The sequence below is a fragment of the Neisseria sp. genome (assembly GCF_030530745.1).
In the GTDB taxonomy this organism is placed as follows: domain Bacteria; phylum Pseudomonadota; class Gammaproteobacteria; order Burkholderiales; family Neisseriaceae; genus Neisseria.
This window is the reverse complement of the sequence record NZ_JAUMUI010000001.1, coordinates 1-44,950: the sequence shown is the minus strand read 5'-3', so window position 1 is coordinate 44,950 and position 44,950 is coordinate 1. Positions and strand designations below refer to the sequence as shown.

Here is a 44,950-nt window from a genome sequence, read left to right as displayed (position 1 = left end):
CACCGCCTCACCCACCGCCTGTTGCTGATTACCCCGTTTGCCGCATCTGCAAACGGCAGCCCGCCCAAACATTTTTCAAACGGCCTGTGGGTGGAAAAACAAAACCTGGCCGGCTACGGCCTGCCCAAACCGCTGTATGATTTTTTGCATGACAGGATATCCGTAGCGTGAAACCTTTGTAAAATCCGGACAGGTTCGGCAATAAAGATCGGGCCGTCTGAAAACAAAAGCGCGCAAACGGTGCGGCCTTGCGTGGTAAAAACAGGCTGCACTTCATTGTTGTTTTATGTTAAAGTTCTGCTTTAATAATTCGGGGCTGTTTGAATTTAAAATCAAATCATAAAGCGGGTGGCGAGAGTTGCCCGAAACGATGGTTTTTAAGTTTGAGCAGCCTTTGTTGTGTTTACAGTAAAGATTGGATTTTCATGCAGTCTTGGCAACTACCCGAACACATCGCCGATATCCTGCCTTCTTCCGCATACCGGCTTGAAAGCGCGCGGGAACGGCTGTTGGCCTTGTTCCGCGTGCACGGCTATGAGCTGGTGCACCCGCCTTTAATGGAATACAGCGATTCGCTGCTCACCCGTATCGATGCGGGCTTGTCGCTGAAAACCATACGCGTGGTCGACCAGATCAGCGGCCGCCAGCTCGGCATCCGTGCCGACATCACGCCGCAGGTGGCGCGCATCGACGCGCATCTGCTGTCGGCCAACAACGGCATCAACCGCCTGTGTTACGCAGGCCCGGTGCTGCACGCCCGCCCCGACGGTTTGTTAAGCACCCGCGAACCTTTGCAGGTGGGTGCGGAGCTGTACGGCTATGCCGGCGTAGAGGCGGATATCGAACTTATCGACCTGATGCTCAAAAGCGTTGCTGCCGGCGGTGTGGATGAAGTTTTGCTGTCGCTCGGCCATATCGGCGTGTTCCGCGCACTGGCCGAAGCGGCGGGGTTGGCGCGGGAGCAGGCGGCGCAGCTGCTGGCGCTGATGCAGGATAAGGATGCCGCCGCCGTCAACGCCCAAGCGGATGAATGGAAGCTCGACGGCATGTGGGCGAAAGCGTTTTCGCTGCTGCCCGCGCTCTACGGTTCGCGCAACGTGCTGGCCGAAGCGCGCGCCAAGCTGCCCGGCCTGCCTGCCGTAGACAAAGCATTAAACGAATTGCAGGCGGTGTGCGACGCTTTCCCTCAGCAGGCTGTGCATATTGATTTGTCGGAGCTGCGGGTGGATAACTACCATACCGGCCTGTTATACGCGGCTTACGGCAAAGACAGCCACGAAGCGGTGGCGCGCGGCGGCCGTTACGACGGCTTGGGCGGATATTTCGGCCGCGCCCGTCCGGCTACCGGCTTCAGCTTCGATTTGCGCACCTTCATCGGGCGGCTGCCGCAGTGCGGGCAACAGCCGCCGGTTGCCGTGGCGGCCGCCGATTTGCCGCAGGCGCAGGAAACCGTTAACCGTTTGCGCGCAGAAGGACAGGCGGTGGTGATAGATTACGGAGACGGCCGAAACGGCGTCGGAAAAGCGGCCCGCCGCCTGCAACGCCGAGGCGGCGGCTGGCAAGTGGTTGAAACGGAAGTTTGAGTTATTTGAATAACAGGTTGGGAATTATGGCTAAAAACGTAGTAGTGATCGGTGCCCAATGGGGCGACGAAGGCAAAGGCAAAATTGTGGACTGGCTGGCGGAAGAAACCGCTGGCGTGGTTCGTTTCCAAGGCGGCCACAATGCCGGGCACACTTTGGTGGTGGGTGGCAAAAAAACGGTTTTGCGCCTGATACCGAGCGGTATTCTGCATGAGAAACTCGACTGCTTTATCGGTTCGGGCGTGGTGGTTTCACCCGAAGCGCTGATGGGCGAAATCGACGAATTGAACGCCGCCGGCGTGAAAAACGTGGAAGGCCGTCTGAAAATCGCCCCCACCGCCACGCTGATTCTGCCTTACCACATCGCGCTCGACCAGGCACGCGAAGCATCGCGCGGCAGCGGCAAAATCGGCACCACCGGCCGCGGCATCGGCCCCGCTTATGAAGACAAAGTCGCCCGCCGCGCCGTGCGTATGGTGGATTTGTTCGACACGGAAAAACTGCTGCCCAAATTGCAGGCCAATGTGGAATATTACAACGTGCAGCTGCAACACCTGCACCAGGCCGAGCCGGTGAAGCTGGAAGACGTGCTGGCCGTTATCGAAAAATACGCAGGCCGCATCAAACCGATGATTACCGATGTTTCGCGCACCCTGTATGAGAAAAATCAAAAAGGCGAAAAACTGCTGTTTGAAGGCGCGCAGGGCACGCTGCTGGATATCGACTACGGCACTTATCCGTTCGTAACGTCTTCCAACTGTCTGGCCGGTGCGGCATCCGCCGGTGCGGGCGTGCCGCCGCAAATGATCGATTATGTGTTGGGCATCGTGAAAGCCTACACCACCCGCGTGGGTTCCGGCCCGTTTCCGACCGAGCTGTTCGACGAAATCGGCGCAGGTTTGGCCGAGCGCGGTCACGAGTTCGGTTCGGTAACCGGCCGCGCCCGCCGCTGCGGCTGGTTTGACGCCGCCGCCCTGAAACGTTCGATTCAGGTGAACGGCATCACCGGCATGTGCATCACCAAACTCGATGTGATGGACGGCATGGAAGAAATCAAAATCTGCGTGGGCTACACTTTGGCCGACGGCAGCACCACCGATATTCTGCCGTTTGGTGCCGACGCCGTGGCAGGCTGCGCGCCGGTTTACGAAACCCTGCCGGGCTGGAAAGAGTCGACCTTCGGCGCCACCGGGTTCAGCCAATTGCCGGCCAATGCGCAGGCTTATCTGAAACGCATCGAAGAAGTGTGCGGCGCGCCCATCGCCATCGTTTCCACCGGCCCCGACCGTGATCAAACCATTTTGCTGCAACACCCGTTTGCCTGATCGGGCGGGCGGTTTTGCAAAGCCTTTATTTGCAAAGCCTTTTGAGGCCGTCTGAAACTTTTTAGACGGCCTTTGTGTATAATAAACGCCTTTTGAAACAACAGAAGAACCATTATGCGAACTGAAGTGGAACTGAAAATCCTCAACCCGAAAATGGCCGGCAACCTGCCTGCTTATGCCACGCCCGGCTCGGCAGGCTTGGATCTGCGCGCCTGCATCGACGAAGCCGTTGTTTTGCAGCCGGGCGACACGTTTCTCGTGCCCACCGGTTTGGCCGTTCATCTGGCCAACCCCGCCTACGCCGCCGTGCTGCTGCCGCGTTCGGGTTTGGGGCACAAGCACGGCATCGTGTTGGGTAATCTGGTCGGCCTGATTGATTCGGATTATCAGGGCGAGTTGAAAGTGTCGGTTTGGAACCGCGGCAAAGAGGCGTTTACCATCGAGCCGTTGGCGCGCATCGCGCAAATGGTGGTGGTGCCGGTGGTGCAGGCCGAGTTTAAATTGGTGGACGAGTTTGCCGCCAGCGAACGCGGAGCGGGCGGTTTCGGCAGTACGGGCAAGGCGTAAGGCAGAGAGGGGTTGCCCTGAATGCCTGAGGCCTTTGCCTGTTATCATACGATTTTGCCAGGCCTGGGTATAACGTGGATGCTTTAGGGAGTGTAGTCAGAAAGCGTTGCAGCGGTATTTTTGGTCAAAATCCGCATCTGCGGCGTTAAAAATGCTCGCAAGATGTCCAATCTTGCTGCGCTTTTTGCCTGGCATCTGCGGATTTTTCCTCAAAAAACCGCTTCACAAGCATTCTGACTACACTCCCTAGAAACGAAAAGGCCGTCTGAAAAATGTTTTTCAGACGGCCTCTCCGTTTTATTTGCTGCTTGGCGGTCGGGTTTATTCTTTCGGCAGACGCATCAGCGAAATAATAAATCCGCCCCAAATGATAACCAGCGTTATCACGAGCATGATGATGGAGGTAGTGCTCACGGTTGTTCTCCTTGGTTGCGGGTATCGTCGGGTTTATGAACCTCGTCGGGGTTGAATTTGTTTTCCATGCGCCACGGCAGCAGCGACAGCAGTAACGCCAGTATAACCAAGCCCAGCGACATGCCCCAGCCGAAGGTGTTTAAGAACCAGTCGGGATAGCCTTCGTAGTTTTCGGCCAGCAGGGTTTTGGTGTCGTTAAACAGCATATAGCCGAGCATGGCGATGGTGATACATATGAAAACATACCATAACGTGCCGACTTTGAATGATGAAACCGAATTGATGTGCCGGCGCAGCACCGGCAGTTTTTTGGCGGCAGCCAATACCAAAACATACAGGAAACCGGCGGCGACGATGCCGTAGGTGTTGACGAATTTGTCCATCACGTCCAACACCGGCAGGCCGGTGGTGGTGCCGAACAGCAGCGCCGACACAATGCCCATCGGCAGGCATACGGCAAATGTGGCGGCAATGCGCCCCAAACGCAGTTTATCCTGAACGGCGGCAATGATTACTTCCACAATCGAAATCATCGAAGTGATGCCGGCAAAAACCAGCGAGCCGAAAAACAGCACGCCGATTAACGAGCCGAACGGGGCTTGGTTGATGATGGTGGGGAAGGCGATAAATGCCAGGCCGATGCCCGAAGAGGCCACGTCGCCCACTTCTTTGCCCGCTGCCGCAGCCATAAAGCCCAGCGCGGCAAACACGCCGATACCGGCCAGCACTTCGAAGCTGCTGTTGGCAAAGCCTACCACCAAGCCCGTGCCGGTGAGGTCGGATTTGGGCTTCAGGTAAGAAGAATAGGTTACCATGATGCCGAAGCAGATAGACAGCGAAAAGAAAATCTGGCCGTAGGCGGCAACCCATACGCTTGGATTGGAAAGTTTCGACCAATCGGGTGTAAACAGCGCATCCAAGCCTTTGGCAGCGCCCGGCAGGGTGAGCGATACGGCAACCATAATCAGGAACATCACCACCAAGAGCGGCATAAAGAAGCCTGAAGCACGCGCTACGCCTTTCTGCACGCCCAAGGCCAGAATCAGCAGGGTGAAAATCCATACGCCGATCAAGGGGCCGAGCACTTTGGCCACAAAATCGAAACCCATAGAAACGCCGTCGGCCATATTCAGATAGTCTTTAAAGAAAAAAGCCTGCGGGTCGGCGCCCCATGCGCCTGCCAGCGAATAGTAGGTGTAACTGGCAGCCCAGCCGATGATTACGGCGTAATAAATACAGATAATTACGTTGGCAAGCACGTTCCACCAGCCGAACGGTTCGAAGGCGCGGTTGAGGCGGCGGAACGCCAGCGGGGCGGAGCCGCGGTAGCGGTGCCCTAATGCATAGTCTAAAAACAGCAGCGGGATACCTGCCGTGAGCAGGGCTACCAGATAGGGCAAGATAAAAGCCCCGCCGCCGTTGCTGTAAGCAATATAAGGAAAGCGCCAGATATTGCCCAAACCTACCGCCGAGCCGACGGCGGCAAACATAAATGCCCTGCGGCTCGAGAAAGTTTCGCGCTTGGATTGGTTAGAATCAGACACGGTGATACCTCTTCAAAATTTAAATATGGTTTTATCTGCCGGCAGGCCTGAAGTGTGTGCAGCAGGCGGTTTTCTGCCGGTAAGGGGGCTATCATACTGATTTATGTAAAGTTGTGCGAGAAAAAATTAAGGGTGCGGCCTGCGTTTCCGCCCTTGAGGCGGCGGGGCGGGGAGGAAAATCGGCAGAGCAGGCCGAATGTGGCGCCGATTCGCTATATAATCACATTTTTTGCGCACAGAAAACCAGCTATGAAACACATCCACATTATCGGCATCGGCGGCACCTTTATGGGCGGCGTGGCGGCGATAGCCAAAGAAGCGGGCTTTAAAGTAACCGGCTGCGACGCCAAAATGTATCCGCCGATGAGCACCCAGCTCGAGGCCTTGGGCATAGGCGTGCACGAAGGTTTCGACGCCGCGCAGCTGGATAGTTTCCCCGCCGACGTTTATGTGATCGGCAATGTGGCCAAACGCGGCATGGAAGTGGTGGAAGCAGTGATGAACCGCGGGCTGCCGTATGTTTCCGGCCCGCAATGGCTGGCCGAAAACGTGTTGCAGGGGCGTTGGGTGCTGGGTGTGGCCGGCACGCACGGTAAAACCACCACCGCTTCGATGCTGGCATGGGTGCTTGAATACGCCGGTTTGGCGCCGGGCTTCCTTATCGGCGGCGTGCCGCAGAATTTCAGCGTGTCCGCCCGCCTGCCGCAGGCGCCGCGCCAAGACCCGCATTCGCAGTCGCCTTTTTTCGTTATCGAAGCCGACGAATACGATACCGCGTTTTTCGACAAACGATCCAAATTCGTACATTACCGCCCGCGCACTGCGATTCTGAACAACCTCGAATTCGACCACGCCGATATTTTCGCCGACTTGGCCGCCATCCAAACCCAATTCCACCACCTTGTACGCACCATTCCTTCAGACGGCCTGATTGTTGCCAACGGCACCGAGCAAAACCTGCAAGACACTTTAGACAAAGGCTGCTGGACCCCCGTTGAAACCTTTGGCACGGCATCGGGCTGGCAGACGGGCGGCGTGGCGGCCGACGGTTCGTTCGATGTTTTGCTGCACGGTAAACCGGCAGGGCGGGTGGCTTGGAGCCTGATGGGCGGACACAACCGCATGAACGCGCTGGCCGTGATTGCCGCCGCCCGCCATGCCGGTGTGGACGTTCAGACGGCCTGCGAAGCCCTGAGCGCCTTTAAAAACGTGAAACGGCGCATGGAAATCAAAGGTGAGGCCGACGGCATCACCGTTTACGACGATTTCGCCCACCATCCCACCGCCATCGCCACCACCGTGGCGGGCTTGCGTCAGAAAGTGGGCGAGGCGCGCATTTTGGCCGTGTTGGAGCCGCGTTCCAATACCATGAAGCTCGGCACCATGAAAGCCGCGCTGCCCGCAAGCCTGAAGGAAGCCGATAAGGTATTCTGCTACGCAGGCGGCGTCGATTGGGACGTGGCCGACGCGCTTGCCCCGCTGGGCGGCAAGCTGCACACGGGCAAAGATTTCGATGCCTTTACGGCGGCAGTGGCGGCGGAAGCCCGGCCGGGCGACCATATTCTGGTGATGAGCAACGGCGGCTTCGGCGGCATCCACGATAAGCTGCTGGCTCTGCTGGCAGGGCGTTAAGCCCGGCCGGTTGTTGGATCGGAATGTATTGATAACATACTAATCAGGCCGTCTGAAAACAAATTCTGTTTGTTTTCAGACGGCCTGATTGAGTTTTTGACCGGCCTCCGTTTTATATCCCTTACGTCATACTCGGGCTTGCCCCGGTTATCTGTTATTTCTTCCGAAACAAAAAGATGCTCGGGTCAAGCCCGAGCATGACGGTATTTAAGCGTTTCAGACGGCCTGACCGGTTGCCTGCCAAACAAGGTTTATTTCATGGCATCGCTCAATGCGCGCACGTTGTAGCGGTACATATTCACATAGCTGTCGGCAGGGGCGTTTTTGCTCAGCGCGTCGGAGTAGAGCTTGCCGCTGGGCTTCACGCCGGTTTCTTTGGCGATGCGCTCGACCATGCGGGTGTCTTTGATGTTTTCGGCAAACACGGCTTTGATACCTTCGCGTTTGATCTGGCGGATGATGGCCGCCACCTGTTTGGCCGACGGCTCGGCAGAGGTGTTCACGCCTTGCGGGGCGATAAAGCGGATGTTGTAGCGTTTGCCCATATAGGCGAAAGCGTCGTGGCCGGTGAGCACTTTGCGTTGGTTCTGCGGGATGGCGGCAAACGATTTTTGCGTGTCGGCATGCAGTTTTTTCAGCTCGCCCTGATAGGCGGTAAGGCGCTGGCGGTAATAGGCCGCGCCTTGCGGATCGGCTTTGATCAGGGCGTTGGCAACGTTTTGGGCGTAGGTTTGCATCAGCATGGGGTCGGTCCAAACGTGGGGGTCGTATCTGCCGTGATTGTGGCCGTGGTCATGACTGTGGCCGTGATCGTGAGCATGGCCGCCTTCGGGGGCTTTGAGGGCGGAGATGCCTGCCGCTGCTTCGGCGTAGGGCACTTTGCTTTGCTTCACGGCGCGTTGTACGTCGCCGGCTTCAAGCCCCAAGCCGTTCATCAGCACCAGTTTGGCGCTGCGGATTTTTTTGATGTCGCCGCTGGTGATGTGGTAGGCGTGCGAATCTTGGTCGGGTCCGACCAAATTCTGCACGGCCACGCGCTCGCCGCCTACTTGTTTGGCAACGTCGCCCAAAATACTGAAGCTGGCAACCACGTTCATGGGGGTGGCGTAGAGGCTGCCGGATACAAGTGCGGCAATCAGGCCGGTTTTCCAATGTTTCATCTTAAAATTCCTTTTGATATAACGTAACAGATAAAGCGGTGGTTAAAGAATTTTGAAAACAGCAGGTTGAGGCCGTCTGAAAACTATTTGGCCATCAAGCCCGGCGGTGTTTTTTATGGCGCAGCCATTTCGGGATGATGCCGCCTTCCAAACCGAACAGCACCGAAACCAGATAAAACGCACCGCACCACAGGATAATCGCGGGGCCGGAAGGGATTTCGATGTAATACGAAAACAGCAGCCCGCCGAAGCCGCACACCAAAGCGGTTAATACTGCCAGCAGCAGAAGCATGCCCATGTTTTTCGCCCACAGGCGCGCAGTGATGGCGGGCAGCATCATCAGCCCCACCGACATCAGCGTGCCCAAAGCCTGAAACCCCGCCACCAGGTTCATTACCACCAGTACCAGAAACAAAACGTGCCAGAAGCCGCCTTTGCCGTTTACCGATTTTAAAAACAGCGGGTCTATGCTTTCGAGCACCAGCGGGCGGTAAATCACGGCCAAAGCCACGATGGTAACGCTGGCGGCCGCGGCAATCAGTTGCAGCGCGGGCAAATCCACGGCCAGCACCGAGCCGAACAGCAGGTGCAGCAGATCGACGCTGCTGCCGTTTTTGCTCACCAGCACCACGCCGACGGCCAGGCTGCTTAAATAAAAGGCGGCGAAATTGGCATCTTCTTTCAGCGAAGTGAAACGGCTGGCCAAACCCGCAAGCAGCGCCATCAGCATACCCGCCGCAAAACCGCCCGCGCTCATAGCGGGCATACTCAATCCGGCAAACATATAGCCGACGGCGGCGCCGGGCAGTACGGCGTGGCTTAAGGCGTCGCCGATCAGGCTCATGCGGCGCATCACCAGAAACACGCCCACCGGCGCGGCGCTGAACGCCAGGCACACCACCGATGCGAGCGCATAGCGCATGAAGTCGAATTCGGCGAACGGCCCGATGATTAATTCGTAAAGATTCATGTTGGAAAGCAGAGGCCGTCTGAAATATCAGGCGGCGGTTTATCGGATATGGCGGGCGGTTTTCAGACGGCCTGAATTTGTTTGAGGCCGTCTGAAAACGGGTTTTGCAAAGGCTTCAAAATCAGGCCGTTTCGCACCAGTCTGGCGTTTCGTGCCGCTGCATGGCGGCGTTAGCCTGTTGCAGAAAGGTGTCGGTTAACACTTTCTCGGTGGCGCCTTCGGCGATTTTGTCGCGGGCGATCAGCAGCGTTTCGGGAAAATACGCCCGCACCTGCTCGTAATCGTGCAGCACCGCCACAACAGACTGGCCGCTGCCGTGGCAGCGCCGCAAAACATCGAGCAGGGCATAAGTGGTTTTGGCGTCCACCGCGTTAAACGGTTCGTCGAGCAGCAGAAATTTCGCATTCTGCGCCAACATGCGCGCAAACAAAACGCGCTGGAACTGGCCGTTGGAAAGATGGGCAATTTGGCGGCCGGCAAAGTCGGCCATTTCCACCCGTTCCAATGCTTCCATCACCCGCTTGCGCTGCTCGGCGTTAACCCGTCCGAAAAAACTGATTTCATACCACAACCCCATCGCCGCCAGCTCAAACACGCTGATGGGCTGGCTGCGGTCGATATCCGACTGCTGCGGCAGGTAGGCGATGTCTTGGCGGCGCAAACCGACATGGCGCACGGTGCCGGTGTCGGCTTTGAGCAAGCCCATCACCGCCTTGAGCAGAGTGGATTTGCCCGCCCCGTTGGGGCCGAAAACGGCGCACATGCAGCCGTCGGCAAACTCGGTGTTCAAATGGTGGACTGCCGGCCGGCGGCGGTAGCTTACGGTGAGGTTTTTAACCAGAATGCTCATGCCGCCGCCCAGAAATAAGCGCCCCACAGCAGGGCGAGGGCGGCGGCGGCCAGCAGCAGGCGTTGGGCAAGGCCGGCGAGTAAAATGGAATTCATGCTTAACAATCTTTCAGACGGCCTTGCCTTAGGCGCAAGGCTGAAAAGCGCAAATGATACTGTATAACATTCTATTTGTAAAACACGGGCAATAAGCCTGTGCCGAAGCGCAAGAGGCCGTCTGAAACAGAACGGCGGCTGCAAACAGCGTACAATAACCCCCAACCTTTCCAACATTCTCAAGGAAAAGCATGAACGGCAACCTGCTCAACGACAAACTCAACCTTGAAACCGCCCGTATTTCATGGAACGAGCTGCAACCGCATTTCGCCCGCGGCGCAGCGGTGTATGTGAGCGCCGATCTGGATCTGATTCAAACTGCCCGCCTGATGGCAGACGACGATGCCGCCGCATTGGGCGAACTGATGAAACAGGGCAGGTTCGGTGTGGTTAGCGAAGAGCAGGCGCGCCGCTTTCTGGCCGCCAACCAAGCCATGTGGGCGGTGGTGGTGGCGCCGTGGGTGCTGGTGCAGCCCTGCACCGGCGAATGAAAGGATAAACATGACCGCCCGACTCTATGATTTCGTGATGAAAGACGCACAAGGCAACAACGTGGCATTGTCTGCTTATGCCGGCAAAGTGCTGCTGATTGTCAACACCGCCACACGCTGCGGCCTCACCCCGCAATATAGCGAACTGCAAACCCTTTATGCCCGCTATGCCGGGCAGGGTTTGGAAATTCTCGATTTCCCCTGCAACCAGTTCCGCAATCAGGCGCCCGAGGCCAGCGGCGAAATCGAGCAGGTGTGCCAAACCAAATTCGGCACGCAGTTTAAGGTTTTCGGCAAAATCGATGTGAACGGCGCCGATGCCCACCCGCTATACCGCTACCTGAAAGCGCAGCAACCGCACGACAGCGGCGGGGGCGGCATAAAAGGCGCTTTGTTGAAGCTGGCCGCACTCGGCAGCAAGCGCGAAGCGGGCGGTATCGAATGGAACTTCACCAAGTTTCTGGTTGACCGCAACGGCAGGGTTGTAAACCGCTTCGCCCCCGCAGTTGCCCCGCTTTCGATAGAAGGCGAAATCAAATCATTGCTTTAATCTACTAGGACGTGTCGTCAGAAAGCGTTGCGGCGGTATTTTTGGTTAAAATCCGCATCTGCGGCGTTAAAAATGCTCGCAAGATGTCCAATCTTGCTGTGCTTTTTGCCTTGCATCTGCGGATTTTTCCTCAAAAAACCGCTGCACAAGCCTTCTGACGACACGTCCTAAAATCAAACGAAAGGAAACCGTATGGAAAAGCGCGAACTCGGCAAAAGCGGCATCATGGTCAGCAAAATCTGTTTGGGCACCATGACCTGGGGCGAACAAAACACCGAGGCGCAGGCGCACGAACAGCTGGATTATGCGCTGGCCAACGGCGTGAACTTTATCGACACCGCCGAAATGTATCCCGTGCCGCCGTGCCGAGAAACCTACACCCGCACCGAACAATATATCGGCAACTGGATCAAACGGCGGGGCAGGCGCGATGATTTCGTGCTGGCCAGCAAAGTGGCCGGCCCCACCGGAGCCAATAACCTCGACAGCTACATCCGCGGCGGCAACGATTTTTCGCGCGCGCAGATTATCGAAGCCTGCGAAGCCAGCCTCAAACGGCTCAACACCGATTATCTCGATTTATACCAGCTGCACTGGCCGGAGCGGCAGGTAAACTTTTTCGGCAAACTCGGTGTGTCGGCGCTGGCCGAAAACGAACGGTTCACGCCGATAAACGAAATTGTCGATACCTTGGGCGAACTGGTGCGGCAGGGGAAAATCCGCGCGTTCGGATTATCCAACGAAACCCCGTGGGGCACGATGCGCTATCTGAACCGGCACGAAGCAAACCCCGGGCTGCCGCGCGCCGCCTCGGTGCAAAACCCCTACAACCTGCTCAACCGCAGCTACGAAGTGGGCATGAGCGAAATTTCACTGCGTGAAAACATTCCGCTGCTGGCTTATTCGCCGCTGGCCTTCGGCGTGTTGAGCGGAAAATACCGCCACGGCGCCATGCCGGAAAACAGCCGTTTGGCCTTATTCGAGCGCTTCAAACGCTATACCAAGCCGCAAGGTTTTGCGGCGGTGGAACGCTACGCAAAAATCGCCGAAGACGCCGGCTTGAGCCTCACCGCCCTCTCGCTGGCCTTCGTAACCGGCAGGGCCTTTGTAGCCAGCAACATCATCGGCGCCACCACGTTGGAGCAATTGCGCGAAAACATCGCCGGCGCCGAAGTAGTGTTACCAAACGACGTGCTTGAAGCGGTGGATGCCGTGCACGCCGAAATCAGCAATCCATGCCCTTAGGGCCTGTCGACATTCAACGCAACGGCGGTATTTTTGGCCAAAATACCCCGTCTGCGGCGTTAAAAATGCCCGCAAGGTGTCCAACCTTGCTGCGCTTTTTGCCTTGCATACGCGGTTTTTGCCTCAAAAAAACCGCTTCGTCGGTTAAATGTCGGCAGACCCTAAAACAAGACCGGGTATGACCGGGAACAAAAGATAGGGAGAAACCTTTGCAAAATCCGTTCAGGCCGTCTGAAATACCGCCGTTGCGTTGAATGTCGGCAGACCTTAGACATTTGCGGCTGCTGCGCGGCGGTATCGCCGTTTTGCAACCCCTTTCGGCCGATCATATCAGCGATTACAATACACTACATTCAGACGGCCTGAGGCCGTCTGAAAAATAACAGTTGGCTTTGTACGCTGTTTAAACAAGAAAAATATTCACAAAGGATTAGATTTATGAGCACCAACCAAACCTACCGCAAACCCCTGCCCGGCACCAATCTGGAATACTACGACGCGCGCGCCGCGTGCGACGGCATCCGCCCGGGTTCGTACGACAAGCTGCCTTACACTTCGCGCATTCTGGCCGAAAATCTGGTGAACCGCGCGGATAAAACCGATTTGGCCACGCTGCAATCTTGGCTCTTGCAGCTGATAGACAACAAACAGGAACTGGATTTCCCGTGGTATCCCGCCCGCGTGGTGTGCCACGATATTTTGGGGCAGACCGCGCTGGTGGACTTGGCGGGGCTGCGCGATGCGGTTGCCGAGAAGGGCGGCGATCCGGGCAAGGTCAATCCTGTGGTTCAAACCCAATTGATTGTGGATCATTCGCTGGCGGTGGAATGCGGCGGCGACGATCCCGATGCCTTCCGCAAAAACCGCGAAATTGAAGACCGCCGCAACGAAGACCGTTTTCATTTTATCAATTGGACCAAGACCGCCTTTGAAAACGTGGACGTGATTCCGGCGGGCAACGGTATCATGCACCAGATTAATCTGGAAAAAATGTCGCCCGTTATCCAAGTGAAAGACGGCACGGCATTCCCCGACACCTGTGTGGGCACGGATTCGCATACGCCGCACGTTGATGCGCTGGGCGTGATTTCGGTGGGTGTAGGCGGTTTGGAAGCGGAAACGGTGATGCTCGGCCGCGCTTCTATGATGCGCCTGCCCGATATTGTCGGCGTGGAACTCACGGGCAAGCGGCAGGCGGGGATTACGGCCACCGATATTGTGCTGGCTTTGACCGAATTCCTGCGCAAAGAGCGCGTGGTGGGCGCGTTTGTCGAGTTTTTCGGCGAGGGCGCGCGCAGTTTGTCCATCGGCGACAGGGCGACGATTTCCAACATGACCCCCGAATTCGGCGCCACGGCGGCCATGTTCGCCATCGATCAGCAAACCATTGATTATCTGAAACTCACAGGCCGCGACGACGATCAAGTCAAACTGGTGGAAAACTACGCCAAAACCGCAGGATTGTGGGCGGATGCGCTGGAAACGGCCGAATATCCGCGCGTGTTGAAATTCGATTTGTCCACCGTGGTGCGCAATATGGCCGGCCCGAGCAATCCGCACGCGCGTTTTGCCACCGCCGATTTGGCCGCCAAAGGTTTGGCCCAACCTTACGAAGAGCCTTCAGACGGCCTGATGCCCGACGGCGCGGTGATTATCGCGGCGATTACCTCGTGTACCAACACGTCAAATCCGCGCAACGTGGTGGCCGCCGCGCTGTTGGCGAAAAAAGCCAACGAATTGGGGCTGACGCGCAAACCGTGGGTGAAGTCCTCGTTCGCGCCCGGCTCGAAAGTGGCCGAAATATACCTGAAAGAAGCAGGGCTGTTGCCCGAATTGGAAAAACTCGGCTTCGGCATCGTCGCCTTCGCCTGCACCACCTGCAACGGCATGAGCGGCGCGCTCGATCCGAAAATCCAACAGGAAATCATAGACCGCGATTTGTACGCCACCGCCGTGTTGTCGGGCAACCGCAACTTCGACGGCCGCATCCACCCCTATGCCAAACAGGCCTTCCTCGCCTCGCCGCCGCTGGTGGTGGCCTACGCGATTGCGGGCAGCATCCGTTTCGACATTGAAAACGACGTACTCGGCGTTTCAGACGGCCGCGAAATCCGCCTGAAAGACATCTGGCCGGCCGACGAAGAAATCGACGCTATCGTCGCCGAATATGTGAAGCCGCAGCAGTTCCGCGACGTCTACATCCTCATGTTCGACACCGGCGCGGCCGAAAAAGCCAAAAGCCCGCTCTACGACTGGCGGCCGATGTCCACCTACATCCGCCGTCCGCCCTATTGGGAAGGCGCGCTGGCCGGCGAGCGCACCCTCAAAGGTATGCGCCCCTTGGCGATTCTGCCCGACAACATCACCACCGACCACTTGTCGCCGAGTAACGCCATTCTGCCGACCAGCGCGGCGGGCGAATACCTCGCCAAAATGGGCTTGCCCGAAGAAGACTTCAACTCATACGCCACCCACCGCGGCGACCACCTGACCGCCCAACGCGCTACCTTCGCCAATCCCAAACTCTTCAACGAAATGGTGAAAAACGAAGACGGCACAGTGCGCCAAGGCTCGCTCGCCCGCGTCGAACCCGAAGGAGAAGTGATGCGCATGTGGGAAGCCATCGAAACCTATATGAACCGCAAACAGCCGCTGATTATCATCGCCGGCGCGGATTACGGCCAAGGTTCATCACGCGACTGGGCGGCCAAAGGTGTACGCCTCGCGGGCGTGGAAGCGATTGTGGCCGAAGGTTTCGAGCGAATCCACCGCACCAACCTCATCGGCATGGGCGTGCTGCCCTTGCAGTTTAAAGAAGGCGTAAACCGCCACACGCTTGAATTAGACGGCACGGAAACCTACGATGTGGCGGGAGAACGCGTCCCGCGCGGCGATTTGACGCTGGTGATTCACCGTAAAAACGGCGAAACGGTCGAAGTGCCCGTTACCTGCCGTTTGGATACCGCCGAAGAAGTGTTGATCTACGAAGCCGGCGGCGTGCTGCAACGTTTTGCGCAAGATTTTTTAGAAGGCACAGTGGCGTAAGGTTTTCAGACGGCTCAAGATACCTTGAGGCCGTCTGAAAATGCTTAACCCCGCATTCACAAGTAAGCGGACAGATTGGAATTGCAAAGCCAATCTGTCCGCTTGGTTTTCTGTAACGGAAGTATAGCGGATTAACTTAACTTCCGATACGTCGTTGCTGCGCCTTGCCGTACTATTTGTACTGTCTGCGGCTTGCTGCCTTGTATCGAAAATTAATTTAATCCGCTATAGTGCGGCAGCCGGACTCAGCCGACTCCTTCCAACAAAAAGGCGCGGCCTGTTGTCGCACCCAGGCGGATGGCTTTAAATTTTTCATACTCAGGGCTGGTGTACCATGCCCGGGCAGACGCCATGTCGGGGAAGCGGAGTATTACCGAACCGTCAAATTCTTCCCCTTCAAAGGCTTCGTGCGCGCCGTTGGCAACCAAAATTTCACCACCGAACGGGGTGAGGGTAGGTACGCCCAGTTTCAGATAATTATCATAGGCAGTTTGATCTTTCATTTCATCGCGGATAAAAACAACGTATGCGGTCATAAGGGTTTCCTTGTATTTATTTATGATAGGGTGGGCAAAAGAAAATGCTGTGGAAACAAATGCCTGTCATGGCATGGGAATGTCCGTGCGGAAAACGCTATTTCTTCTTCGGCCTGAATGCTTTACACACCGTCTCATCGGTTTCGACAAACACGCCGCCGATTAATTCGACGCAATACGGAATCGCGGCAAACAGGCCGTGTACTTTGATTTCACCGTTTTCCGAGCGCACGCCGCCCAAGGTTTCGGCGATGGCTTTGGGGCGGCCGGGCAGGTTGACGATTAAGCATTTGCCGCGTATGCCCGCGGTTTGGCGCGACAGGATGGCGGTCGGCACATAATAAAGGCTGATTTGGCGCATCTGCTCGCCGAAGCCGGGCATTTCTTTGTCGATAACCGCCAGCGTGGCTTCGGGGGTAACGTCGCGCGGGGCGGGGCCGGTGCCGCCGGTGGTGAAAATCAGGTCGCAGCCGTCGGAGTCGGCCATGCGCCGCAGCACGGCTTCGATGGCGCTCTGTTCGTCGGCAACCAGCGCTTCGGCGAAATTGATCGGGTTTTTCACGGCGGCCTGCAGCCATTGTTTCAGGGCGGGAATGCCTTCGTCGGCATACACGCCGCTGCTGGCGCGGTCGCTGGCGGAAACGAGGCCGACGGTAACGGTGGGAAGGGGGGGCGGCATGGTTGCTCCTTGTTTGGTGCGCGGTAGCGGTGTTCGGTTTTCAGACGGCCTGATAGTTTTTTTCTGAGGTTCCGGGCCGTCTGAAACGGCGGTTTACAAATCTACCAGCAGGCGGCGGATTTTTTCGATGGCTTTGCGTGAGTTTGAATCGCAACTTGCGGCAAGCTTGGGATTATGGCTGATGCAGCCGATGCCGGTTACACCGCACAGGTGGGCGTAGGGCAGGCCGAGTTCGCGTGCGAGCACGGCTTCGGGCATGCCGGTCATGCCGATGATGTCGATGCCGTCGTTGCGGTAGCGGCGTGCCTCCGCGCGGGTAGGCAGGCGAGGCCCCTGCAGGCAGCCGTAAACGGCACGGCTGTATACGGGCGTATTGTGGACGGCAGCATGATCAAGCAGGGCTTGGCGCAGGTTGTTATCATAAGGTTCGGAAAAGTCGGTATGCACCACTTCCTGATTCCGGCCTTCAAAGAAGGTGCTGCGGCGGCCGAAGGTGTAATCGACCAAATCGTCGGGCACCACCAGCGAGCCGGGTTCGCAGGCGTCGTTCAATGCGGCCACGGAAGACACGGAAACCACGGCTTCGGCTTCTATGGAATGCAGCGCCCAAATATTGGCGCGGTAGTTGATTTCGTGCGGGGCGAGCGAATGGTTGAGGCCGTGGCGGGCAAGAAACACGATGCTGCGGCTGCCGAGCGTGCCGAACAGCAGCGGGCTGCTGGTGAGGCCGTAGGGGGTGCGCACGATGCGGCGCTGGGTGATGCTGAGTTCGGGCAGGCGGGTGAGGCCGCTGCCGCCGATAACGGCTATCATGGGCTGCTTTCTTTTTGACGGTGGGCGGTTATTGTAATGGATAAACAGGCCGTCTGAAATATTTCAGACGGCTCAGTATTTGCGCCGGCGGTTTTTCAGTGATGCCGCCATATCTTTCAGCCAGCTAGACCAGCTTAAACCGTTGCGGTACTTCGGCAGCAGGGAAGTATCGTGCGGGTTGGAGAGAAAGCCGCTTAAGGCGGTCTCAAAATGGGGCAGGTCTGCCCGGTATTGCGGCCACCCGAGAAAGCGGGCGGCGTAGTAGTGCGCAATCAGATCGGCCTGCTGTTCCATATTCAGATCGGCGATGCTGCGGATGTGTGCGGGAGGGGGGTAGGCGTAGCAGCAGCGTCGGCGGTAGCCGCCTTTGACAGCCAGCATCAGGCCGCCGAGCCAAGTGCGGTAGCCGTGTTGGTGTTGCCAAACGTGGGCCAGTTCGTGTATCAGCCACACGGCGTAAGGTGTGCCCGTGCAGGTGAAATCATCGGGGCAGTTGCGGCGGGGAAAATAAATGTGGCCGTTGGGGGCAACGGCTGAATTGATGTGGGGCAGAAACGGTATGCCTCGGTAGATTTTGACGCGGCTGTAGTCGATGCCGTCTGAAAAAACCAGCCGTGCCAGCTCGGTTTCCTGCGCAGTCAGCCGCCGCCAGCGCATATCAGCCACGGCCGGCCTTCCGCTTTTGCCACAGATGTGCAGTGCGCAGCCGCCAAAAAGCGAGTACGGCAACGTAACCTGCTACGGCTAATGCGGAACCTAAAACGGGCACGCCCACCAGCAGCGGTTTTCCTGCCCCCACAACCCATGCCCAAGATTCGGAAAGAAAATTTCCGCCATCCCAAACAGGAAGTTCAAGGCTTCCCGTCTCCATGCCCAGCAGACGGCTGCCGATTTTATAGGCGGTGTAGTAGAGCGGCATATAGGTTACCGGGTTGGTATAAAGGGTGGTAAACACGGCCACGGGCAGGTTGGTGCGCAAAAAATAAGCGACAATCAGCGCGGTCATCATTTGGGTGGGGCCGGGCATCAGGCCGCAGAACATGCCTACGGCCACAGATAGGGCGGCCTGGCGGCGGTTGAGCGTCCAAAAATAGGGTTTGTCGAACAGCGGGGCAAAGGGCTTGCTCCAGCGTGAGGCGAAAATCTGTTCGCGTTTGGGCAGCCTGCTGCGCCAAGATGTGCGTTTGGTGTCGGTCATGCGGGTAGAGGTTGGGGGTAATCCGGCGGTTTCAACGGATAGGGTCAGTCAACTTAAGAAAAAGTACGTACGTCATGCTCGGGCTTGTCCCGGGCATTTTGGGTTTCAGAAAAATTTGATATATCGGGGCCAAGGCCGGTTAATTGCCAACAGACCCCGGGTAAAAGGTAAAAGGCCGTCTGAAAACATTAACCGTCCCACGCTGCGGGGCTTCAATATGCTTTCAGACGGCCTTCGGGCTCAATCAACCCGGGTTTATTCCGATTCGCCCTCGCCGTTTTTCTCTTTTTTCGGAGCGGGTTTTTTGGCGGCCAAGCCCAGTGATTTCTGCCATTGGGCGGGCTGTTTCACCAATTCGAGCGCTTTTCTCAACTGGTCGTCTTTGGCAGGGTTGGGAATGCGGCGTGAAGAGATGTCTTCGTCTTTTTCTTTTTTGCCTTTGGTTTTCGGCTGTTCTTTTTCGATATCTTCAGAAGGCACATATTCGCCGCCGTTTACTTCTGTTCCGCCGAAAGGGTTGCCGATATGGCCGGCAAGGTCGGCTTCGCGGCTTTCAAACAGACGGTTTTTGTCTTTCACTTCCACATCAGGCACGATGCCCTGTGCCTGAATCGAGCGGTCTTTCGGGGTGTAGTAGAGCGCGGTGGTCAGTTTGACGGCGCTGCCGTTGGAAAGCGGCAGCACGGTTTGCACCGAGCCTTTGCCGAAGCTCTGCGTGCCCACCACTACGGCACGGCGGTGGTCTTGCAGTGCGCCCGCCACGATTTCGGAAGCGGAGGCTGAGCCGGAGTTTATCAGCACGGTAACGGGGATGGTTTTCAGTTCGGCAGGCAGTCCGGCAAGCGGATCTTTGCCGGAAGAGAGGACGTAGTCTTCGGGTACGGCTTTCAGGCTCATGCCGCCTTTGCCGTCGCGGCCTTTGGTGCTCACCACGGTGGCATCGGCAGGCAGGAAGGCGGCGGACACGCCCACCGCGCCGTTAAGCAGGCCGCCGGGGTCGTCGCGCAAATCGAGCACCAAACCTTTGAGCGGGCCTTTGTTTTGTTTCACCAGCGCCTGCGCGGATTCATTGAGCGCGGACACGGTGCGCTCTTGGAACTGGCTGATGCGGATATAGCCGTAGCCGGGTTCGAGCAGGTGGTGGCGCACGCTTTTCACTTTGATGATGGCGCGGGTGATTTTAACGGTGATGGGTTTGGAGGCGTCTTTACGCGAGAGGGTGAGCACGATGTCGGTGCCGGGCTTGCCGCGCATTTTTTTCACGGCTTCGTTCACGGTCATGCCGCGGGTGGATACGCCGTTGATTTTCACGATAAAATCGCCGCTTTTTACGCCTGCGCGCTCGGCGGGGGTGTCTTCAATCGGTGCAATAACTTTCACAAAACCGTCTTCCGCGCCCACTTCCATGCCCAAGCCGCCGAATTCGCCGCTGGTGTTTTCTTTCAGATCGGCATAGTCTTTTTTGGTCATGTATTCGGAATGGGGGTCGAGGCCGGCCACCATGCCTTTCATGGCGCCTTCGATCAGGGCGTTGTCGGATTTGTCTTGATAGTAGTTAGCCTTAATCTGACCGTATACTTCGGCCATGGTGCGGATAGACTGCACGGGCAGCGCTTCGTTTTTCTTTTCGCCGGCGGCATGGCTCTGCACGCTCAGGCTTAACGCTACGCCGCTGAGTGCGCCCAGTGTGTAGAGGGCGATTTTCTTTAAAGTAGAATTAGACATTGCCAAACTTTCTCTTTCTTCTTGAGCTGCAGGCTTTCAGACGGCCTGCTCGGATAACGGTGGAACTTTATGTGATTTATCGTTTGCGGGCAACCGTATAGGGGTAAAAAAATGCTAAACAAGGCGGGTTTTGCAACGGTTTGCAGGAACCGGGGAAACAGGCCGTCTGAAAAGCGGCGGATACGGTGTTTATCGGGGCGGTTTTGGTTTTGCTTCGCGCTGTAGTCTGGTATCCGGCAGCCGTCCGGCTTTTGGATCCGGTTGTGTTTTTAACGTATCCACGACAGCGGGTTCATCGGCTGGCGGCGGTAGCGGATTTCGAAATACAGCCCCTGCTCGCCGGAGGGAAGCCGGCCGCTGGTGCCGATGGTGCGGCCTGCAGCCACGCTGGCGCCCCCGCCTACAGACACGCTGCTTAAGCCGGAATACACGCTCACATAGCCGTCGCCGTGGTCGAGTACCACCATATTGCCGTAGCCGCTCAAAGGGCCGGCATAGGCAACAGTGCCTGCGGCGATGCTTTGAACGGGGGCGCCTGCGGTTGAGAAAAACACGCCTTTCCAAGTGCCGCCGCTGGGGCGCGCCTGGCCGAAGCGGCCGCTGATGGTGCCGCCGACGGGGCGGGAGAGGCGTCCCTGCATACGGCTGAAGCTGTTTTTGTACTCGGTGGTTTGATCAGGTGCCTGCAGGGCGCGGTCTTCGGCGGTGAGGGTGGAGCGCGGGGTTTGCGGCTTGGGCGCGGGGGTTTTGGCGGTTTGCGTGGGTTTGCCGTCCTTTTGTTGTGCAGGTTTGGCTTTGCCTTTGATTTTTTCTTTTTCGGCGCGTGCTTTTTCGGCGGCGGCCAGCCGTGCTTGAGCGGCTTTTTTGCGCGCTTCGGCTTCCTTGCGGCGGTTTTCGGCGTTGCGTTTGGCAATGTCGGCCAGCAGTGCGTTGAGGCGCTGTTCGTTTTCACGCAGGCTGGCGATGTGTTGGGTTTGGCTGTCGATTTGGGCGGAAAGCCGGCGGCTTTCGGTTTGGGCGGCGGTGTTGGCACGGCCGAGCCTGCCCATGGCAGCCTGCCGTTGCACTTTGATTTTGTTGAGGCGCGCCAGCTCGGCGTTGATGGCGGCTTCCTGTTTTTCCAGATCGGCCTGCTGGCGCACCAGATCGTTCATCACTTTTTGGTTGGCTTCGTTGATGTAGCGGCTGTATTGCAGATAGCGCGCTTTCTGCCCGGGTTCGGCGTTTTTTAGAAACAGCACCACAGCGTTGGGGTGGCGGTTTTTATATTGGCCGGAAAGCAGGCGCGCCACTTGGGCTTTGGTGCCGGTTACTTCGGTTTTCAGACGGTTCAGTTCGTTTTGCAGCGTTTGCATTTTCGCCCAAGCGTCGCGGTGCTGTTTGTTTACGGCGGCGAGTTCCTGCTGTGCGTCGGCCAGTGCGGTGCGTGTGTGTTCGAGTGTTTTACGGGCGCTTTGCTGTGCGGCCTGTTTGCGTTTGAGGTCGGCTTGGGCGGCGCTGATGGCGCGGCGGATTTCCTGTAAATCGCTGCCGGCTCCGGAGGTATTGGCAGGCGCGGGTTCGGGTGCGGCAAAGGCGGTGGGGGAGCAGCAGAGCAGGACGGTGAGCAGCAGCGGTTTGAACGGCATGGCGGTCAGGGTGTAAGGCTTATGAAAAAGCGATTATAACGGATAGGCAGGCCGCCTGAAAATCTGCGGGGCGGTGCGGGAAAAGACAAGCGCGGGGCGGGAGGTTATAATCCGCCCCGTTTCTATCTGTTTGCAGCGCCGTGTTTCAGACGGCCTTTATTTGTTTATGATTTATCTGATTGCCAGTATTCTTTGCAGCGTGGCCGTGTCGGTACTGCTCAAACTCGCCCGTTCCCGCAAAATCGACATCGGTCAGGCGGTGGCGGTGAATTATATCGTTGCCGTTGCTTTGTGTATGCTGGTGTTGAAGCCGGATTTGGGGGAGTGGAAGTCTTATCTGCCCACTTGGTGGCTGTTTGCCGCGCTCGGCGTGCTGCTGCCAGCCGTGTTCGTGATTATGGGCAGGGCTGTGGAGCGGGCGGGGATTGTGAAATCCGACGCGGCGCAGCGCCTGTCGCTGTTTCTGCCGGTGCTGGCTTCGTTTGCCCTGTTCGGCGAGCAACTCTCGCAGGGGCGCTTAATCGGGCTGGCACTGGCGTTTACGGCGTTGTTCTGTCTGTTGTGGAAACCGGAGGGCGGTAAAAAGTCGGGTGGTTTCGCCGCCAATGCGGGCCTGCTGCTCGGTGTGTGGGCGGGCTATGGCGTGATTGATATTCTGTTCAAACAGGTGGCCAAAAGCGGCACGGCGTTTGCGGGCAACCTGCTGGTGGCGTTTTGCTTGGCGGCGGTGCTGATGTTCGGCTATCTGTTTTCAAAGTCGGTGAAATGGACGGCGGCGGGCATACTCGGCGGGTTGGTGCTGGGCTGCCTGAATTTCGCCAATATTTTCACTTATGTGCGTGCCCACCAAATCATGAGCAGCAACCCCACGCTGGTGTTTGCGGGCATGAACATCGGCGTGATTGTGCTCGGCACGCTGGTGGGGGCGCTGGCGTTTAAAGAAAAAATCAGTGCCGTTAATGCGGCGGGGATTGTGGTGGCGGTGTGCGCCATCGGCTGTTTGTTTTATTGGAACACGCTGGCGGGCCGGCTGGGGTTGTAAGGGCTGCGCCGATGCCGTTTTCCCGAATACCCGGATTGTGCCCGGGTGTTTTGTTTGGGGTGCGGTTCAAATTTTCAGGCGGCCTGTTTGCTGTTTTCAAGACAAAATAAAGATACTCGGGTCAAGCCCGAGTATGACGGATAGAGCGGTTGATTAAGGTGTTCAGCCGTTGTTTTCCGCCGCAGGGGCTTCTTCGGCGGGCTGCGGTGCGGCTTCGGCAGTTTCGGCGGCTTTCTGTGCTTCGGCGGCGGCTTTGCGCTCGGCTTGGGCGGCGAGGGCCTGCTGTACGGCGGGGTGCTGTTGGGCAATGGCCTGTTCTTCGGGGCTGACTTCGCCTTTGAAGCGGTTGTTCAAATCGAAGCGTTTGCCGCCGCGGGCGAGCGCTTTTAGGTAGCGCGGGCGGCGGCAGTGGTTGGCGAGCACGCGCGCAATCAGGGCGGGATCAAATTGCGGCAGCCCGGCTATCAAATCTTGATCAATGCCGACGGCCAGCGGTTTGAAGCGTTTGAATACATCGTATTTGTTGTAGATATAATCGGCAATCATATCGGTTTGTTTTTTCTTGCTCATGGTTTGCACGGCGGATTTCAGCGCTGCGCCCAAAGCGGTTTCCTTCGTCATGTCGGTGTTCCTAAAAAACTTATGGTCTGAGTTTGAGAGTAACGTTTGTAGCATTTTAGTATAAAGCCGGGGTTTTGGCTAAGGTTTTGTGGTTCTGTGGCGAAACTGTTAGCATAATTGCCGGCGTCTGCCGGTGCCCGGTAAAACGGCGGTATATTTGGTAAAAACGCGCCTGCTGTTTTGTATCGGGGATTGATTTTATCGTGATGTATATCAGGTTTTCCAAAGGTTTTGGGTTTGGTTTTGAATGGAATTTTGATGCCGTTTTAAAATTCGGCGGTTTTATTGAGAAGAGAAGCAATTATGTCTGACCACCATAGCCATTCCCACACGTCGAACAAGAAAGTGCTGCGGGTTTCGCTGCTGTTGATCGGCTCTTTTATGCTGGTAGAGGCTGCGGCGGGATGGCTGACCAACAGTCTGGTGCTGCTTTCCGATGCCGGGCACATGTTTTCAGATGCCGCCGCCATTGCGCTTTCTTTGGCGGCTTTCCGCATCGGCGAGCGGCCGGCCGACGGCAAACGCAGTTTCGGTTATCAGCGTTTTGAAATTATCGCTGCTGCAGCCAACGGCATCACCTTGCTGCTGATTGCCGTGTGGATTGTGGCCGAGGCGGCAAACCGTCTGCTGAACCCGCCTGAAATTGCAGGCGCCTCCATGCTGGCGGTGGCTGCGGTCGGTTTGGCCGTTAATATCGTGGTGGCTTGGTATATGCTGAAAAATTCGGATACCGAAGGCAACATCAATATACGTGCCGCTTATCTGCATGTGTTGGGTGATTTGCTCGGTTCGATCGGCGCCATTGCGGCGGGTGTGCTGGTGTTGGCATTCGGTTGGACATGGGCAGACCCTGCCGTCAGCGTATTGATTGCACTGTTAATCGGCAGAAGCGGTTGGGGCGTAACCAAAAACAGCCTGCATATTTTGATGGAAGGTACGCCGTCGGGCATGGATATGGAGCAGGTAACCGCCGATATCCGCAATATCGAAGGCGTAGCAGGCGTACACGATATCCATGCTTGGACGATAACCAGCCGCAAACACGCGCTCTCTTGCCATATTGTGGTTGACGGTGCTTTAAACGTGGCCGAAGCCTACCAGATTACCCAAGCGGTGGAAGCAGCCGTGCAGCGGCACGGTATCGCCCACGTTACCGTACAAACCGAACCGCCACAGCACGGGCATGGGGAACACGGCTGCCCGGCAGGGCAAGGCGGCGATATGCATCATCATGAACATTGTTATCACAGGCATACGCGCTGAAAATATTGCAGAAACCGTATGCCGAACGGTAAAGGCCGTCTGAACATGTTTGAACTGCCCTCTCAAGTTTTGGACAAAAATAAAAGTCTTTTCAGGCAACCTGAACAGATTTCTCAAAGGCTTGAAATATTTTCTGTTTAACTCAGATGTGGCGGATTGGCTTATCCTTCCGCTACGTCGTTGCCGCATTTCGGTTCAAGAAGCATCGCCATTTTGGTTTTCCAACACCAACAAAAACTGCGCCAAATCCTGAGGCAGCGCCGCCTTCAGGCGCAGCGGTTCGCCTGTGAGCGGGTGGTTCAGGTGCAGCTCGGCCGCGTGCAGAAACATCCGTTTCAGGCCGAGTTTTTGCAGGCGTTTGTTGGCCTGATAGTCGCCGTAGCGCCCGTCGCCCGTAATCGGGCAGCCTTGCGACTGCATATGCACCCTGATTTGGTGGGTGCGGCCGGTTTTCAGCGTGGCTTCCGTCAAGGTTAAATCCGACAGGCCGACGCTGTGCAGCAGGCCGTCTGAAAAACGGTTTAACACCCGCAAAACGGTGTGAGCCGCCTGGCCGTCTTCACTCACGCGCACCATTTTTTCGCCCTGCGCGCCGGTATATTTGAAAAGCGGCAGCTTCACATGAACGCGGTTTTCTTTCAGACGGCCCACCCCCAGCGCCAGATAGATTTTTTTCGGGTGGTCGTTGCGGATGGCTTCGTGCAGCTTCACCAGCGCGCTGCGTTTTTTGGCAACCATCAACAGGCCGCTGGTGTCTTTGTCGAGGCGGTGGACAAGTTCGAGATATTTGGCTTCGGGGCGGGCGCGGCGGATTTGCTCGATAACGCCGAAGCTCACGCCGCTGCCGCCGTGCACTGCCGTGCCGGCGGGTTTGTTGATCACCAGCATGGCGTCGTCTTCATACACAATCTCAAACTCGCGTGCGGGCGCGGCGTTTTTTTCAGACGGCCTCTGTTTTTCGGCCGTGCGCACGGGCGGGATGCGCACCACGTCGCCCTCGTTCAAACGGTCGGCCGGCTTGGCGCGCTTTTTGTTCAGGCGCACTTCGCCCGCGCGGATAATGCGGTGGATATGGCTCTTGGGCACACCCTTGAGGATTTTGATTAAGAAGTTATCGAGCCGCGCGCCGGCATCGGCTTCGGTAATGCTGATGTGGTTAACCAAGTCTTTGCTAATTGCAGGCATTTTCTCTATAATCCCGTTACTGTTTTAAGACGGTTTAAGAAGAAATAAAGGCCGTCTGAAACAGATGCGGCGCCAAGGTTTGCAAACGGCAAACCGAAACCGCCTGTTATTGTGAACCGAACATTTTATCTGAAAAAAGCACGCCACAAAGCATTTCCTTTATCTGCCTCAAAGCCGGGCGGGTGAAGAAGTAATTAAGTTTAACCTTTTCCGGCAAAGCGCCCGCAAGCGTAAGACGCATGACAGCAACGCGCCGCCGCAGGATTTCCGCCGCGCCGGACAGTAATGAAGAAGACGGCTCGTATTTACCGGTTTGCCGGGTGCCCGAGGGCGCAGCGGCAGGCCCGCAGCATGGAAAAACGCCACCGCAGCCCGGCAGGCGCATCCGTGCCGCACGCTCTTTATCTCCCTTCTCGTTCAAGACCAGCCCCACACGCCGTTTCAGACGGCCTGACCATTGGCGGCTGACAAGCGTTGAATACTGATTACATGCCTCGTGGGTGCATGAAACGAGGTTGTTATGAAACGTATGTTGTTTAATGCCACGCAGGCCGAAGAGTTGCGCGTGGCGATTGTCGACGGGCAGACGCTGCTCGACCTCGACATCGAAACGTTGGGAAAAGAACAGCGCAAAGGCAATATCTATAAGGGTATGATTACCCGCATCGAACCGTCGCTGGAAGCGTGTTTCGTCGATTACGGCACCGACCGCCACGGTTTTCTCCCGTTCAAAGAAGTTTCCCGATCCTATTTCCAAGACTACGAAGGCGGTCGCGCGCGCATTCAAGACGTGCTCAAAGAAGGCATGCAGGTTATCGTGCAGGTGGAAAAAGACGAGCGCGGCAACAAAGGCGCGGCGCTTACCACCTTCATCAGCCTGGCCGGCCGCTATCTCGTGCTGATGCCCAACAACCCGCGCGGCGGCGGCGTGTCGCGCCGTATTGAAGGCGAAGAGCGGCAAGAGCTGAAAGCTGCGATGGCCGAGCTGGAAGTGCCGCGCGGCATGAGCCTGATCGCCCGCACCGCCGGCATCGGCCGCAGCGTCGAAGAGCTGCAATGGGATTTCAACTACCTGCAACAATTGTGGCAGGCCATTGAAGAAGCCGGCAAAGCCCACAACGAGCCTTACCTGCTGTTTATGGAAAGCTCGCTGCTCATCCGCGCCATCCGCGACTACTACCGCCCCGACATCGGCGAAATACTGGTCGACAACCAAGAAGTGCACGAGCAAATCAGCGAGTTTATGAGTTATGTGATGCCCAACAACGTAGGCCGTCTGAAACTCTACCAAGACCACACGCCGCTGTTTTCCCGCTTCCAAATCGAGCACCAGATCGAGAGCGCGTTCGCCCGCAGCGTGAGCCTGCCTTCCGGCGGCGCCATCGTGATCGACCACACCGAAGCCCTCGTTTCCATCGACGTCAACTCCGCCCGCGCCACCCGCGGCGCCGACATTGAAGACACTGCCTTCAAAACCAATATGGAAGCCGCCGAAGAAGTCGCCCGCCAAATGCGCCTGCGCGACTTGGGCGGTTTGGTGGTGATCGACTTCATCGACATGGAAAACCCCAAGCACCAGCGCGACGTTGAAAACGTGCTGCGCGACGCGCTGAAAAAAGACCGCGCCCGTGTGCAGATGGGCAAACTTTCCCGCTTCGGCCTGCTCGAGCTTTCGCGCCAGCGCCTGAAACCGGCTTTGGGCGAAAGCAGCCATGTGGCCTGTCCGCGCTGCGCCGGCACCGGGGTAATACGCGGCATCGAGTCCACTGCGCTGCACGTTTTGCGCCTGATTCAGGACGAAGCCATGAAGGACAACACCGGCGAAGTGCACGCGCAGGTGCCGGTGGATGTTGCCACCTTCCTGCTCAACGAAAAACGCGCCGAGCTGTTCGGTTTGGAAGAGCGTTTGGATGTTTCCGTGTTCCTGATTCCCAACACCCATCTTGAAAACCCGCACTACGAAATCACCCGCGTACGTACCGACGATGTGGACGAAAACGCCGATCCGAGCTACAAGCGCGTGGAAGTGCCTGAAGAAAGCGAAAACGACAAACCCTTCGGCAGCGAAAGAGCCAAAGCCGCCCGCCCCGAACCCGCCGTTAAAGGCGTGAAGCACACCCAACCTGCGCCGACCGCAGCCGCTCCTGCCGTTGCGTCATCGGGATGGTGGGGTGGTTTCAAATCATGGTTGGGCAAAGTATTCGGCAGTGTGCCGGAGCCTGAAAAAGCGCCCGAGGCAGAAAAAGCCGTTCGCAACAGCAACAGCCGCCAAGGCAGCCGCCGCCCGGCAGCCGGAGGACGCCGCCAAACCCAGCACCGCAATCCGAACCGGAAACGGCAGGACGACGGAGTTCAAGAAACCAAAGAAGCCGCCGTTGCAGGCTTGACCGAAAGCAGGGAGGGCGGCAACGGCAACGGCAACCGCGCCCAACGCAGCCGCCGCAACCAAGACGATAGCGGCCGCAACCGCCAGAACCGGAGCGATGCCCCCCTCACCCCCGCCGAAGAAAACAAACCGGTTGGGAAAGCGGCAGAAAAAGAAACCCGCAATGAGCAGCGCAGCGACAACCGCCGCCGGAACCGAAGCGAAAAAGCCGACGCCGCACCGGTTGCCGCAGTAGCGGCATTGGAGGCTGAAAACCTGCCCGAAACCGAAGTGGAAGTAACTGCGGAAGCCGTGCAGACCGAAGCCCGCAGCGACAGCCAAGGCAACCGCCGCGAGCGCGACCGCAACCGCCAGCGGGATCAGCGCGACCGCCGCAATAACAGCAAAAAACGCAATATCCCTTCCGCCGCCAAAATCGAGCAATATCTGAGCATCGAAGAAGCGGCCGACAAGGTGCGTTTCGCTGTGGCTCACATATACGGTGGGGCGGAAGAAGCCCCTGTTGCCATCGCCGTTACCGCCCCGTTGGCTGCCGATGCCGGGGTGGCGGCAGCTGCTGCTGCCGACGAACCTTTGGTCGTGGTGGTACCCGTGCAGGAAGCCGAACCTGCCGCCGTTACGGAACAGGCTGCAGAAAGCGGTACCGCCGATCCGGTGTTGTTTGCCATCGAATCCGACGATGCCGCAGGAGCGGTGATGCCGTCTGAACAGGCGGTAATGGCGGTAATCGAATCGGCAGTATCGAATGCGGAACAAGCCGTCAGCAATGTGTCGGGTGCGAGCCATGCCGCCAGAGAAGACGCTGCGGCAGAAACGCAGCCGGCGGAAGAAGTTGCCGTGGAAACCGTAACCGTTGCGCAAACCGTTTCAGACGGCCAAGACTTGGGCGGTTTGGTGCTGGTGCAAACCCGCGCCGACGCGCTGGCTGCTGCCGCAACTTGGGTGCAGCCCGAAACCCGCGTCCTGCGCCGTGCCGATGTGCCGAAAGTTGCGGAGGCCGAAACTGCCGATGTGCCACTGGTGCAGGTGGAAACCGCCAAGCAATAAGCAGGAATAAAGCAGGAGGTAGAAAATCCCGGCTGTTTTTGAACGGTCGGGATTTTTTGCCGGGAATTTTTGAGAAGGTCAGGCCGCCTGCAATGCCTGCCGCCGCAATTCTCGGGCAGGCTGAAATGGCGGCAGATGAACTTCCCGCAGTGTTTTTTGAATTGTTCAAAAGTCTCGGTTTGTTACGCCTGTTTTCTGCAGATGGGTTTCATCCGATATCCAAACACAGATATTTCAATTCGAGATATTCGTTTATGCCGTATTTGCTGCCCTCCCTGCCCAAACCGCTCATTTTGATGCCGCCGAAAGGCGCAACTTCGTTACTGATGATGCCGGTGTTGATGCCCACCATGCCGTATTCGAGCGCTTCGGCCACACGCCACTGGCGGGCGGTGTCGCGGGTAAACAGGTAGGCGGCCAAACCGGCTTCGGTGCGGTTGGCTTGGGCAACGGCTTCTGCTTCCGATTCGAATTTGAACACGGGGCAGAGCGGGCCGAAGATTTCTTCGCGGGCCAAATGCATATCGGCGGTGGCGCCGCTTAACACCGTCGGCTCGAAAAACGTGCCGCCCAACGGGCTGCGCCGTCCGCCGGTTAAGCATTGCGCGCCTTTTTCGAGCGCATCGGCGATGTATGCTTCCACCTTGGCCACGGCGTCTGCATCGATTAACGGGCCTTGCTGCACGCCCTTGTCCAAACCGTTGCCGAGTTTCAGACGGCCTGCCTGCACGGCGAGGCGGCGGCAGAACTCGTCGTAAACGCCGGCCTGCACATATACGCGGTTGGTGCACACGCAGGTTTGGCCGCTGTTGCGGAATTTGCTGAGCATGGTGCCTTCTACGGCTTTGTCGAGGTCGGCATCGTCGAAAACCAGCAGGGGGGCGTTGCCGCCCAGCTCGAGGCTGAGTTTTTTAATATGGTCGGCGCTGTTGCGGAAAATCTGTATACCCACTTCGGTGGAGCCGGTGAAGCTGATTTTGCGGATAACCGGGTTTTGCGTGAAGGTGTTGCTGATGTCGGCGGCTTTGCCGTTCACAACCGCAAACAAGTCTTGCGGAATGCCCGCGCGGTAGGCCAGCACGGCTTGGGCGTAGGCGCTCAGGGGTGTTTGGCTGGCGGGCTTGACAATCATGGCGCAGCCTGCCGCCAGAGCGGGTGCGGCTTTACGGGTAATCATGGCGGCAGGGAAGTTCCACGGGGTGATGGCGGCGGTAACGCCGACGGGTTGTTTGATAACCATCAGCTTTTGGGTGGGCTTCAGGCCGGTGAGGATATCGCCGTCGACGCGGCGTGCTTCTTCGGCAAACCAGCGGATATACCCTGCGGCGTAGTCAATTTCGCCCAGCGACTCGGCCAGGCTTTTGCCTTGTTCCATCGTCATCAGGCGGGCGAGGTTTTCTCTGTTTTCCTGCATCAGGCGGTACCAACGCCAAAGTATGTCGGCGCGCTCCAGCGCGCTTTTCGCCGCCCACCCGGTTTGCGCGGTTTGGGCTTTGGCGATAATGTGGTTCAGCTGCTGCACGGAAGTGGTACGGATATAGGCCAGCGTATCGCCGGTGGCGGGGTTTTGGATTTTGAGGCCGTCTGAAAGCGGGGTGGTGCGGACGTCGGGGTGGTTAAGCAGTTGTTCGATGGCGTTCATGGCTGGTTCCTGTGAAAGCGGCGGGCGGCACGGCAGGCAAATCTGATTTGCCGTTGCGTGCCGGATAGGATTGCGGCCGTCTGAAAAATTCGGGGCTGACCGGCAAGGCTTGATGCGGTATTGGCCGGCTTAAATAAAAAAGCGTACTTGAATAGTACGCTTTTAAAAAACATTTGAGTATGAAGCTGATCAAATTTTACCACCTGACTGGTTTACCATATAGGTAACGGCTGCTTTCACTTCATCGTCGGAGAGGCCGGCATTGCCACCTTTGGCAGGCATCAGGCTGCCGCCGGGGCCTGTGAATCCTTCAATCGCATGTTTGAACAGTGTTTCTTTGCCTTGCTTGATACGGGGAGCCCACTCGTCGTTTTTGGTGATTTTGGGTGAGTTGGGAATGGCCGATGTGGCACCGTGGCAGGCTGCGCAAGCGGTTTCGAAAACTTTCTGCCCGTCGGCCGACGCGGTTGCGGCAGGGCTGTCCGAAGCTGCTGCGGCAGAAGTATCGCCGACGCTGCCGGAAGCTGCGGCATCTGAGGCGGCGGCATCGGACGCGCCTGCCGCAGGCGCTTCAAAATTACCGCCGGATTCGTTGGTCATGTGGGCAATGGCGCGTTTGAGTTCATCGTCGGTCAGATCGGCCTGGCCGCCTTTGGCGGGCATGGCGTTAAAGCCGTTGAGTGCGTTGTTGAACAGGGTTTCGAATCCCTTGGCAATCCGCGGCGCCCATTCGCCGTTGTTGGTTATACGGGGTGCGTTGGGGATGTTGCCGTCGGCAGCATGGCACTGGATGCAGACTTTGTTGAAAATCTGCTCGCCGGTGCGTTGGCCGACGGGCGTGCCGTCGCCCATGGTAACGCTGCCTGCGGGCATGATGCGGGTTTGGGTGGCGGAGGGCGTGGAAGCCTCTACATCGCTGTAATAGCCGCTGGTTGCCAGTTTGACTAGGAAAAACAATACTGCAAGCAGGATTACGATGCCGCCGATAAGCGGAATTAACGCAGAGCCCCGGGCTTTGTTGCTGCTTAAGTGGTTCATGTGGTTTGGCCTCGCCGTTTTGGTAGGTTGTAACGATAAGGGATTGTAATTGTGTCGGTTTTGTTAATCGGCATTAACAATAATTTGCTGGATTATACTGAATTCGCAACAGCTTTCCAATCTTTAAGTTTAACCTTTCTCAAAAAAAAGCCGATTACTACATCTGCCTACATATTGCGGCAAGACTGTGCGGCCGACGCGGTATGGCGGAATATGAAATAATTTTGCCAAAGGCGGCGTTTTGCGTTAATCTACCAGTCTTTCCGCACCCATAGCTCAGTTGGAAGAGTGTCAGTTTCCGAAGCTGGAGGTCACAGGTTCGATCCCTGTTGGGTGCGCCAGTTTGATTATCGGGCAGTGCCGCGTGATGTGGTGCTGCCCGATTGGTTTTCAGGCCGTCTGAAAAGCGGTTTTTTTTGGCAATGACGATTTATTTTGTTGTAAATCAAATATTAAAATATATATGAATTTTTTCTGCTTTCAAATGAAAGTTTTTGTCTTGATTGGATAGGGTGTTTGGGTTATCTTGCAGGCTCTTTTACTTTGATAAACGCTCAAGCGTCTGAATCAATTGACTGGGCTGCTTGGCTGCCGCTGTTTTTCTGCAATGCGCGTACCCTAAACCGCTGCCTGCAGAAATTGCATTACAGGTGCTGTGGCGGAGCCGGCTTCCCCTATTGGTTTACACGCAGAAAAAAGAGGCAGATATGCAGTTGTCAGGTGCACAAATACTCGTGCAGAGTCTGAAGGCCGAGGGCGTGGAATACGTTTTCGGCTATCCCGGCGGCGCGGTTCTCGAAATCTACGACGCGCTTTTCCAGCTTAATAAGTTCAAACATATTTTAGTACGCCACGAGCAGGCCGCAGTACATGCCGCCGACGCCTACTCGCGCACCAGCGGCAAAGTGGGCGTGGCATTGGTAACATCCGGCCCCGGTGCCACCAATGCGCTTACCGGTATTGCCACGGCCTATTCGGATTCGGTTCCGTTGGTGGTGATTACCGGCCAGGTGGGTACGCCCGCCATCGGCACTGATGCGTTCCAAGAAGTGGATACCGTGGGCATCACCCGCCCGTGCGTGAAACATAACTTTTTGGTAACCGACATCAACGAATTGGCCGTTACCGTTAAAAAGGCGTTTCAAATCGCCGCCAGCGGCCGCCCCGGCCCGGTGGTGGTGGATATTCCAAAAGATGTTACCCAGGCGATGGCGAAATTCAGCTATCCGCAGGAAGATATCTTTATCCGCTCCTATCAGCCCGTTACGCAGGGACATACCGGTCAAATCAAAAAAGCCGTGCAGATGCTCGCTTCGGCCAAGCGCCCGCTGGTGTATTTCGGCGGCGGAGTGGTGCTTGGCAATGCGCATCAGGAACTTATCGACTTTGTGCGCCTGACCGGCGTACCGTGCACCGGCACGCTGATGGGCTTGGGCGCATACCCGGCCGGCGACCGCCAATATCTCGGCATGTTGGGTATGCACGGCACTTATGAGGCCAATTTGGCGATGCAGAATGCCGATGTGGTGGTGGCGGTCGGCGCGCGTTTCGACGACCGCGTGGTGTCGGTGCCTGCCAAGTTCTTGGAAAAAGCCAAAAAAATCATTCATATCGACATCGACCCCTCAAGCATCGCCAAGCGCGTTCGGGTGGATGTGCCGATTGTGGGCGATGTGAAAAACGTATTGGCCGAAATGACTTGCTTGTGGAAAAAGCAAGAGCTGGCGATTGCGCCCGCCTCCCTTGAAAAATGGTGGCAAACCCTTGAAGCATGGCGCAGCCGCAACTGTTTGTGGTTCGATAACGACGGCGAAATCATCAAGCCGCAATATGTGGTGCAGAAACTTGCCGAAGTTACCAATAATTCGGCCATCATCACCTCCGATGTGGGGCAGCACCAAATGTTTGCCGCACAATATTATCCGTTCAAGCGCCCGCGCCAATGGCTCAATTCGGGCGGTTTGGGCACGATGGGCGTAGGTTTGCCCTATGCGATGGGAGCCAAACTGGCTGCTCCCGATCAGGATGTGTTCTGCATCACCGGCGAAGGCTCGATCCAAATGAATATCCAAGAGCTTTCCACCTGCTTCCAATACCGTATTCCGGTTAACATCGTTACCCTCAACAACGGTTATCTGGGCATGGTTCGCCAATGGCAGGAACTTTATTACGGCAACCGCGAATCGGAAACCTATTTCGATTCGCTGCCCGATTTTGTGAAACTTTCCGAAGCCTACGGCCACGTCGGTATCCGCGTGGAGAAGAAATCTGACGTGGAAGGCGCGTTGCGCGAAGCGGTAAGGCTGAAAGACCGTTTGGTGTTCCTCGATTTCATTACCGACAAAAAGCAAAACGTGTTCCCGATGGTGGGCAACGGCAAAGGTTTGGATGAAATGGTGCTGCCGCCGCACATGCGCGAAACGCCTAAAGATTCCGATGTAAACGATGTGAAAGATCGTGATTACGACACAAGGAGCGTGCCATAATGCGACATATTTTATCTATCCTGATGGAAAACGAATCAGGCGCGATGAGCCGCGTGGTGGGCTTGTTTTCGGCCCGCGACTACAACATCGATTCATTGGCCGTGGCCGCCACCGAAGACAAAACCCTGTCGCGCATGACCATCGTTACCCACGGCGACGACACCGTGCTGGAGCAAATCACCAAGCAGCTCAACAAACTGGTTGAGGTGGTGAAAGTGGTTGATTTGAACGAAAGCCGTTTCGTCGAGCGCGAGCTGATGCTGGTGAAACTGCGCGCGCTGGGCAAAGACCGCGACGAATTCCTGCGCCTGACCGAAATCTACCGCGGCAGCGTGGTGGACGTTACCGACAAAACCTACACCGTCGAAATCACCGGCTCCAGCGACAAACTGGATTCGTTTTTAGAAACCGTAGGCAAAACCGCGATTCTCGAAACCGTGCGCACCGGTGCCGCAGGCATCGGCAGGGGCGAGCGGATTTTGAGAATTTAAACAGGTGTTTCAGACGGCCTAAGCATGCAGGTTCAAGGCCGTCCGAAACGCCGGAAACCTTTTCAGACGGCCTTTTAAAGATTAATTTGGCCGTCTGAAAAAACACTAAGGAAGCCGCCATGCAAACCGTTAAAATTGCCGCCACCATTGTTGTCAAACCCGAACACCGCCAAGAGCTGCTCGGCGTGTTTCAGCAACTGATACCGGCCAGCCGCCAAGAAGCAGGCAACCTGCGTTACGATCTGCATCAGGACATCGAAAACCCGAACCGCGTGGTGTTTTTCGAAATCTGGCAGTCGCAGGCAGCGGTGGACGGGCACGGCCGAAGCGCGCATTTCCAAAATTTTCTCAAAGCCATCGAAGGCAAAACCGAAAGCGTGGACATCGTGCTGATGCGCGATATTTCCGACAACGCCGACCGATAACTTTTTTCAAACATCCATCCCTAAAGGAAACAACATGCAAGTTTATTACGATAAAGACGCCGACCTCTCCCTCATCAAAGGCAAAACCGTGGCCATCGTCGGCTACGGCTCGCAAGGCCATGCCCATGCGGCCAACCTGAAAGATTCGGGCGTGAACGTGGTGATCGGCCTGCGTCAGGGCGGTTCGTGGAACAAGGCCGTTGCCGCCGGGCACGACGTGCGCAGCGTGGCCGATGCCGTCAAAGCCGCAGATGTGGTGATGATTCTGCTGCCCGACGAAAACCAACCCGTTGTCTATAAAAACGAAATTGCCCCTAACCTGAAAGACGGCGCCGCTTTGGCCTTTGCCCACGGTTTCAATATCCACTACAACCAAATCGTACCGCCGAAAAACGTTGATGTGATTATGGTTGCCCCCAAAGGCCCCGGCCACACCGTGCGCAGCGAATACCTCAAAGGCGGCGGTGTGCCTTCGCTGATTGCCGTTTATCAGGATAATTCCGGTAAAGCCCGCGACATCGCCCTCTCTTATGCGGCAGCCAACGGCGGCACCAAAGGCGGCGTGATTGAAACCAACTTCCGCGAAGAAACCGAAACCGACCTTTTCGGCGAACAGGCCGTATTGTGCGGCGGCGCGGTAGAGCTGGTGAAATGCGGTTTCGAAACCCTGGTTGAAGCCGGCTACGCCCCCGAAATGGCCTACTTCGAATGCCTGCACGAGCTGAAGCTGATTGTGGATCTGATGTATGAAGGCGGCATTGCCAACATGAACTATTCGATTTCCAACAACGCGGAATACGGCGAATACGTTACCGGCCCCGAAGTGATTACGCCGGCCACCAAAGAAGCGATGAAAAAAGCGCTCTACCGCATCCAAAGCGGTGAATACGCCAAAATGTTCATTCAGGAAGGCGCAACCAACTACGCCTCTATGACTGCACGCCGCCGTCTGAATGCCGACCACCAAATCGAAAAAGTGGGCGCCCAGCTGCGCAGCATGATGCCGTGGATTGCCAAAAACAAACTGGTTGATCTGGATAAAAACTAACCTGCATAAGGGCAGAAAACAAGCGGGTTGTTTAAACCGTTTGACTGCCGCCGTTTGAATACAGGCCGTCTGAAAGTTTTCAGACGGCCTGTATGTTTCGGAATACACGGTTCGGGCAGTGCCGGTTTCCGGAAACTGCCGCGATGCCGTGCAGACATCGTCAGTAACGTTTTCCGCCGAATGCGGTATCCAAGCTCGAATTGTTGCCGAATTTGACCACGCCTGCGGTTTCGGCGGCATTCGCACCAAACAAACCGCCTTCGTAACGCCCGCCGCTATTGCCCAACACACTGGCGCTGCCCGAATATTGGGCACCGCTTAAGCGGCCTTCGTGGAGGGTGATGTCGCGGCGCAGGCCGGGCATTTCGATTTTGCCGCTGACGGTTTTATTGCCGAAATCGACAGTAACGCGGCTGGTGCCGTCGGTGATGATATCGCCGGTAAGGCTGTCGTTGCGTACGGCATTGCCGTAATAGGTGGCCTTGCCTGAGTTGGGAATGTCTTTTTCCGGAGTTAAGGTGCCTTGGTAACGCAACTCCTGCACTTGGTTGCTGTTGTTAACCCATGCGCCGTAAAAAGACGAATCCTGATTCCAGCCGATCAGTTTGCCGTCGGTAGTCTGCCCGCCCACCAAGCCGTTATCGCTCAAATTCAAATTGATGCGGGTGCCGTCGGGTGTTTCGGCCGTACCGGAGCCGCTTCCGGCCACACCAGAACCGCCGCCGCCGCTTCCGCAGGCAGAAAGAAGAAGGGAAATGGTGCTGAGTAAGAAAAGTTTTTTCATAAGTGGATTCCTTTGTGTTTGTGGATAACAGCCGGTTCGGCCGTTAAAAAATTTTCTTATTTTTTTTCAATATGTTAATGCAAAACATTTTATGAAATAAAAATATCATTATGATTTTGTTATAAAAATAATCTGATTTAATCAGTTGGGAAATAGTTGCAGATTTGAAAATACGGGACGATTGGGAGGTTTGGAAAAGAAAACCGCCGGTTTTCAGACGGCCTCTATAGCATCGGCTGCTGTCTGTAACCCGGCGGTCGGTATAAAAATTATTGCATTTGGGCTGTATCGAAAATAACAGGGGCATAAAGCACCCTGTCCGGGTAAACGGCCGCTTTAGCGGCGGTATAGCGCCGCAATGGTTTGGGCCGCTTTAACGCAGGTTTCCACGTCGGCCACCAGCGCGATGCGCACATAACCCGCGCCCGGGTTGCCGTGTTCGGTGTCGCGGGCCAGAAAGCGGCCGGGCAGCACTTGGATGGCGGCCTGCTGCCACAGTGTTTTGGCAAAGGCCAAGTCGTCGCCGTCCGGCACTTTCAGCCAGATATAAAACGAAGCGTCGGGCAGGCGTACGTCGAAAACGGTTTGCAGGATAGGCAGCACTTTGTCGAATTTTTCCTGATACAGGCGGCGGTTTTCGATAACGTGGGCTTCGTCGTTCCAAGCGGCGGTGCTGGCGCGCTGTACGGGTATGCTCATGGCGCTGCCGTGATAGGTGCGGTAGAGCAGGAAGGCTTTGAGCAGTTCGGCATCGCCCGCTACGAAGCCGGAGCGCAGGCCGGGCACGTTGGAGCGTTTGGAAAGGCTGGTAAACATCACGATGCCTTTGTTGCCGCGCCCGAGCTGCTGCGCGGCCTGCAGGCCGCCGATGGGCTTGTTGCCGCCGAAATAGATTTCGGAATAGCATTCGTCGGAAGCGATAACGAAGCCGTACCGGTCTTGCAGGGCGAAGAGTTCCGCCCAGTCGCCAAGCTGCATTACGCTGCCGCTGGGGTTGTCGGGCGAGCACACGAACACCAGTTTGGTGCGCTGCCACACGGTTTCGGGCACTTGGCTCCAGTCGGGCAGAAAGCGCGGGGCGCGGCTGTCGGCAAAATGGATTTCGCCGCCGCCGAGCAGGGTGGCGCCTTCGTAAATCTGATAAAACGGATTGGGGCTGACGACGGCGGGTTTGAGGCCGTCTGAAACGTGTTCCAGCACCACTTGGGCAAACGAAAACAGCGCTTCGCGGCTGCCGAGCACGGGCAGGACTTCGGTTTCGGGGTCGAGCCGCAGGCCGTCGTAGCGGCGCGCCGCCCAGCCGGCACAGGCTTGGCGCAGTTCGGGCAGACCGGCGGAAAGCGGGTATTTTTCAAGTTCGGCCAAAGAGGCGGTGAGCGCGTCGGTAATCACGGCGGGGGTGGGGTGTTTGGGTTCGCCGATGTGCAGCGGAACGGGGGAGGTGCCGGCAGGCGCTTCCAGCCCGGCCATGGCTTCGCGCAAACGGGCGAAAGGGTAGGGTTTGAGGGTGTCGAGTAACGGGTTCATAAGCGGGGGGTCGGACGGCGTGATATGAAAAGAATGCGTATCTTAACATCAATCGCGCGGGGCGTGCGGTTGCAAGGGCGGAGCTCCGTCAGCAGTAAAGCCCGTCGGTTTGTTGAAGGCGGTCGAACGGTTATATAGCCAGTCAACTTAAGAAAAAAGTACACACGTCATACTCGGGCTTGACCCGAGTATCTTTTTGGATTTTAGAAGTTTTTTTTAAGAAAGTGAGATACCCGGGTCAAGCCCGGGCATGACGAAAACTGTTGTTAATAAGCTTGACTTATCTGTACCGCCTTCGGCTTGTTGCTTTGTGCCGGAAATTTAAGTGGATTCATATAGTAGTGCCATGAAAACACAAGCAAACCTTATATCAAGCCGTTGCGCTTTCGCGTACAATCCGGTTTCCGGAAAACGCCGCCCGTATGTTTTCAGACGGCCTATTTAACCGCTCTATGACCGCCCGATCCGCACCGTCAAAATATCTGCCCATGCTGCTGGCCGTTGCCATCTTCATGCAGATGCTCGATACCACCATACTCAACACCGCGCTGCCGAAAATGGCGGCCGGTTTGAACGAATCGCCGCTCAATATGCAGTCGGCGGTGATTGCTTATGTGCTGACGCTGGCGCTGCTGATACCTTTGAGCGGTTATCTGGTCGACCGTTTCGGCACGCGCAATGTGTTTGTTACCGCGATGGGGCTGTTTATGACCGGCTCGCTGCTGTGCGCCGCCGCGCCCAACCTGCCCATGCTGGTGCTGGCGCGGGTGGTGCAGGGGCTGGGCGGTTCGATGCTGGCGCCGGTGCCGCGCCTGACCCTGATGCGGGTGTATGAAAAATCCCAGCTGCTCAATGCCATCAATTATGCTGTGATGCCCGCACTAATCGGCCCGATATTGGGGCCGCTGGTGGGCGGCTATCTGGTGGAATATGCCAGCTGGCACTGGATTTTTCTGATTAACCTGCCCATCGGCGCATTGGGCATTTGGCTGGCTTTGAAGGTGATGCCCAACATTAAAGGCGAAAAAGGCCGCTTCGATATGGTGGGTTTTCTGCTGTTTGCCGCCGCAGCCTGTGCACTGAGTTTGTCGGTGGAAATCATCACACACCCCGGGGCATTGCTGTTTTCGGTGCTGCTGGCGGCGTTCGGAGCAGCGGCATTATGGCTTTACCGCGAACACGCCAAGCGCGACGAAGACCCGATTTACGCAGGCCACCTGCTCCAGGTGCGCACATTCCGCATCGGGCTGGGCGGAAACCTGGTCAGCCGCTTGGGCATCAGCTCGGCACCGTTTTTATTGGCGCTGATGTTTCAAGTGGCGTTCGGTTTCAGCGCCAGCCTGTCGGGCTGGCTGGTGGCGCCGATGGCGTTGGCCTCGCTGTTGGTGAAGCCGCTGATTAAACCGATTATGACCTGCTTCGGCTACCGCAAAGTGCTGATCGGCAACACCCGCATTCTCGGGCTGCTGATTGCGGCGGTAGCGCTGCCGCCTGCAAACGCCCCCCTGTGGGTGTGGGTGGCGCTGCTGTTCGGCATAGGCTTGTGCAATTCGATACAGTTTTCCGCCATGAACACGCTGACCATTGCCGATTTGCGCCCCTACCAAACCGGCAGCGGCAACAGCCTGATGGCGGTTAACCAGCAGCTTGCCATGGGTTTCGGCATCGCATTGGGCGCACTGATGCTGCAATGGTTCAGCCGCAGCAGCCTGACCGGCGGCAACCTGCACACCGCTTTCCGCTGCACCTTCGCCGCCGCCGGAGCGATTACCTTTGTTTCCGGCCTGATATTCGCCCGTTTGCACCGTTCAGACGGCCGAAATCTGGTTGAAGCAAAAAAGTAGGGTCTGTCGACGTGACCGGCGCAGCGGTTTTTTGAGGCAAAAACCGCGTATGCAAGGCAAAAAGCGCAGCAAGGTTGAATACCTTGCGAGCATTTTAGCTTCGCAAGTCCGCTACGCTACCTAACGCCGCAGATGGGGATTTTTGACCAAAAATACCGCCGTTGCGTTAATTGTTGACAGACCCTAGAATACCCCGCAACAAGAAAACCGTGTTCAGGCCGTTTGAACACCCACCTAAAAACGCATGAAACCGCACATCATTTTATTAACCCTGCCAGCCATCCTTACCGGTTGTATGAGCCTGCCTTCATTAGAAAACCGCACCGCCAGCCAATATCTCGACGTGCCTGCCTCGCCGCGCCTTGTTTCCGCGCTCACACCCGCCAAAGCAGGGCAGGCCGGGCCGGAGCCTGAAACCTCGGGCATTTATATGCTCGATGATGCGCACGATGCCTTTGTGGCGCGCGCCACCCTTATCGACTCTGCCGACCACACGCTCGACATACAATACTATATCTGGCACAAAGACGTATCAGGCAAAATCCTGTTCAACATGCTGCACCGTGCGGCCGAGCGCGGCGTGCGCGTGCGGCTTTTGCTCGACGACAACAACACCAACGGGCTCGACAACATACTAGCCGCGCTCGACAGCCACCCCAATATCGAAATCCGCCTGTTCAACCCGTTTCTTATGCGCAAATGGCGCGCGCTGGGCTACCTCACCGACTTTCCGCGCCTCAACCGCCGCATGCACAACAAATCGCTCACCGCCGACAACCACGCCACCATCGTCGGCGGGCGCAATATCGGCGACGAATATTTTAATGTCGGTGAAGACACCGCATTTGCCGATGTCGACATTCTCGCCACCGGCCGCGTTGTAACCGAAGTTTCCGAAGACTTCGACCGCTATTGGGCGAGCGAATCCTCATACCCCTTCAAAAGCATCGCCCGCCGGGCCGATGCGCAGAAAGGTGCGGCCGAACTCGAAATCAGCGACCGCGACCGCAGCACGGTGCTTGCACGCTACCACCGCGATTTGGAACAGTCGGCATTGTTTGAAGCCATTAAAACCAACAAAATCCAATGGCGGCATGTAAAAACCAAACTCGTCAGCGACGACCCCGCCAAAGCGCTCGACCGCGCCCGCGACAAACCGCAAATCAGCGACAAACTCGACGAAGCCCTAGGCTCGCCCGAAAAAGAAATCTATTTGGTATCGCCTTACTTCGTGCCCACCAAATCCGGCACCGAAGCCATTGCCGATTTGAAAAAACAAGGTGTTGACATCACCGTGCTCACCAATTCCCTGCAAGCCACCGACGTGGCCGCCGTGCATTCCGGCTATGCCAAATACCGCAAGCCCCTGCTTAAATCAGGTGTTGATTTATACGAACTCAAAGCCGTTCATGCCGTGCCCAAAACCAAAGACCGCGGCTTAACAGGCAGCTCGTCCACCAGCCTGCACGCCAAAACCTTTATCGTTGACCGGCAGCGCGTATTCGTCGGTTCGTTCAACCTCGACCCGCGTTCCGCACGGCTCAACACCGAAATGGGCGTGGTTATCGAAAGCCCGCCGCTGGCGCAGGATATGCAGCGCAGGCTGGCCGAAACCACCCCCGCATATGCCTACAAAGTTACCCTGGGCCGCCGCAACAAACTGCAATGGCAAGATCCGGAAGACGGCACCGTTTCCAAAAAAGAACCCGAAGCAGGCTTTTGGAAACGCATCACCGTAAAAATACTTTCCATTCTGCCGATAGAAGGATTGCTGTAAAAGCAACAGGCCGTCTGAAACTTTCAGACGGCCTGAAACCTTTGCAAGCCGATAAGGCCGTCTGAAATACCCAACCACCGTCATACTCGGGCCTGACCCGAGTATCTTTTTGTTTTTAGAGCGACGGGATAATCGCATTAAGCCGGAATACGATACGCAGGCCTCAAATTTTCACCCGCCGGAAAACCTCGTTCCGGCACCGCATCACCGTTTTGTTACCGGGGCAAAGCCCCGTTCAAATGTTGCAAAATAGATATATGTCCCAAAGCAAAACCTGTGTAACTGTTAATGACAATTGTGTTTAAACAAGCATTAATTTACAATTTCTCAAATTTGTTATGAATTGTAATTTCCGAAGGAAAACCTTTTCCGCCGGCCGAATCATTAACCTAAGGGGATACCATGTCTAAGAAAACAACCGTAAAACACATTGCGCTCACCATCGCCTGCGCCGCCGTTCTGGCCGCTTGCGGAGGCGGGGGAGGCGGTTCGACAAGCGCGGATTTGGTCGATAACGCCGTTGCCGCGCGCAACGTAATGAACATGATCGAAGCGCTGGACGAAGCTGCCGAAATCACACTTGAAGACAAGGCGAGCGTAGAGGCGGCCGCGCAAAGCTACAACCGCTTGAGCGACAGCCAGAAATCCTTAATCGGCAAAGATTTGAAAGACAAACTCCAAGAGGCGTTGGACGCACTGGCCGCAGCATCGGCTGCCGGCACGTCAACCGACGGCACCGTCAGCACTGTCGATACTTCCGAAATCAGCGACAACGACAGCCTGGCATCCCTGAACCTGCCTACCCCGCTGCACACGTCTTTTATTTCTTCATCGGCCGCACAGCAAAACAACCCGCATATGCAGCTGCGCACCGTTGACGGCGAGCCCGCTTTACGCAGCGATCAGGCAGGACTGATCCGCACGCTGGCTTCCAATCAAAACAGTGCAGTTGTAATCGACGCAGTTACTTTGAACAATACGACTACGGTAGACAATGCAACTGAAGTCAGCTTTACCACACCGTCTTCCGCTATCAGCAAAGCTTTTTCCGGTGGTACTTCAAATGAAGACATCAGCGCTCAAACAGGTGATGATCCGAATACCGTTTTTTCGAATGTCAAAACTTCTTTTGATGCCAGAATCGTAGAAAACTATCAAAAACTGGAAGCAGCAAAGAAAACGCTTGAAACGGCAGAAAAAAACTATGAGATAGCATTGGCGAATGCAGAGAAAAGCTATGATTCCGCTGTTGCAGAAGCAGACAGAGTATTGAACGAAGTGAAAGAAAAGGGAAATCAAGTAGAGATACAAGAAGCACAAGCCATTAGGGATATTGCGGTAGCGGAAGCAGAAAAGCAAAAAGAAGTTGTATTAGAGGAGCCTAAAAAAACTAAAGAGGAAGCTATTATTGAGAAAGAGAAAATTGAAGCCGCTTATAACAACGACAGGAAGTTGCGCAAAGAATTGTCGGACAAAACCACCGATGCGGTTTCAGCTTTGGCCTATTTCAAAAAAGACAAAAACGGCTTGGTGTTCGATAAAAAATTCGACGGCGTTTACATGATCCAGTTTGCCGACGGCACCCGCATCACCCTGCACGACCCTGCCGCCGCCGGTTGGACCTATCAGACTTTTGCCCATTATGTCGATCCGAAAAATGGTATCACACACGGTTATCAGAGCATCGGCGATGAAACCGCTGTAAGCGCCATGCCCACCAGCGGCACGGCAACTTATACCGGTATTACCACGGCTTACTTGGTTGAAACCGGTAAAGCTGACCGTCAGCTGACTGCCGATGTGAAAGCCGTGGCCGACTTTGCCAAAAAAGGTTTGCGTTTTGAAACCAGTAATGCACAGTTCCATGCTTTGAATAACGGCGTGCGCGTTTCGGAAGCGGCTGAAGGTTACAACATGAAAGGCTCGGCTTCATGGTCGGCCAACAGCAACAGCTTTACAGGCACTGCCGCCACGGCGGATAACCGGATGACGGGACAACTGTTGGGTAAATTCTATGGTGCGCAGGCTGCCGAAATCGGCGGCACCTACGGTTTGCAAAATGCCGGCAACACTCAGCAGCTTATCGGCGGTTACGGCGCCAAACGGCCGTAAGCCGGAATTCGAACCACGCTGAATCTGTAGAAAACAGGCCGTCTGAAAACAAATATGTTTTCAGACGGCCTTATATTCGTATTTCAACCGCCGCAATAGCGACCGCCTGATTCGCCTCATGCAGAGGTTGAGACCTTTGCAAAAATCCCAAAACTCCTCTAAATTCCCCCTAACGGATTCAG

At 56.5% G+C, this 44,950-nt stretch carries 38 protein-coding genes, 1 tRNA gene and 1 pseudogene; 21 read left to right on the top strand and 19 right to left on the bottom strand.

The window, feature by feature from the left end:
* The 4 genes and pseudogenes from Q3970_RS00195 to dut form a co-directional block, all read left to right on the top strand.
* A pseudogene (locus Q3970_RS00195) lies at nucleotides 1-171 on the top strand (A/G-specific adenine glycosylase); the annotation flags it as partial.
* 254 nt (nucleotides 172-425) lie between these two features.
* Nucleotides 426-1,583 carry an ATP phosphoribosyltransferase regulatory subunit gene (locus Q3970_RS00190; protein WP_303098603.1) on the top strand — a complete coding sequence of 386 codons (1,158 nt, stop codon included), beginning with the start codon at nucleotides 426-428 and terminating at the stop codon, nucleotides 1,581-1,583.
* 26 nt (nucleotides 1,584-1,609) lie between these two features.
* On the top strand, nucleotides 1,610-2,908 hold the full coding sequence (locus tag Q3970_RS00185) for an adenylosuccinate synthase (protein WP_303098602.1): 1,299 nt from the start codon (nucleotides 1,610-1,612) through the stop codon (nucleotides 2,906-2,908).
* A gap of 114 nt (nucleotides 2,909-3,022) precedes the next feature.
* Nucleotides 3,023-3,475, top strand: a complete 453-nt coding sequence (gene dut, locus Q3970_RS00180; RefSeq protein ID WP_085366264.1) for a dUTP diphosphatase — start codon at nucleotides 3,023-3,025, stop codon at nucleotides 3,473-3,475.
* Between the two features lie 321 nt (nucleotides 3,476-3,796).
* Here dut and Q3970_RS00175 read toward each other — a convergent pair whose 3' ends face one another.
* The gene (locus Q3970_RS00175) at nucleotides 3,797-3,889 is read right to left on the bottom strand and encodes a methionine/alanine import family NSS transporter small subunit (protein ID WP_303098601.1); all 93 of its coding nucleotides are present in this window, start codon (nucleotides 3,887-3,889) and stop codon (nucleotides 3,797-3,799) included.
* A complete protein-coding gene (locus Q3970_RS00170; RefSeq protein ID WP_303098600.1) occupies nucleotides 3,886-5,433 on the bottom strand; it encodes a sodium-dependent transporter in 1,548 nt (515 codons plus the stop codon). Before Q3970_RS00170 ends, Q3970_RS00175 begins: the two co-directional genes overlap by 4 nt.
* 249 nt (nucleotides 5,434-5,682) lie before the next feature.
* Between Q3970_RS00170 and mpl the strand changes: the two genes are divergently transcribed.
* Nucleotides 5,683-7,065 (top strand): UDP-N-acetylmuramate:L-alanyl-gamma-D-glutamyl-meso-diaminopimelate ligase, encoded by a 1,383-nt coding sequence (gene mpl / locus Q3970_RS00165; RefSeq protein ID WP_303098599.1) that lies wholly within the window; start codon nucleotides 5,683-5,685, stop codon nucleotides 7,063-7,065.
* A 251-nt stretch (nucleotides 7,066-7,316) separates the two neighbouring features.
* Here mpl and Q3970_RS00160 read toward each other — a convergent pair whose 3' ends face one another.
* The 3 genes from Q3970_RS00160 to Q3970_RS00150 all read right to left on the bottom strand — a co-directional run bounded on the left by Q3970_RS00160 (nucleotide 7,317) and on the right by Q3970_RS00150 (nucleotide 10,045).
* Nucleotides 7,317-8,225, bottom strand: a complete 909-nt coding sequence (locus Q3970_RS00160) for a metal ABC transporter solute-binding protein, Zn/Mn family (RefSeq protein ID WP_303098598.1) — start codon at nucleotides 8,223-8,225, stop codon at nucleotides 7,317-7,319.
* Nucleotides 8,226-8,319: 94 nt separating this feature from the next.
* Nucleotides 8,320-9,195 (bottom strand): metal ABC transporter permease, encoded by an 876-nt coding sequence (locus Q3970_RS00155; protein WP_303098597.1) that lies wholly within the window; start codon nucleotides 9,193-9,195, stop codon nucleotides 8,320-8,322.
* Nucleotides 9,196-9,316: 121 nt separating this feature from the next.
* Nucleotides 9,317-10,045: a metal ABC transporter ATP-binding protein gene (locus tag Q3970_RS00150; protein WP_303098596.1), complete on the bottom strand. Its 729-nt coding sequence runs from the start codon at nucleotides 10,043-10,045 to the stop codon at nucleotides 9,317-9,319.
* Between the two features lie 286 nt (nucleotides 10,046-10,331).
* On the opposite strand from Q3970_RS00150, the gene Q3970_RS00145 reads away from it, so the two are divergent.
* From Q3970_RS00145 to acnD, 5 genes are all read left to right on the top strand, one after another.
* Nucleotides 10,332-10,631 carry a DUF2288 domain-containing protein gene (locus Q3970_RS00145; RefSeq protein ID WP_303098595.1) on the top strand — a complete coding sequence of 100 codons (300 nt, stop codon included), beginning with the start codon at nucleotides 10,332-10,334 and terminating at the stop codon, nucleotides 10,629-10,631.
* A 10-nt stretch (nucleotides 10,632-10,641) separates the two neighbouring features.
* Nucleotides 10,642-11,181 (top strand): glutathione peroxidase, encoded by a 540-nt coding sequence (locus tag Q3970_RS00140; protein ID WP_303098594.1) that lies wholly within the window; start codon nucleotides 10,642-10,644, stop codon nucleotides 11,179-11,181.
* A gap of 192 nt (nucleotides 11,182-11,373) precedes the next feature.
* Nucleotides 11,374-12,426, top strand: a complete 1,053-nt coding sequence (locus Q3970_RS00135; RefSeq protein ID WP_303098593.1) for an aldo/keto reductase — start codon at nucleotides 11,374-11,376, stop codon at nucleotides 12,424-12,426.
* 195 nt (nucleotides 12,427-12,621) lie between these two features.
* Nucleotides 12,622-12,792 (top strand): hypothetical protein, encoded by a 171-nt coding sequence (locus tag Q3970_RS10700; protein WP_368494362.1) that lies wholly within the window; start codon nucleotides 12,622-12,624, stop codon nucleotides 12,790-12,792.
* Nucleotides 12,793-12,864: 72 nt separating this feature from the next.
* On the top strand, nucleotides 12,865-15,471 hold the full coding sequence (gene acnD / locus Q3970_RS00130; protein WP_303098592.1) for a Fe/S-dependent 2-methylisocitrate dehydratase AcnD: 2,607 nt from the start codon (nucleotides 12,865-12,867) through the stop codon (nucleotides 15,469-15,471).
* Between the two features lie 245 nt (nucleotides 15,472-15,716).
* On the opposite strand, the gene Q3970_RS00125 is transcribed toward acnD, so the two are convergent.
* From Q3970_RS00125 to Q3970_RS00095, 7 genes are all read right to left on the bottom strand, one after another.
* Nucleotides 15,717-16,007: a DUF1330 domain-containing protein gene (locus Q3970_RS00125; protein WP_303098591.1), complete on the bottom strand. Its 291-nt coding sequence runs from the start codon at nucleotides 16,005-16,007 to the stop codon at nucleotides 15,717-15,719.
* 97 nt (nucleotides 16,008-16,104) lie between these two features.
* Nucleotides 16,105-16,686 (bottom strand): molybdopterin adenylyltransferase, encoded by a 582-nt coding sequence (gene mog / locus Q3970_RS00120; protein ID WP_303098590.1) that lies wholly within the window; start codon nucleotides 16,684-16,686, stop codon nucleotides 16,105-16,107.
* Nucleotides 16,687-16,779: 93 nt separating this feature from the next.
* Nucleotides 16,780-17,499, bottom strand: a complete 720-nt coding sequence (locus Q3970_RS00115) for an S-methyl-5'-thioinosine phosphorylase (protein ID WP_303098589.1) — start codon at nucleotides 17,497-17,499, stop codon at nucleotides 16,780-16,782.
* 72 nt (nucleotides 17,500-17,571) lie between these two features.
* Nucleotides 17,572-18,156 carry a type IV secretion protein Rhs gene (locus Q3970_RS00110; protein WP_303098758.1) on the bottom strand — a complete coding sequence of 195 codons (585 nt, stop codon included), beginning with the start codon at nucleotides 18,154-18,156 and terminating at the stop codon, nucleotides 17,572-17,574.
* 1 nt (nucleotide 18,157) lies between these two features.
* Complete coding sequence (locus tag Q3970_RS00105) at nucleotides 18,158-18,697, bottom strand: DUF2062 domain-containing protein (RefSeq protein ID WP_303098588.1); 540 nt, start codon at nucleotides 18,695-18,697, stop codon at nucleotides 18,158-18,160.
* Nucleotides 18,698-18,952: 255 nt separating this feature from the next.
* Nucleotides 18,953-20,422, bottom strand: coding sequence for a S41 family peptidase (locus Q3970_RS00100; RefSeq protein WP_303098587.1), 1,470 nt, complete (start codon nucleotides 20,420-20,422; stop codon nucleotides 18,953-18,955).
* Between the two features lie 269 nt (nucleotides 20,423-20,691).
* Nucleotides 20,692-22,050, bottom strand: a complete 1,359-nt coding sequence (locus Q3970_RS00095) for a murein hydrolase activator EnvC (RefSeq protein WP_303098586.1) — start codon at nucleotides 22,048-22,050, stop codon at nucleotides 20,692-20,694.
* Between the two features lie 166 nt (nucleotides 22,051-22,216).
* On the opposite strand from Q3970_RS00095, the gene Q3970_RS00090 reads away from it, so the two are divergent.
* On the top strand, nucleotides 22,217-23,092 hold the full coding sequence (locus Q3970_RS00090; RefSeq protein ID WP_303098585.1) for a DMT family transporter: 876 nt from the start codon (nucleotides 22,217-22,219) through the stop codon (nucleotides 23,090-23,092).
* A 162-nt stretch (nucleotides 23,093-23,254) separates the two neighbouring features.
* On the opposite strand, the gene Q3970_RS00085 is transcribed toward Q3970_RS00090, so the two are convergent.
* Entirely contained in the window at nucleotides 23,255-23,713 is a 459-nt protein-coding gene (locus tag Q3970_RS00085) for a ProQ/FINO family protein (RefSeq protein WP_303098584.1), read from the bottom strand.
* Nucleotides 23,714-24,016: 303 nt separating this feature from the next.
* Here Q3970_RS00085 and Q3970_RS00080 point away from each other — a divergent pair, with 303 nt between their 5' ends.
* Nucleotides 24,017-24,976, top strand: coding sequence for a cation diffusion facilitator family transporter (locus Q3970_RS00080; protein WP_303098583.1), 960 nt, complete (start codon nucleotides 24,017-24,019; stop codon nucleotides 24,974-24,976).
* Nucleotides 24,977-25,171: 195 nt separating this feature from the next.
* On the opposite strand, the gene Q3970_RS00075 is transcribed toward Q3970_RS00080, so the two are convergent.
* Nucleotides 25,172-26,161 (bottom strand): RluA family pseudouridine synthase, encoded by a 990-nt coding sequence (locus Q3970_RS00075; protein ID WP_303098582.1) that lies wholly within the window; start codon nucleotides 26,159-26,161, stop codon nucleotides 25,172-25,174.
* Between the two features lie 106 nt (nucleotides 26,162-26,267).
* A complete protein-coding gene (locus tag Q3970_RS00070; RefSeq protein WP_303098581.1) occupies nucleotides 26,268-26,582 on the bottom strand; it encodes a hypothetical protein in 315 nt (104 codons plus the stop codon).
* Nucleotides 26,583-26,690: 108 nt separating this feature from the next.
* Here Q3970_RS00070 and Q3970_RS00065 point away from each other — a divergent pair, with 108 nt between their 5' ends.
* A complete protein-coding gene (locus tag Q3970_RS00065) occupies nucleotides 26,691-29,594 on the top strand; it encodes an Rne/Rng family ribonuclease (RefSeq protein WP_303098757.1) in 2,904 nt (967 codons plus the stop codon).
* Nucleotides 29,595-29,802: 208 nt separating this feature from the next.
* On the opposite strand, the gene Q3970_RS00060 is transcribed toward Q3970_RS00065, so the two are convergent.
* Together Q3970_RS00060 and Q3970_RS00055 are read right to left on the bottom strand one after the other, a co-directional pair.
* Nucleotides 29,803-31,236 carry an NAD-dependent succinate-semialdehyde dehydrogenase gene (locus Q3970_RS00060; protein ID WP_303098580.1) on the bottom strand — a complete coding sequence of 478 codons (1,434 nt, stop codon included), beginning with the start codon at nucleotides 31,234-31,236 and terminating at the stop codon, nucleotides 29,803-29,805.
* 189 nt (nucleotides 31,237-31,425) lie between these two features.
* A complete protein-coding gene (locus Q3970_RS00055; protein WP_303098579.1) occupies nucleotides 31,426-32,274 on the bottom strand; it encodes a cytochrome c5 family protein in 849 nt (282 codons plus the stop codon).
* A 265-nt stretch (nucleotides 32,275-32,539) separates the two neighbouring features.
* Here Q3970_RS00055 and Q3970_RS00050 point away from each other — a divergent pair.
* From Q3970_RS00050 to ilvC, 5 genes are all read left to right on the top strand, one after another.
* Nucleotides 32,540-32,615, top strand: a tRNA-Arg gene (locus Q3970_RS00050).
* A 366-nt stretch (nucleotides 32,616-32,981) separates the two neighbouring features.
* Nucleotides 32,982-34,760 (top strand): biosynthetic-type acetolactate synthase large subunit, encoded by a 1,779-nt coding sequence (gene ilvB, locus Q3970_RS00045; protein ID WP_303098578.1) that lies wholly within the window; start codon nucleotides 32,982-32,984, stop codon nucleotides 34,758-34,760.
* Nucleotides 34,760-35,251, top strand: a complete 492-nt coding sequence (ilvN, locus tag Q3970_RS00040) for an acetolactate synthase small subunit (protein ID WP_085365007.1) — start codon at nucleotides 34,760-34,762, stop codon at nucleotides 35,249-35,251. The genes ilvB and ilvN overlap by 1 nt, the downstream gene beginning before the upstream one ends.
* Nucleotides 35,252-35,370: 119 nt before the next feature.
* Nucleotides 35,371-35,676, top strand: a complete 306-nt coding sequence (locus Q3970_RS00035; protein ID WP_303098577.1) for a putative quinol monooxygenase — start codon at nucleotides 35,371-35,373, stop codon at nucleotides 35,674-35,676.
* A 34-nt stretch (nucleotides 35,677-35,710) separates the two neighbouring features.
* Nucleotides 35,711-36,724 carry a ketol-acid reductoisomerase gene (ilvC, locus tag Q3970_RS00030; protein WP_303098576.1) on the top strand — a complete coding sequence of 338 codons (1,014 nt, stop codon included), beginning with the start codon at nucleotides 35,711-35,713 and terminating at the stop codon, nucleotides 36,722-36,724.
* 160 nt (nucleotides 36,725-36,884) lie between these two features.
* Here ilvC and Q3970_RS00025 read toward each other — a convergent pair whose 3' ends face one another.
* Nucleotides 36,885-37,508, bottom strand: a complete 624-nt coding sequence (locus tag Q3970_RS00025; RefSeq protein WP_303098575.1) for a Slam-dependent surface lipoprotein — start codon at nucleotides 37,506-37,508, stop codon at nucleotides 36,885-36,887.
* 336 nt (nucleotides 37,509-37,844) lie between these two features.
* Nucleotides 37,845-39,035, bottom strand: coding sequence for a succinyldiaminopimelate transaminase (gene dapC, locus Q3970_RS00020; protein WP_303098574.1), 1,191 nt, complete (start codon nucleotides 39,033-39,035; stop codon nucleotides 37,845-37,847).
* Nucleotides 39,036-39,487: 452 nt separating this feature from the next.
* Here dapC and Q3970_RS00015 point away from each other — a divergent pair, with 452 nt between their 5' ends.
* From Q3970_RS00015 to Q3970_RS00005, 3 genes are all read left to right on the top strand, one after another.
* Nucleotides 39,488-40,879: an MFS transporter gene (locus Q3970_RS00015; RefSeq protein WP_303098573.1), complete on the top strand. Its 1,392-nt coding sequence runs from the start codon at nucleotides 39,488-39,490 to the stop codon at nucleotides 40,877-40,879.
* 244 nt (nucleotides 40,880-41,123) lie between these two features.
* Nucleotides 41,124-42,656, top strand: a complete 1,533-nt coding sequence (locus Q3970_RS00010; RefSeq protein WP_303098572.1) for a phospholipase D family protein — start codon at nucleotides 41,124-41,126, stop codon at nucleotides 42,654-42,656.
* 402 nt (nucleotides 42,657-43,058) lie between these two features.
* Nucleotides 43,059-44,768 carry a transferrin-binding protein-like solute binding protein gene (locus Q3970_RS00005; protein ID WP_303098571.1) on the top strand — a complete coding sequence of 570 codons (1,710 nt, stop codon included), beginning with the start codon at nucleotides 43,059-43,061 and terminating at the stop codon, nucleotides 44,766-44,768.
* The last annotated feature ends 182 nt before the right edge of the window (nucleotides 44,769-44,950 follow it).

What these genes read in the sequence shown, in the direction of transcription:
- Q3970_RS00055 (WP_303098579.1), bottom strand. Translation starts at nt 32,274, where the DNA reads ATGAACCACTTAAGCAGCAACAAAGCCCGGGGCTCTGCGTTAATTCCG.
- Q3970_RS00150 (WP_303098596.1), bottom strand. Translation starts at nt 10,045, where the DNA reads ATGAGCATTCTGGTTAAAAACCTCACCGTAAGCTACCGCCGCCGGCCG.
- acnD (WP_303098592.1), top strand. Translation starts at nt 12,865, where the DNA reads ATGAGCACCAACCAAACCTACCGCAAACCCCTGCCCGGCACCAATCTG.
- Q3970_RS00190 (WP_303098603.1), top strand. Translation starts at nt 426, where the DNA reads ATGCAGTCTTGGCAACTACCCGAACACATCGCCGATATCCTGCCTTCT.
- Q3970_RS00080 (WP_303098583.1), top strand. Translation starts at nt 24,017, where the DNA reads ATGTCTGACCACCATAGCCATTCCCACACGTCGAACAAGAAAGTGCTG.
- Q3970_RS00095 (WP_303098586.1), bottom strand. Translation starts at nt 22,050, where the DNA reads ATGCCGTTCAAACCGCTGCTGCTCACCGTCCTGCTCTGCTGCTCCCCC.
- mpl (WP_303098599.1), top strand. Translation starts at nt 5,683, where the DNA reads ATGAAACACATCCACATTATCGGCATCGGCGGCACCTTTATGGGCGGC.
- Q3970_RS00155 (WP_303098597.1), bottom strand. Translation starts at nt 9,195, where the DNA reads ATGAATCTTTACGAATTAATCATCGGGCCGTTCGCCGAATTCGACTTC.
- dapC (WP_303098574.1), bottom strand. Translation starts at nt 39,035, where the DNA reads ATGAACCCGTTACTCGACACCCTCAAACCCTACCCTTTCGCCCGTTTG.
- Q3970_RS00085 (WP_303098584.1), bottom strand. Translation starts at nt 23,713, where the DNA reads ATGACGAAGGAAACCGCTTTGGGCGCAGCGCTGAAATCCGCCGTGCAA.
- Q3970_RS00185 (WP_303098602.1), top strand. Translation starts at nt 1,610, where the DNA reads ATGGCTAAAAACGTAGTAGTGATCGGTGCCCAATGGGGCGACGAAGGC.
- Q3970_RS00075 (WP_303098582.1), bottom strand. Translation starts at nt 26,161, where the DNA reads ATGCCTGCAATTAGCAAAGACTTGGTTAACCACATCAGCATTACCGAA.
- Q3970_RS00160 (WP_303098598.1), bottom strand. Translation starts at nt 8,225, where the DNA reads ATGAAACATTGGAAAACCGGCCTGATTGCCGCACTTGTATCCGGCAGC.
- Q3970_RS00105 (WP_303098588.1), bottom strand. Translation starts at nt 18,697, where the DNA reads ATGACCGACACCAAACGCACATCTTGGCGCAGCAGGCTGCCCAAACGC.
- ilvB (WP_303098578.1), top strand. Translation starts at nt 32,982, where the DNA reads ATGCAGTTGTCAGGTGCACAAATACTCGTGCAGAGTCTGAAGGCCGAG.
- Q3970_RS00110 (WP_303098758.1), bottom strand. Translation starts at nt 18,156, where the DNA reads ATGCGCTGGCGGCGGCTGACTGCGCAGGAAACCGAGCTGGCACGGCTG.
- ilvC (WP_303098576.1), top strand. Translation starts at nt 35,711, where the DNA reads ATGCAAGTTTATTACGATAAAGACGCCGACCTCTCCCTCATCAAAGGC.
- Q3970_RS00125 (WP_303098591.1), bottom strand. Translation starts at nt 16,007, where the DNA reads ATGACCGCATACGTTGTTTTTATCCGCGATGAAATGAAAGATCAAACT.
- Q3970_RS00090 (WP_303098585.1), top strand. Translation starts at nt 22,217, where the DNA reads ATGATTTATCTGATTGCCAGTATTCTTTGCAGCGTGGCCGTGTCGGTA.
- Q3970_RS00100 (WP_303098587.1), bottom strand. Translation starts at nt 20,422, where the DNA reads ATGTCTAATTCTACTTTAAAGAAAATCGCCCTCTACACACTGGGCGCA.
- dut (WP_085366264.1), top strand. Translation starts at nt 3,023, where the DNA reads ATGCGAACTGAAGTGGAACTGAAAATCCTCAACCCGAAAATGGCCGGC.
- Q3970_RS00035 (WP_303098577.1), top strand. Translation starts at nt 35,371, where the DNA reads ATGCAAACCGTTAAAATTGCCGCCACCATTGTTGTCAAACCCGAACAC.
- Q3970_RS00135 (WP_303098593.1), top strand. Translation starts at nt 11,374, where the DNA reads ATGGAAAAGCGCGAACTCGGCAAAAGCGGCATCATGGTCAGCAAAATC.
- Q3970_RS00115 (WP_303098589.1), bottom strand. Translation starts at nt 17,499, where the DNA reads ATGATAGCCGTTATCGGCGGCAGCGGCCTCACCCGCCTGCCCGAACTC.
- Q3970_RS00025 (WP_303098575.1), bottom strand. Translation starts at nt 37,508, where the DNA reads ATGAAAAAACTTTTCTTACTCAGCACCATTTCCCTTCTTCTTTCTGCC.
- Q3970_RS00140 (WP_303098594.1), top strand. Translation starts at nt 10,642, where the DNA reads ATGACCGCCCGACTCTATGATTTCGTGATGAAAGACGCACAAGGCAAC.
- ilvN (WP_085365007.1), top strand. Translation starts at nt 34,760, where the DNA reads ATGCGACATATTTTATCTATCCTGATGGAAAACGAATCAGGCGCGATG.
- mog (WP_303098590.1), bottom strand. Translation starts at nt 16,686, where the DNA reads ATGCCGCCCCCCCTTCCCACCGTTACCGTCGGCCTCGTTTCCGCCAGC.
- Q3970_RS00005 (WP_303098571.1), top strand. Translation starts at nt 43,059, where the DNA reads ATGTCTAAGAAAACAACCGTAAAACACATTGCGCTCACCATCGCCTGC.
- Q3970_RS00010 (WP_303098572.1), top strand. Translation starts at nt 41,124, where the DNA reads ATGAAACCGCACATCATTTTATTAACCCTGCCAGCCATCCTTACCGGT.
- Q3970_RS00060 (WP_303098580.1), bottom strand. Translation starts at nt 31,236, where the DNA reads ATGAACGCCATCGAACAACTGCTTAACCACCCCGACGTCCGCACCACC.
- Q3970_RS00015 (WP_303098573.1), top strand. Translation starts at nt 39,488, where the DNA reads ATGACCGCCCGATCCGCACCGTCAAAATATCTGCCCATGCTGCTGGCC.
- Q3970_RS00065 (WP_303098757.1), top strand. Translation starts at nt 26,691, where the DNA reads ATGTTGTTTAATGCCACGCAGGCCGAAGAGTTGCGCGTGGCGATTGTC.
- Q3970_RS00145 (WP_303098595.1), top strand. Translation starts at nt 10,332, where the DNA reads ATGAACGGCAACCTGCTCAACGACAAACTCAACCTTGAAACCGCCCGT.